The sequence below is a fragment of the Streptomyces sp. NPDC093149 genome (genome assembly GCF_044754145.1).
Lineage (GTDB): Bacteria > Actinomycetota > Actinomycetes > Streptomycetales > Streptomycetaceae > Streptomyces.
This window is the reverse complement of record NZ_JBIVON010000014.1, coordinates 129,165-186,835: the sequence shown is the minus strand read 5'-3', so window position 1 is coordinate 186,835 and position 57,671 is coordinate 129,165. Positions and strand designations below refer to the sequence as shown.

Here is a 57,671-nt window from a genome sequence, read left to right as displayed (position 1 = left end):
CGCACAAGGCCATGATCGTGTTAACAGTCGGGTTGTCCTGAGAACCGTTGGCCAGCTTGGCGATGGCGGCATGAGACACCGAGGGGTGCTCACCCGGCAGTTCATCCACGGAAGCCGACAGCGAGCGCGACGTGTGCGCCCGGCCCCGGTGCCCGGCCATAAGTGCTTTGAGCTTCTCCGCCAAGGAGAGGCGGCTGCTGCTGCTCACCACGGGCAGAAGCTACCGGATGTGGCCTGGAGGCCGCCCTGCTGGTAACTGCTCACGACCATGTACCGGTCTCTCGCTCTGTCGGGGACTCGCATCTGTGTACTTTAGTTGACACGCTCGCGTGCGCAAGGCAGGATCACGATCGGGAATGAAGCCGCTCTGCGGCGGGATGCGCACTGACTGTGACTGCTAGGACCTCCAGTATCTCGGCCTGGGCGCCCCGTGGGCCGTGGATCCGTGGTGGCTCACCGAGCCGGACACGTTAGCGGACGAACTAGGAGGCTGGCGCACGCCGCATGACCCGCGGTTTGCGCCCTCAGGCCAGGCGCTGCGCCGATCGGGGGAGAGTTCAAGGTGAAGTCAACAGCAGTGACCAGACGGGCCAACGCGTGCGTGATGCACCAAACGAGCCGAGTGTTCTCCTGGCGCACTTCAGTGCAGAGTTTCGAGCGAGCCCTTCACGCGATTTCGTGGTGCAATTCCCCTGCCCGGATCTCTGATGCCGGCCGGACGAGGATCCCGCGTATGCCACGTCGGGACACCCTTGAAGACCCGATTCACGGCAAGGTCCCGTATAGCTTCGCAAATCCGCCTCACGCACCTGTACAGGCGGCGCGGCGCAGCCCTCGTCGAGCGAGCACAACCGGAGTGCTCTCATGAAGTCGTGACTGCCTGTGTGCCGTGGCAGCTCAAACGTCAATGGCGCATTCGCGACTTTGTCCGGATAGTCCGAGGAGCGCTCGATGCCGACACTGGGTTCGCTGCCCGCCGACAAGCCTGAGCTCAGACTGACATTCGTGTGGGACGGCCCAAAGTACACCCAGGCCACGGAGATTGCCGGCGTGGTCACTATGACTCCAGAACAGTTGCTGGAAGATGGTGTTCCCGGGAACTTGTCCGATGGCTCCCTCGTCCTGATCACCGGTGCGGTGCCCTTTCGGCTCCGCGGTCGCATCACGACGGTGCTGGAAACATTGCTCCAGCACATGAGCCGGAAGGGGAGCCCAGGGCTCATCGTCAGTGCCGTTCCCGGCGCTCGTCAGCCATTTCCCCAGCCTGTCGTGGATCAGGCCAAGCGTCTGGACCTCCCGCTTCTGATCACGACCGCGCCTGCCGGGATGTGGGAAGGCGTGCACGAAGAGATCCAGCAGTTCCGGCTCAGGCTTGCTGAGCGCCGAGCCTCCCATCTCAGCTCACTCGTCCAGGAATTGCCTGCTCAGCTTGCCGACTCCCGGGCCATGCAGCGCATTGCGGACTGGCTCGCACGTGTCCTGGACGTGCAGGTCCTGGTCAGTGAGCCGGAGCGGGTCCTTGCCGCTTCGCCAGCCACTGCGGCCGAACAGCTCGCACAGGCCATCATTCAGCAGTCTGTCGACGCCGGTCTGCCCGATGCTCCTTCCAGGCCGCATACCCAGCTCATTCCGCTGGCTCCGACCTCGGCAGTGGACACCGTACTCGCCGTAACACGCCGAATTCCGTTCGATGAGGCGGACCTGCGGCTGCTGCGTCACGCGGCGAAGCTATTGGGTCTCGTAGACCAGGCGCACCGCGAGTACCGGGCGGCGTCCGATGCCTCCAGGGCGGCCCGCAGCGCAGCGTTTGAGCTGCTTTTGGACGGTGAGGTGGCAAAGGCCCGTCGTGTCATGACAAGCATGGTGCCCGGTCTACTGGAGCCGGACACTGCTCGTGTTTTTGTCGTAGAAACCGAGCAGGCGTATCGGGATGCTGCTGTGCGCCACTGCAATGCCGCCATTGGGCACCAGGCACTCGTTGTGCCCGACTCAAGGAGAGCACGAAGGATCCTAATCGTGCATCCGATCAGTTCCGAGGAGGACAACGGGGCTGCCGTTTCTGCCGAGCTCACCCACCTGGTCGGCACATTCGGAACCCATTCGTCGCTGGGCGGCAGTGGCGTCTACTCCATGACGCTTCTCGCCGATGCGCTTCACGAGGCGATCACCGCACAGAGCTTTGCCGCACTGCAGCCGGACCCCGTAGCCCTTTCGGTACATGGGTCCGACCTCGTCAGCCTTCTTCCTCAGGCGGAAGCGCAGTGCTGGGCCCGCCATCTGCTGAGTCCGCTGATGCGGGACGGGGTGCAGTGGGAGTCGATGCGTGAGACACTCCCGGCCGCCCTTGCCTATCCGTACACGGTGGCTGCTCGTCGGCTTCACTTGCACCGCAACACCGTCATGCGCCGTGCTGCACGGGCGGCTGAACTCCTCCACATGAATTTCGGACGTATAGGCGACCGCATCACGGTCGCTCTGGCTCTGGAAATGGTCACCCAGAGGGAAACTGCCAATCCGGCCGCAGTCACCGGCACGGAACCGCCCTCCCTGGCAAGCCTCCTGGTCGCCCCTCAGGTGCAGGCATGGGCACAGGCCCTGGTCCGGCCAGCCCAGGCGGATCGGCGCGACCTTCTGACAACGGCACGTGCCTGGCTCGCCTTTGACACACATGTCGAGCCAGCGTCCCGTGCACTCGGGCTCTCCGAGGTGACGGTCCGCTCCCATCTGCGCGCTCTTGAGAATCACATGCAGCGCGATCTGGCCACCCTTTCCGGTGTGCGCGATCTCCACGTCGCTCTGTACGTTGTTACAGGCAACCCCGGTCTTCTCACAGATCACCCCGATGGCGGCCTGCGCGTCGTGGCCTGAGGCAGACCACGAATTCAGAACAACATGCCGCACTTTTGTGTTTGCTAACGTGAATCATGAACCATGCGTGGGGCTGCGGGGATCCAGGGTGGGTGGAATCCTCGGCCAATAAACGACTGACCGGTCTCAATTGAAATGCCTCAAATCGTTATGAATGTCCGATAGATCGGAATTGGAAGACGGCCCTATCGGTCGGAATGGTCAGCGCTTGGGGTATTGGTAGGTGACTCCCGAGGTCAGAGGGTGCGCGGAACGGGCCTTCTTCATTGCCTGACTGCGGGGTAGGGCTTGAGGCTGGAGTGCTGGCACTTGGCCAACTCGGTTATCGTGCAGGGGATTTGCCGGTTGATCGGATGGTCGGTCGGCCCCGGGGGTGGCCATCCGTGTCAGTGGTGTGCACCCCCGACGTGAACATCTCACGGGAGGTGCACACCTGCGCTGCCAGGTGGTTGCCAAGTGCAGAGCCGAAACGTCCAACCGGTCGGTTTGTGCAGAGGCGTAATGGCGGCACCTGCATCATATGTATATCGTTGCTAGTGCAAGTCGATCTCTACTTGCGAGATGAGTGAGGTGGACCGAACTCGTCAGCAGTCGGGAGATCAGGCCCGCGGCAAGTGGGTTAGGTGAGCAACGGCAAACCAGCCGGGCACACCAGGAGGCGGGCGCCGGAGGTGGTTGGAGTCACCACCCGGCACCCGCTCTCGCCAGTGCAAAAGCGGGCCCGGATGGGCCTGTGCAAGACGACTCTCGGCAGAGTCACCACCAGCAGACATGAGAAACCACTGGGGTCTTCCGGCAGCGTGTTGGAGCACGTCGACCGGAGTTCAGGTTAGACCAGCGATCCACGCCACAACAGCGCGGTACAGGTTCTTCCTGACGTTTGACCCCCGGAGACAGCGGGGCGAACCACATGAACGTGAGGCACCTGAAGAGCCCGCCGGAACGGCGCACTGTCGTGTCAGTGGACGGCAGTGGATTCCTGGTTTGGCCGATCCGCATTCAGAGCTCCGACGCAGACAGGCCCGGCGGCTAGCCGTCGTCGCCGCTCGTCGGCGTCGTTCGAGCTCGAACTACCAGACCCGTGAGGGGCCTTCCGGTAGGGGGGAGTATCTCCCCTGCCGTGCTGCAGTGAAAAACGGTTGAGGGTCGCTGGTTCGAGGCATGCGTCGTAGCCAATACGCCCCCTGGCATCGCAAACCTCCCCGATCTTGCATATGAAGGAGCGCACCGATGATCCACCCCCACCCTGAGGCGTCCAACTCTGACGAGTTCAAGGGTTTCAACGAGGCCCGGCGCATCATGTGGTGCCACGAAGCTCGCGCCCGCGTTTACGAGCGGTTCGAGCTGACGACCTTCATCGTCGACACCGACGTCGTAGCAGTCCATGTCGACAACACCGCCAGGGCAGACCGCGTCTTCCTCGTGGCGTTCGACAAGGCCGGCCAGCAGGTGGGCGCCGACACGCTCTACGTCGACGAGCCGGGCCAACACCTCGACATCGCACCTGAGTTCGACCACGACTTCACCGACATGGACATCGTGCCAGAGTCCCAGCTTGAGCAGGCCATCGCCCGCGAGAACGGCTGGGTCGTCAACCTGACGGCACTGCGAGAGTACGACCTCGTGGCCGATCGCCGGGCCACGCAGCGCGCGGTGTTCCTCGCGCACCTACAGGACATGATGAAGACCGGTGATGTCCGCGGATTCCTTTTCGGCCGGGGTGAGTCCGACGGCACTGATGCGGCGTGAGAGATCGCTACCTCGACTCTCAGAAGACCCCGCCGGCTGCGGTTGCATGCCCGGCAGGGTCTTCTGTTCTCTGACGCTGTTTCAACGCTGCGCTCTCCCAGCAGAGGTGGGGATCAGCACAGCTGATCCGGATGTCGAACCCAGGCTGAGTGCTCTACGGAGAGACGTGCCGTGGACCGGCTCACGCCGGTCCCGGGTGACGTCTCGCGATGAGGTCGACAAGGCCGCGCAGTTCGCCTTCGGCACCTTCGACTTCCAGGAGCAAAAGCCACGACCAGTCAGCTGGGGATGAAGGACCTCACGGTCAAGTTCCGCAGCGGTCATGACACTATCCACCGCAGCAAGACCACGATCTGGCAGACCCCCGAGGGAAGCCTCTACCGCGTCATTCAGCGCTCGAACGACTTTGAGATCTCGACCCTCGTTACCATCGGATGGATCCCGCTCCTGCACCTGCACAAGAACGAGGACAGTGTTCCTGATCGGGGCGAGGCGGGTGAGCCTCTGGCTACGCATCAAGAACCTTGCTCAGGTCGAGTTCCGGACCAAAACATGACAGCCCCCGCCGATCCCAGGCTCGCACTGGACGACGCCCTCGATCTTCGCGTCGACGAGATCGAGCAGCTGCGCCGGCTGTGCACGCGACTGATGGACCTGCAGGCCTGCAGGGCGGCCGCGGCCTCTGCCTGAGAAGACGACGATGCCCTGGTCGCCTGTGTGGTGATCAGGGTATCGAATCGGGCTCCGTGTGCAGCGGTGCCGTCCTGTTGGATCACCGCACCGGCGGGATGAGCAGCGAAGCTCCGGCATGGATGAGCTTGCTCACCTCGACGAGGATGCCGATCGGCACCCCCGTCGCCCCCGAGACCGCGGTGAGCATATCGCCGGGTCGAATGGTGTCGGCGTACTCATGAGAGTGCTCCACCGAGTACAGAGATCTGTGCACCAATCTTCGCCACCTGCTCTACGGAAAGCCGATCCACGGACCTGATGCCGCGCCCTGCGGAGTACTCTCGCCCCGAGAGGGGGCGTCATGGAGTCACTCGGAACCTTTTTCGTGGCCGCAGCCTGGGGTGTTCCGCTGGTCAGCCTGCTGGGCGGGGTGGTCGTCGTCGTAGCCATCACACGTTGGCGCCGCCGCACAATCAGCGCTTTGGAGTGGGACGAGGAGGAACAAGGCGGACCTGCCTTCCCGGCATCCGGTCGTTAGGGAAGCGCAAGTGCTCAGGGGATCGACGCCGAGGGCATCAGTGACGCCCGATCGTCCATCTCCGCAGGTCAAGACCCGCCCGTTGCAGGGAACTTCAGGCCGCGTCGTCTCGTTCGATGGCGGCGAGCCGGTTCTTGAGGCGGTAGCTTGGGCCGTTGATGGAGATCACTCCGCAGTGGTGGAGGAGACGGTCGAGGATGGCGGTGGCCAGGACCTCATCCCCGAACACCTGCCCCCATTCACTGAAGGTCTTGTTCGAGGTCAGGATGATCGAGCCCTTTTCGTATCGCTTTGAGATGACCTGAAAGACGAGGTTGGCCTCGGCGCGAGCGAGGGGCTGGTAGCCGACTTCGTCCAGAACAAGGACGGCTGGCCGCAGGTAGCTGCCGAGTTTGTTGGTCAGGCGCCCGGCGGATTCGGCGGCGGTGAGGTTGCGGACCATGTCGTCGAGGCTGGTGAAGTAGATCGAGTAGCCGGCCCGGCAGGCAGCGACCGCGAGAGCGACGGCGATGTGCGTCTTGCCCACCCCCGGCGGCCCGAGCAGGGCAGCGTTGGCCTTGGCCTCGACGAACGACAGGGTGGCAAGGTCTTTGACCTTGCGGGGGTCGAGCTCGGGCTGGAACGAGAAATCGTAGTCATCGAGCGTTTTGTGATGCGGCAGCTTCGACAATCGCAGGCCCTGGCGGAATCGGCGGTCGTCACGGACGGCCAGTTCCTCGGAAAGGATCAGGTCGATGAAGTCGAGGTAGCCCATCTTGGCCTCGTCAGCCCGCTGAGCGTACTGAGTGAGGGCCTCGGCCAGGTGGGGCAGGCCCAGCTTGGCGGCCGTGTTGCGGATGCGGGTGGAGACCAGCTCGCTCAAGACGATTCCTTCGGCGTTCGGTGGGTGGTGAAGGGGCGGGTGCCGGTCAGCTCGTCATAGACCGACAACGGCCGTCGGCCGACCTCGACCTGGGTGGCCGCGGCCCGGTTCAGCAAGGCCAACAGCGATCCCGCCTTCAGCCCGCTGTCCTGCCGCCGCGGTGCGGGCAGGTCTCCGCCCACCGTGACGCGGCGGCCGGTCCCGGTGGGCAGACCGTCCCAGTGCCGCTCGTCCACGACCCGGGCACCGCGGCCAAATGCCCGCGGGTGGGTGGCCAGCAGGGTTTCTCCCTGCCGGTCGGGTGTGGTGGCATGCAGGGTGACCTGGGACTTCGTGGCCCTGATCTCGACCAGTTGCCGCGGCCGGATCCGGAGAGCCGGCACCGAGTAGAGGTTCGCTTCGAAGGCGACGAGACAGTCCTTGCCGACGTAGCGAAGGTGCCGCTGGGCGACCACGTATGGAGCGGCCGGCAGCGGGCGGAGAGCCATGTGATCGCGGACCGCCCTCAGACCGATGATCTCGCCGTGGGTGCCGTGGACCTTGGCCCGTCGCAGCGGAACCCAGGCAGCGAAGGCGGCGTTCAGTTCCTCGACCGAGGAGAAGGCACGTCCGGCCAGGACGTGGTCCCGGACGATCAGCACCTGCCGCTCGACCCGGCCCTTTCCGGTGGGCCGGTAGGCCGCCAGCACATCGGGATCGAAGTCGTAGTGCCCGGCGAATGCGACCGCCTCCGGATGCAGAGGAACGGCCTCACCAGGGGCGACATGCCGGCGGACCACGGTCTTGGTCCGGTCGTAGACGATCGACATCGGGACACCGCCGAAGTGGGCAAACGCCTGACGGTGGCAGTCGAAGAACGTCCCCAGGTCCTGGCTGGTGGTGAAGCAGCAGAAGGGATCTCGCGAGTAGGACAGCGTCATGTGGAACGAGTAGACCTTCGGGATCCCGACATGGGCGAGGATCTTGCCCTCGTCACCCCAGTCCACCTGGGCCTGAGCTCCGGGCACCACCTCGAACCGGCGGTGCAGCCCGGCCAGCTCACCCGGGCTGATGCCCAGCTCCTCCGCGACCCGCGGCCTGGCCTCCTGCAAGTACATCTTCACGCGCTGGTAGTTGCCGGTGAACCCGTACTCCGCCACCAGCCGCTCGTGGATCACCGCCCCCTTGAGCAGGATCTCCGCCCGCAGCATCGCATCGATCAGCGGCGCGACCTCGTCCACCACCCGCTGACGCGGCTGACCGTTCGCCGCCCTCTTCGGCGGCGCAACCGGCACCTCAGCCGACAGGTACTTGGCGACCGTGCGACGGTTCAGCCCGGTCTCCTTCGCGATCTCCCGCAGGCTCATCGCCCCGGACTCGTACAGACCGCGAAACCGCCTCAGCTCCAGCCACCGATGCGGATCCAACACCACTGTCAGCCGCCCTCCGCCGATCCTCAACCGACGACAACAGGCTCCCGGCCACGGCCTTTCAACGCATCAAGAATGGTGCACTCTCATCCGTACGTGGTGGTGCACGTTCACTTGTACGCCGACAAATGGTGTGCGGCTTCACCTTCGGCTCAGGCCCAGCCTTGGCCGGCGCACCCGGTCCGCTGGGCTTGTCCTCGTCGCCGCGAACCGGCGTCGGATCCTGACTCACCCTGCTCTCGTCCTTCTTGTCCTCGCTCGGCTCCTGAGCGCTCCCACCGCTGGCGTTCTTGTCGCCCGGATCCGCCGGTGCCTGGATCGTCGTGTGCTTGCTCTGCATTGCCTGGACAAAGCCGCCGTCGGCCGTCGCGAGCTGCGTCAAACCCCACCCGGCGAAGAGCGCCGCTCCGCCCACCATGACGCTGGCGGCGATGACGGGTCCGTTGCCGAAGCCCATCGGCCAGCGGCTCCGGGCAGGCGCTCTCGTCTGTGCCAACGGCTTCGACTCCGTCTCCGCTGGCCTACGAGTCGTGTCCGTCATCCCTGTCGTCTCTCCTCTGTAAATGACACACATGACCATTCATGCTCAATATTTAGATTCTACTCATAGCCGAACTGAAGTTGATATAATAGGGGATTGGATGGCAGTTCGAATCCTGTCCGATAGCCCCCAATAGACCCTCGAACCGCCGACCGCCAGACCGAACAAAGGAACCGCACCACCATGGCCAACTACGCCATCTCCGCCAGCCAGATCACCGAGGGCAGGAACGTCTTCATCCGCGGGAAGCTCGGCTTTGCCGTACTCGCCCGCCTCATCGAGGGCGCGGAGCTCGTCGCCAGCGACCAGCGCAAGACGAAGAACGGCATGAACCCCGTCGGCAAGCCGCACACCACCGCGACGATCATTCACGCCGAGGTCCAGTTCGCCGATCCGAACAACCCCACCCTCGAAGAGCAGTTCGTCTCCGAGCGCCGCTACGATTCCCCGAAGCGGCCCGAAACCGGACCCAACTACTCCATCGACTCCAAGGGCAGCACACTGCCGGTCATCGCGATCCCTTCTCCGAAGGGCGACGGCACCTACGACCAGGACGAGTCCGGCCGGGAGCTCGCGCAGGGCCTCGACGTCACGCTCGTGCTGCGCACCTACAAGCCGAAGGACTTCAACAACCGCGGCCTGGCTCTCGAACAGGTGATCGTCCACGAGACGCCGCACTACTACAATGCCGGCGGCATCGACCAGGCTGAGCTGGCTGCGCGTGGCATCGTGCTCAACGGCACGCCGCGCCCCGTTCAGGCCACTCCTGCCAGTGCTGCCCCTGCTGCCGCCGTCCCCGTGGCGACCGAGGTGGAGGACGGCCTGTCCTTCCCGGCCCCGCAGCCGGCGTCCGCACCTGTGGCCGTGGCCGCGCAGTCTCCGGTTCAGGCTCAGGCCCCGGCGGCCGCCGTGGCTGCGCCCGTCGCTGCTGCTCCTGCTCCGGATGCTGTTCCGGCCGCAGCTCCCGCTCCTGCCCAGCAGGAGACCCTGGAGCAGAAGCTCGCGCGCCTGGAGGCCGAGAACGCCTCCCTCAAGGACGCCGGTTCGGCAGTGGGCTCGCCCGTGGCCACCGGCCCCTGGAACGGCTCTGGCTCGGCCCAGCAGGCGGGGATCACCTACCAGGGCTGATCCACGCTGACCATCGATGAGACCCCCGTACTCGCATCCGTGCAGTACGGGGGTCCTGTCTTTCTCTTCCCCTCCTGACGCCTCCGATCGAAAGCGTGCGTCCCACGATGACTCCAGCCGACCCCCATGCCTGGTTCCCGCAGTTCTACGGCAACCCCGCGATCCGTACTCTTGCCAGTGCCTGTCGGTGGACCATCTCCGGACAGATCGGGGAAGAGATCCCTGACGATCACACCAGGCCGCCGAAGCGCAAGGCCCCGATCGACGTACGGCACCTGCTCGCCGGCTGCACCTCCAGCTGTAAGCACGCCGGCCCTCTACGCGGAGCCTTCGCCCTGGACGAGACCTGCCTGCTCACCCTCGACGAACTCACCGCGGCGATACCGGACGCCGCGAACACTGCCTTCTACCTCCAAGCCCAGACTGACGGGCTGCTCGTCCTCGACATCGAGGCCGACTGCCCGCCAGGTGTGGCCACAGACCTGATGCGGCTGCCGGGCATCCTCTACTCGGAGCTGTCGATGTCCGGCAAGGGCTTCCATCTCGTCATGCCGCTGCCGAAGAACTTCCACGACTTCCCCGTAGCCGCCGGCAAGCGCGTCCTGCGTGAGGAACACGGCTGGTACGAGCTGCTCCTGGACCACTGGTCGACCTTCACCCGCCAGCTGGTGCCCGATCGCATCATCGCTCACGTCAACGCAGCAACTAGCGCGCCGGCCTTCGCCTCCATCGAGGACCTCTACGCGCAGCTGGCCGTGAACGCCAGCGAGAGCTCCGGTGCTTCAGCATCAGATGTCGACACCGCCGAGGACATGCCCGACATCCCGTACTCGCAGGTCATCGTCGAGCAGACCCTGGCCAGTGCACGCCATCAGCTCCGGGACCCCGGTGACTTCAACCACGACATGTCCCGCTGGGAGTTCTCCGTTCTCGCGTCGCTCTACGGCTGGATGCGGACGCAACTGCGCGCCTACAGCGCCCTCGGCGTCGAGTACTCGACGGGCGATACCGCGTGGTTGCTCTACACGGCGGCGGTCGATGTCATCCCTGCGCGCCCCAAGCACAGCGAGCGGCGCAACGGCCGGCCCTTCCTCCTCGACCGAGCCGCCGCGCTCGTGGCCGACCGCGAGGCCCGTTCCTCGTCGACCAACTGACTGACGCTCTGTGCCTGTTCCTGCTGCTGCTTCTGCTCCTGGTTCATCTGCTGCCTCCGGCAGCGGGTGCGGTGGGTGACGGGTGCCGCGGCGGGGCCGAGCACAGGTGGGAGACAGTGCTGGATCGCGCGGAGCGCGATCGGGCGGCGATGTGCAGCGGGGCTCCATCGCCACCAATGGCGGGAGTACAGGTCTCCGCCAGGCTCCGACGGCGCGGCCCGCGCCACAGGACCGTTCACGGCCTATGCAGTCTCGGCGGCGCATGAGCAGCAGCGCCGTCCTCCGACATCTCTTGTCTTTCTCCCTTCCTCGCCCACGCACAGAAAAGACATCGATATGAAGTTCAACGACACCCTGACGACCCTCATCAAGCAGTCACTTGAGGTCGGCGCGACGCCCGCTCTCATGGGCGAACCCGGCATCGGCAAGTCCAGCTTCGTCGAGGACCTGGCCTACTCCATGGGCACGCAGGCTTTCACGCTGCCGTGCAACCAGCTCGCCGACAAGGCCGACCTCACCGGTGCGCGCCTGGTGCCGTACACCAAGGACGACGGCACGCAGAGTTACAAGCAGGTCTTCTACCCGCACCAGGTGATCCAGGAGTGCATCGACTACGCCGAGAAGAACCCGCGTGAGTGGCCGATCCTCTTCCTCGACGAGATCAACCGCACCACCTCCGACGTCACCTCCGGTGCGCTGACCCTGGTCACGCTGCGCCGCATGGGCTACGTCGAGCTGCCCAAGAACGTCCGCATCGTCGTGGCCGGCAACGACAGGGGCAACGTCACCTCTCTCGACGAGGCGAGCCTGTCCCGCTTCGCGATCTTTCATGTCGAGCCCGACGCCGCCACCCTCATGTCCGTGCTCGGCGACAACATGAACCCCTGGGTGAAGACGGTGCTCACGCAGTACCCCGGGCTGATCTTCCAGAAGTCGACGCCCGAGGCCATCGTCGCCGACGGTCAGGACGACGACGACAACGGCAATGTCACGATGGCCGATCTGTTCGACGGCGGTGAGGAGATGAACCAGCTCACCACGCCGCGCACCATCGACAACCTGTCGAAGTGGCTCAACGCGGCCGACCCGGAGCAGCTGGCGCAGTATCTGGCGACCCCGATCCAGATCGGCGACCGCGAGACCTCGCTGCTGAACGAGGCCATCGAGGCCTACGTCGGAGACACCATGTTCACCACGCAGCTCGTGGCCACCATCTCTCAGGGCCTGGCGAACAATGCCGGCGGCGTGCAGCACAACCGGGTGAACGTCCCGAAGCCGAACTGCTACCAGAGCCTGAAGGCCGCAGCGACCATGACCGACATGGCCGCGGTCATCGCGACGCTGACCGACAACGAGAAGTCCGGGTCGCTGCTGTACGCGCTCAAGGAGAGCAAGGACAACGCGCGCCTCATCGAGCAGCTGGCCCAGGCCATCACCCAGATCGAGCCGGAGCACACCCGCACGCTCATCGAGATGGTGACCAGCCAGCAGATCGACCGCCAGAACCTGGAGGCCTTCATGGAGATCGACGCTCCGATCGTCAACCAGGCCAAGCCGGTCCTCTCGGCCTTCCTCTGATCGCTCGCTCACTGGTGGTGGGGACTGCTGCGGTGCAGTCCTTGCTGCAACTCCCCACCGCCGGCGGCGTTCTGCCGCTGCCTTGTCCTCAGAAGGAGACCACGACCCATGACGATCACCGTCACGAACCAGAAGCCGGCCGTACTCGACGCACTGCACACCATCTCGTGCACCGGTGATTACGACCCGATGCCGGCGATCCAGCAGACCCTCATCGACCCGCTGCTGGAGCCGTTGAATCCCAACGCCCCGGCGAGCATCACCGACGCCCAGGGCGCTGATCTGACGGGGGACATCCCGGATCTGGTCCTGAGCTGCCTCGGTAACACGCTGAACGTGGCCAGCGAGCAGACCGTCAAGGAGCTGCTCGGACAAACCCTGATCAACTTCGACCAGGGCACACCGCTGCCGGTCGCCGAGCTCTTCGCCGTCCAGGCCGGGCAGCAGAACAAGATGCCCGCGCCCTCCCCGCGGGTGCTCTACACCGCGCAGGCTGATGTCCTCCCGGCCGCGAAGGCTCTGCTGGCCGGGACCGGCGACGAGAGCGCCTTCTTCGCCTCGATCGCCTACACCTTCCACCCCGACACCCTCGGGTTCTGGTTCCAGTCCTCCGCAGCCTTCGACGACTTCAAGGTCTGGCTGTCCCAGCAGACTCAGACGATGGCCAGCGCGCTGCCGCCGGCCACCACCAAGCTGCTCAACGACTTCACGGTCCTGTCCCTGAAGGGGCTCACCGAGTCGCTGCTGGTGCGCAAGGACGACTCTGACGCCAACGATGAGCACTCCTTCGCCCGCGTGCTCGTGCACATGCTCATGAACTACGTCGAGCAGCAGCGTGCCCAGGCCGGCCAGCAGAACACCGCCTTGAACACCGGCGTCCTGCCGTTCACGGTCGGGGAGCTGTTCTGCCCGCGCTCCCTCGTCCTGGTCAACGTCGAGGCCCATGCCCGGGCCACCGCGGCGAAGATCACGGGGGAGTGGAACCTCATCAACCAGTCGCTGGCTTCGCCGGTGAAGGTCGTCTCGAACACGTCGCTGTCCAAGCTCACCTCGCTGCCACGGGCAGCCGCCCGGGCTGCCACCCTGGGAGCCAAGCAGCAACCGGGCCAGCCTGGCAGCCGTAGTGCCCAGGTGGCGTTCCGCAAGCAGCCGCCGAGCAAGCTCGACCTGCTCGAGGACATCACCCGGGTGCTGCGCCGGATGGGCAAGGTCAACAAGTCGCAGAACATCTTCCGCACGACGAAGGCGACCTTCCTCAAGGCCAACCGCCGGGACCCGGACGACTGCAACAAGCCCGGCCGGATCACCTCGGTGCAGTACATGCCCGACCTGCACATCTACATCGACACCTCCGGTTCGATCTCCGAGGAGAACTACCAGGAGGCGGTCATGATGCTCATCCGGATCGGGAAGAAGCTCAACATCAACCTGTACTTCAACTCGTTCAGCCACTTCCTGTCCCAGGAGGTGATGCTGCGCACGGAGAACAAGTCGACGGCTCAGATCTGGAAGGAGTTCCGCAGGATCCCGAAGGTGTCGGGCGGGACGGAATACACGCAGATCTGGCGGTACATCAACGCCAGTCGCGTGCGCCAGCGCAGGCTCTCGCTCCTGGTCACCGACTTCGACTGGCTGCCGCCGTCCACGCGTCAGGACCACCCGAAGAACCTGTACTACGCACCGTGCTCCGCCATGGACTGGTCGTTCATGGTCGACCTGGCAAAACGCTACGCCGACTCGATGCAGCACATCGATCCGAGCCTCCGGCAGAGGCTCCTCGGCATGGTCGTCTGACTCTGCTGCCCCCAAGGACCGCCAAGAGCGGTGCCGTGCAACCAACTCCCCTGGCCGGCACCGCTCTTGACGACCCCTGTCTTTCTCTCCCGTCCATCCAATCCCTGCTCGGCCGCACCAAAGGAACCATCGATGCGAATCCCCGCGGATGTGCTCGCAGTTCTGTCAGACCGCACCAGGACTGACGGTCATCGCCTGGTGCTCGTCGGCCCCCGCTTGACTCCCGCCCTGTACCAGCGCGTCAACGAGGTCCTGGAAGCGGTCGGCGGTCGATGGACGAAGACTGAGAGTGCGCACCTCTTCCCCGTCGACGCCGCCGAGGCGCTCGCCCCAGTGCTCAGCACTGGTGAAGTCGTGACCCTGGGGGAGAAGCGCACCCTCGCTCAGTACTTCCCCACACCCGACCCCGTTGTCGGCCGGCTCATCACTCTGGCTGCCCTTGAGCCCGGCATGACGGTGCTGGAACCATCTGCCGGCTCCGGTGCCACAGCCGCAGCAGCCCGCGGTGCGATCGTGGACTGCATCGAGCGGGACCCCGGGTACGCCACCGACCTGTCGGACACGCATGTGGTACGACGAGTGCAGGTCGCCGACTTCCTCCACCCCCGCCAACCCTGGCTACGACCGGGTGCTGATGAACCCGCCGTTCACCCGCGGCACCGACATGGCCCACGTCCCCCGCGCCCTGCGGTTCCTGAAACCGAATGGGCTGCTGGTGTCGGTCATGTCGTGGACCGTCGCTGAACAGACTGGCAGCACCACAACCTTCCGAAAGCTCGTGGAACAGCGCGGTGGTCTCGTCGAAGCACTTCCGGCCCGGGCGTTCTCTCAGCCCGGGACGACCGTCGACACCGTCCTCGTCACCATTCCTGTCAGCCGTCCGGCCGACGCCTGGCCCACGGTCTGGCCTGCGCGCGACAGCCCCGCCCAGGACGCGGAAGCACTCGGAAACCCGGCCGGCATCGCCGCGGAGATCGTCGCTGATCTTCGCAAGGCGATCGCCGCTTTCGAAGAGGTCGCTGCCACGCTCACCAAGCCTGCGCCCACCATCGTGCCAGGCGATATCGAGGTCAGCTGACCATGCCGCTCCTCGAAAACCGTCAAGAGCAGTGCCGCTTTTGACGACCCCTGACTTTCCCTCTCACTCATCCATATCCCTGCTCGGGACACCGTGGCGCATTCGCCCAGCGCGCCACCACGCCGAGCGACCCGCACCGAAGGAGGACCCGGTGGGTCTCAGCAACTTCACACCCGGCGGCTCCGACGACGACAAGGGCAACGGCGGTGGCGGCAGCTTCCCTCCGCAGTTCCCGTCCGTGGCCTTGCCGTCCAGCGGTGGCAGCGCCGATGACGTCAAGGAGCTCCTCGTCGACTACAACGAGAAGTTCAAGAACGCCGATCCGACCATGTTCCGTGACACGCTCATCGGGCAGGTCCTCTCGGTCGTCATCAGCAAGACCAAGCCCAACGCTCTGCTGGTCGGTTCCGCCGGCGTCGGCAAGACGAAGATCGTCGAGGACATTGCACGGCGCATCGCGCTCGGCGACGCCCTCATTCCCGACCAGCTCAAGGACTACACGATCTACGAGCTGCCCATCACCAACATCATCGCCGGGACCGGCATCGTCGGCTCGCTGGAGGAGAAGGTCAAGGTGATCGTCGAGTTCGCCTCGGACCCCAAGAACAAGGCCATCCTGTTCATGGACGAGATCCACCAGATCACCGGAGGGTCCGGCAGCCATGGCGACGCCGTCGGCCGGAAGATCTCGCAGATCCTCAAACCGGCCCTGGCCCGCGGCGACATGTCCGTCATCGGCGCGACCACCAGCACGGAGTCTCGTGCCTTCGACGAGGACCCGGCCTTCGCCCGCCGCTTCACCCGGCTCATCGTCGACGAGCTGAGCGTGGAACAGACGCTGGCCGTGATGACCGCGGTCCGGCCCGGCCTGATGGCGCACTACCGTCACCGGATCGGGGTCTCCGACGACGTCCTGGCCTCGGTGGTGCAGATCGCCGAAGCGAACTCCCGGGCTGGCCAGCACCGGCCGGACAACGCCATCACGCTGCTCGACCGCGCGATGGCTGACCGGGTCCTGGAGCAGAAGAAGCTCATCGTCCAGGCCGAGAACGCCGGAGACACGGCACTCGCGCAGACCTTGCGGTCCATCCCGCAGGTGCCGCTGACGAACACCCGTGTGCTCGATGTGGCCAAGCGCCTGATGACCGGAAACGCCCAGCGCAAGGACCTCGACGTCGCCGCGCTGAGCGCCACGCTCACCAGCCGCCTGCAGGGCCAGGACGACGTGCTCGCCAAGCTCACGGACCGTCTGGCCCGCGAAGAGCTCGACCTGTTCCCGACGAAGACGCCCACGACGTGGCTGTTCGCCGGGGCCTCGGGTGTGGGTAAGACCGAGGCGGTCAAGATCATCGCTGAGGAGACTACCGGCACCGAGCCGATCATCCTCAACATGACCGAGTTCCACAGCGAGTGGTCGACGTCGAAGATCATCGGCTCACCTCCCGGCTATGTCGGATCGGACTCCAACCAGGAACTCCCGTTCGACACGCTGGAGTCCAACCCCCACCGGGTGATCCTGCTCGACGAGTTCGAGAAGGCCGACAAGGCCGTGCAACGCCTGTTCCTCTCGGCGTTCGACGAGGGCTACATCCGCAACGCCCATGGCAAGATGCTGGACTTCTCCAAGGCCCTGGTCATCTGCACGACCAATGCCGCCCGTGATTCGCTCGACGGCAAGATGATCGGCTTCGGCAACAACCCGAAGACCATCTCGAACCAGAGCCTCAACAAGGCACTGGAGCAGTTCTTCGACACCGAGCTGCTGGGCCGGTTCTCACTGGTCGTGGGGTTCAGCCCCATCGACCGGCGAACCTACCGGCAGATCATGGCCGCCGACTACGAGCGGCAGCGTGAGCGGATCGTCGAGGCCAAGCCGCGGCTGGCCCAGGCGCTGCCCGTGTCGATGCCTGACGACGAGCTGCGCGCCATCGAAGAGAGCACCTACGTGGACTCCCAGGGTGCGCGGCCGGCGCGCAAGGCTGTTCGCACCTGGATCGAGGACTACCTGCTCGCTGCCCAGACCGGCGGCACAGCCTCGGCATCCCCGTCGGACGACTGAGCAGCCGTCCGCATCGCACCGAGGGCTCCTGTTCCAGCCGTTCCGGAACATGAGCCCTCGGCGTACCTCACCGCCACACCCTCATTGCTCAGAAAGGGGGACAGCCATGTCCACCATGCTCCCCGAACCTCTGCTCCAAGAGCATCGAAAGCGGGCCATGGAGCTCTCCGCCGCGGCCCGAGCGAACCTCGCCACCCATGTCCGGAGCACTGATGAACTCCGCGAACTGGGCCTCATGCTCGGCCTGGTCGAGGTCGATCCCGCAGGATCCCTCGTCACGGCCTGTCCCTGGGATCTCGATGCCGGCGATGCTGCCGTCGATGGTCCCGACCGGCGCTCGGAGTCGACCTCGAAGTGAGATGAGCTGCCGCTGATGAACGACCGCGCGCCTGGGTAGTGCGCGGTGTCCGGGGCGTGGCTTCGCCACATACCCCGGATTCAGGGGCCTAACGACCCCTGACGGGTGGGTTGAGAGGAACACGGGCGGGGCTCGTCGGCTGACGAGAGCCCCGCCCGTGTTCGTACCTGCGCCCATGGCCCAGCCCTGTTGCTGCGCCTCTCGCTCGCCTTCGAGCATTCGACTGACTATTCATTTCTTGTCGAAATTGCTGTGCGACGTTTTTTTACCTTCTCTCAATTCGCCTCTCGATCCACTGGAGAAAGGCAACGACATGCCTGTCCTGCTTGATGACCTCGACCTCTCGGCCAATGCCGTTGCTCAGAAGGCCGTCGACCCGAAGTTCTTCTCCTCGAAGCTCACCGGCAACGGCAAGAAGATCGGCCTGCTCAACGAGTCCCTCCTGCCGATCAACACTGCCACCAACACCGCCTACGCCATGGCCACCGATATCGAGGTCAAGCAGAGCTCGACACAGCACGACATCACCACGACATCGATCCCGCTCGCACCGATCACGCGCCGCGCCCTGAACGCCGGCGGGTCCTTCACCCTGTCGAGCCCGCACGCCGACGACCGCTTCGCTGTCGACACCTCGTCCAGCCAGTTCGACGACTGGGACGTCGCCTTCGACATGACCCCGCAGGCGCTCGTGTTCTACGAGGACAAGTCCGGCGGCAAGTCCACGCGCGACCTCGTCATCCAGTACCGGATGGAGCTGTACCTCTTCAAGAAGGGGCTTTCCGAGCCCGAGTACGCGACCGCCGTCTCGCGCTCGGTCGGCTACGGCAACCACGACGCCGCCGTCTTCCTGCAGTGGGACAGCAGCCCGCTGGAGAACGCCCGTGACTACGTCCAGGACGTGCTCGCATCCGCCGGCCTGACGGCCTCCAACCTCGGCGATGAGTTCGACAAGTGGATGCGCCAGTACTCGATCTACGAGCGCATCACGCGCCTGGCCCAGATCTGGGACTCCGAGGCGATTGCCGACGAGGTCTCCCGCTACATCCAGGACATGCCCGCGGGCCCGACGGAGCAGCAGCTGAACATGCTCGCCGTCCAGCTGCGCTACCTGGAGAACTACAACGTCCCGCTGGAGGCCTACCGTCAGATCCACAAGAAGCTGGATGCGACCTTCTCCGACCAGATCGCCACGAAGCTGTCGAAGCAGAACCTCAGCCTGCTGATGAACCACACGCTCGACCACCTGGAGCAGATGAAGCCTCAGCTGATCGTGCCTGCGCAGCCGGCGACGCCTCCGAATCTGCCGCCTCACCTGTCCAAGCAGCAGCTCGACGCGCTCACCACGCACGAGCCGCTGGTGATGACGCAGGCGGGAGCCGGCACCGGCAAGTCGACCGTGATCCTCGAACGGATCAAGTACCTCGAAGCCTGCGGCGTCCCCGCCTCGGACATCACGGTGCTCTCGTTCACCAACGCCGCTGCCGACAACATCACAGAGAAGAATTCGGACGTCGGCTCGATGACGATCGCCAAGATGATCATCGACATCTACTCGATGAACCACCCGAGGCACAAGGTCTCGGCGATCGACACGATCATCAACTCGATCGACATCTTCTACCCGAACAGCCAGTTCGCGGCGACGTTCCGCCGCCGCCTGCTGGAGGTCGACCAGAACAGGACTGGTGCCTTCACGGCCCTGAACACCTTCGTCGAGAGCCACTTCGACGAGGTGATCGCCCTGCTCGACCGCATCGAGCAGACGTCGCTGGAGCTGCAGATCATCATCTGCTACCAGAAGATCGACGACATGGCCGAGCCGGCCCACGTGCAGTCGAAATACCTCATCATCGACGAGGTGCAGGACAACAGCGTGTTTGAGTTCATCTACGTGCTCAAGTACATCACCAAGCACGCTCAGTCCCTGTTCATCGTCGGCGATGCCTCGCAGACGCTGTACGAGTTCCGCTCAGCGAACCCGCGCGCGCTCAACACGCTGGAGGGCTCGGGGGTCTTCGCGACCTTCAAGCTCACGACGAACTACCGGAGCAACCAGGAGATCCTGGACTTCGCGAACGTCGTGCTCGGCGGGCTGGAGACCAACCAGTTCGCCAACATCCAGCTGCAGGCGAACTCGCTCGCCATGCCTACGGCGGACTCGTTCCAGGAGAAGGTCACCCTGGAGTACCGCGAGGTGGCCAGACTCACCGGGTTCGTCACCCAGGACCTGCAGGCGATCGTACGCAACACGGTCATCCCCGACTACGTGGACAAGTGCCTGGGCCGGGGCGAGCAGGTGGCCTTCCTGGCCTACTCGCGCCGCGAGGTGTCCTTGATTCAGGATGTGCTCGAAAAGCGCTACCCAGACCGCCGCGTCGCCTCTCTGGTCAGCGATCGCGTCTACGCCACGGACATCTTTTCGAAGTACATCAAGTTCTTCTGGAACGACGCCCTGCAGGCACCGCCGGCCAACGCCGCGTTCGTGGTCTCCCAGGGGATCAAGGACAACATGGACAAGCTGACGAAGAACGCTGCTAACGCCAACGTTGAGAAGGCGATCCTGCGCACGATCTCGGAGTGGTGGATCGAGAACAGCGCGACCATCAACGGCTGGGTCACGCTCTGCCACCAGGGCACGCTCACACACAAGGCGTTCTTTGATCGGCTGCGCGACAACCTGCTCTCCTTCGAGATTCAGCGGAACCAGCAGAAGCTGAACATCAACAAGCAGAGGAACCAGGAGCGCAAGCGGAAGAACTTCGAGTCCAAGGCCGACCTGGTCGTTTCGACGATCCATGGTGCCAAGGGTCTCGAATTCGACAACGCTGTCGTCCTCTACAGGGAGGACACGAAGATGACCCAGGACGTCAAGCGGATGTTCTACGTCGCCTTCACTCGCGCCATGAAGAGCCAGTACGTACTCGGCTACGGCACCGTGAAGAACCCGCCGATCCAGAGCAGTTACGAGCAGATCGTGACGGCTCTGACCGAGCGCGACAAGAGGAACGCCGCTCGCGCCCTCGGCATCGATCCGGACCTCCTGGACGACAACGACGACGCTGCTCCCGGCAACACCGACGATCGCTCTGCGGTCACTGCGGCCGTCTGACCAACCGCCGCCACCCCATGCCGCAGGGGCGGGTGTTCTCGACGAGCGAGACACCCGCCCCTGCGGTCTTCCACACTTCACACACCTGAATGACCCAGCCCCCAAGCCCACACCATGACCGTGTTTGGCACACAGGGCGCCCGGCACGAAGGCGTACGACGAACCGCTCGCCGAGAGCCTCGCCGAAGCCTGGCACTACCTCGACCAATGGGCCATCCACGGCGAGGTCCTCTTCGCCATCAACGCCCTGGCAGAACGCCAGGCGCAGCAAGCCGCACCCGCCATGTCCCCCTCACGACCCCGGCGGGACGGCGGTGTTTGAGCATCGCTGGGCGTTGCCGCCCGCCGCCCGCCTCCACCACGCTTTTCCGCCGAAGAACAGGAATCCGCCCATGGGCTTTCCCAGCCTGGAACTGAAGATCCGCATGTCGCTCGTGGCCGGCCCGGACTTGCGTGTATTCGTCCCCGTGCGGCTGTACTACAAGAACACGGACCCCTACGCGGTGCAGTTCTCCTTCGACGTCACGCCCGACGATGTGGTCCGGTGGACGTTCGCCCGGGAGCTGCTCGACCAGGGCCTCACCGCACCCGCTGGCATCGGCGACGTGAAGATCACTCCGATCGGCCCTCACCAGAACCGCCGCCTCAGGATCGAACTGGAATCCCCCGACGGATACGCCCGCCTTGAAGGACCGGCAGCTTCCGTCAAGGCATGGCTCGCCAAGACCTTCGAGGTCGTCCCCGCAGGCCGGGAGTCTGAATCCGTCGACATCGACAGCTTCCTCGACGAGCTTCTGACCCGCTGAGCCAAGTACCGCCCCGCACGCCCACAACGGGCCCAGCGCAAGAAGATCCGCGCCGCCATGTCACACCAGCGGTGCGCAGCACACCTCTGCACATGCCCCATCCGCCCACGTCCCAGACAAGGAGTAAACCTGTGGCCACGCACTGAACAAGACCTCGGACATCAGCTTGGAGAAGGTCGTCGGCACTGCGCCCGTCCTCACCGACATGTGCAAGGACGCCGAGAGCAGCCTCCGCAAGAGCGACCGCCTTGGCGACCGCGCCGCCGTCTACGTCGTGATCGACCTCTCCTACTTGATGAAGAACTACTTCACCTACGGCACCGTCCAGCGGTTGAGCGACCAGATCCTCAGCCTGTCGGCACACCTCGACGACGATGGCAAGGTCCCGGTCGGCGCGGCTTCTTCTCCAGCGGAATGCACACCCTCACGCGAGGCGGCCTGTTCTGCCGCTCCCAGACCTTCGTCGACGTCGCACTCGGCGCCCACCAGGGCCGCATCGCCGAGCTGCGCAGCGGGCTTCCGGTCCGCTGAGTGCCGCTGCCCCGCCGCCATCTTCACCCACTCAACTCCCGCGAAAGCGAGAAGCCTTCATGCCCGCATCCACGATCGTCGCCTCCGGCGGGGAGTTCCGCCTCTACGGGGACTCCGTGCAGACCTTCGCTGATCTGCCCGTGGCCACCTACACGATCTCCTTCTCCCAGGTGGCCGGCTACAGCCTGCGCCAGACGGAGCCGCTGGCATCCGCCGAGGAGACCGTCTACGGCAGCCACGCCTCCCGTGTACAGCGGATCGTCACCGGCTACTCCGCTATGGACCGTTCGCTCGGCGTCATCCTCTCCGGCGACAAGGGCATGGGTAAGAGCCTCATGCTCCGCCTGCTCGCCGAGCGGATGCGCGAGGAACACCACCTGCCCACCGTGCTCGTGCAGCACGACACGCCGGGGCTGGCCGCCTTCCTCGACGAGCTGGGCGAAGTCGTCGTTGTCTTCGACGAGTTCGAGAAGATCTTCTCCAACGAGGACGACGAGTCGCAGAACCAGTTCCTGAGTCTGTTCGACGGGCTGAGCACGACGAAGCGCCTCTACGTCCTGTCGGTCAACGAGCTGCATCGCGTCAACGACTACATGCTCAACCGCCCCGGCCGCTTCCACTACCACATGCGCTTTTCCTACCCCGAGCCCGAGACGGTGGCCACCTACCTGCGCGACCAGGTGCCCGGAGTGGCCGAGAAGCAGGTGGCCGAGATCGTCGACTTCTCCCGGAAGTACGACATCAACTTCGACCACTTGCGGGCGATCGCCTTCGAGCTGCGCCTGGGCGAGTCGTTCGCTGAGGTGATCGGTGACCTGAACATCAAGCGCAGTGAGCACGCCGGCTCGCGGATCGAGGCCCACATCACCTGGAAGAACGGCGACACCGACGTCTTCGATGGCCGTGTCGATCTGTTCAACAGCGACAGCCTGCAAACCATCAACGACTGGGACACCGGCACCGGGCTGCAGTTCCGCATGCGCGACGCCGTCCCGTCCGAGGACGGCTACCAGCTCCCGGATGGTGCCTTCACGCTCACCGACTTCCGTGACGAGGACGACAGGTCGCCCGACGACGAGAAGGACCTGCGTGCCGCCGCGGTGATCCTGCGCCGTCCCCCGAAGTACTCCATCGATTTCTGAGGACGCCCCCATCCGAACCGCCGAGGAGCCACTCCGGTCTCCTCGGCGGTTCGCTGTCCGGCTCACGCGTTCCTGTACAGAAAGCAGCCTTCGACCATGCCCCAGTACCGCATCGTCTCCGATCCCGACGCCGGCGCAGAGCATCGTGAGCCCCGAAGGGCCAACCTTTGCCTCGGCAAGGCCCGTCTCGTCACGGTCATCGACTCCGAGGACCTGTTCTGGGCGGCCAGGCATGAGCTGATCTCCTTCAGCAACGACCTGCACTGAGCGCCATGCTGCCTGCCCCGACTGTGCTGCTCGCCTGCCTGGCCGTTGCCGCGTTCGGCATTCTGTGCCTCGCCGCCGGCGTTGGCCGTAAGCGGCGCTGGCGTGATCCCACCCGGCTCTTCAGCTGGCCCCAGAAGCAGCAACTCATCCGCCAGGCCAACGGCCGGTGCGAGCACAAACCGCCCCTCTGGTTCCGGTGCCCGGCACCGGGAACCGAGGCCGATCACATACACCCCTGGAGCCGCGGCGGGGCGACTGAGCTGTGGAACGGCCAGCTGCTCTGCCGTCAGCACAACCGGCGGAAGTCCAACCGCGTGCCGAGCCCCCTCTACCGCTGGCGTCTCGCGCGCCGGCGCAAGAAGTACTGACCACCCCGACACACATCAGGAGCAAACTCATGGCCTGGATCATCTGCCCGAACTACGGCGCGAAGCACGACACTTCCAGTCGCTACACCTCCCCGACCACCGACGATAGCGCTCTGCGAACAACCCGCACGCAGGGAAGCACCAGGTGAGCCGGGCAGGGACTCCCTGCCGAGGCAGCCTGCCGGGCCGGGCGGGCATCAAAGACGTGGCCGCGGCGGCCGGGGTCTCCATCACGACCGTCTCCGACGCGCTCAACGGCAAGGGCAGGCTCCCGGACTCCACCCGCCGCCATGTCCGTGAGGTCGCTGAGCGCCTGGGCTACCGCTCTTCCGCCGCGGCCCGAACCCTCCGTACCGGCAAGTCCGGCCTCATCGGCCTGACCGTGACGACGTACGGGGATGAACCTTTCACCTTCACCGAGTTCGCGTACTTCGCCGAGATGGCGCGCGCCGCCACCTCTGCCGCCCTCGCCCGCGGCTACGCGCTCGTCATCCTGCCCGCGACCTCACGGTACGACGTGTGGTCCAACGTCGCCCTGGACGGCACGGTCGTCATCGACCCGTCCGACCAGGATCCCGTGGTCAGCGAGCTGGTCCGGCAGGGTCTACCGGTCGTCTCCGACGGCCGCCCGGCCGGCTCGCTGCCGGTCACCGCGTGGGTCGACAACGACCACGAGGCCGCCGTCCTCGGCATCCTGGACCACCTGGCCGCCGCCGGCGCCCGCCGGATCGGCCTGCTGACCGGGACGACGACGGACACGTACACCCGTCTGTCGACCACCGCGTACCTGCGCTGGTGCGAGCGGGTCGGCCAGGACCCGGTGTACGAGGCCTACCCGGCGCACGACCCGTGCGCGGGCGCCGTCGCCGCCGACCGGCTGCTGGCCCGCCCCGACCGGCCCGACGCCGTCTACGGGCTCTTCGACCCCAACGGCACCGACCTGCTCGCGGCCGCCCGCCGCTGCGGCCTGCGCGTCCCCGGCGACCTGCTGATCGTTTGCTGCAGTGAGTCCACCGTGTACGCCAGCACCGAGCCGTCCGTCACCACGCTCTCCCTCAAGCCGCGCCGGATCGGCACGCGGTGGTCCAGCTCCTCATCAACGCCATCGAGCAGGTGGACTCTGATCACCCGGTCGAGCAGGTGATACCGACCGAGCTGATCGTGCGTACCTCGTCCCAGCGAGGTGCGCCGCGCACGACAGTAATCCCGCCGCGGCCGCTGGAGGAGGGGTAGGGCACGGGCGGTCACCGACAGGTCCAAGGCCCGCGCGAGCGGTGGCCCGCGGGCTGCCACCCGATCGCCCCCGCGAGCGGTGGTGCGCGGGCGGTCGCCGGATGGTCCCTCAGCGACGGCCTCGACGGCTCAGCCAGCACAAAGGTCTTCTTCCAGGATGGCATCGGCGACGCCGTGAGCCGAGCAGCCAACGACGTGAGCGATCTCGCGCCCGAGAACGTGACGCGGCCAACCTCATCGACAGCCCCGCACTGCACTACCTCGAGAACCCCGGCGCGACTGCGCCAGGCGAGCGAGGCCAGCTGCGACCAGGACGTCGATGACGTCCTCGGCTGGATCCAGGACTGATCCGACTCGCAGCTTCCCCCACCACCGAAGGAGTAGATCATCATGGGCGCGAGCATGCTCACCGCCACCATCGCTTTCCCTGCTGAAAGCACCGAGCCGCCGAACTTCGACCGAGGCCGTCAGCTGCTCGAAGAGATCACAGACGCCTCGCTCTTCACCTTCGACGAGCCTGAGGCTGAACTGGAGGAGGTGCTGCCGGATCTGGACGGCGAGTCCGACCTCGTCGACAAGGACGGCGAAGTGCGCATCGAGTACGCCCGGCACGCCGGTCTCGTCATCATCGACAACCTCGAAGAGGCCCTCGACTCCCGGGAGACGACATTCCTCACGGTCGCCGACTACAGGATCTACATCTCCGGAGGGCTCTCCAGCGGCGGCAGCCCCACGGACGCGACCGGCGCGATCTGGGACGCCTACAAGCTGCCCGAGAGCGTGCTCCTCGCCATGGGCTTCATCCCGGACTACGAGTTGCCGCTCTCCCGCGCGAACGGCAGCGGGGACCACACGCCCCTCACCGACACCGACGTGGTCGACGCGATCGCGCTCGGCCTGGGTACCTCGCCGGAGTGGCCCGGCACGGACACCCTCAAGTGGATCGCCGAGGCCATCGGCAAGGTGCGTGACGAACCCGGCAACGCTGAGCCCGTCGAGTACCTCAAGCGCTGGTCGGAGCGGTACGGCATCGACCCGCTGTCGAGCAAGTTCCTCTCGGCGTACATCGACGAAGAGATCGGCAAGGTCGGCGAAGAGGAGAGCGAGAACTGACAGTGCTCGCACGACCCATAACCTGCAGCACTTGGTCAACCAGCTCAAGCACCACCTCGAAGAGGCCGGATACGAGACCACCCAGGCCGCCGTTGGAGGAGTTCGGCTACCTGAAGCGGACCAGGGAGCCCACCGACAAGGGCACCTTCCGGCACGAGCAGGTGGTGTGCGATGACCCGGAGCTGCTTCAGGGCGAGCCACCAGCGCCGGAAAATCCGGCGCCGGAGAATCCGCCGGAATCGGGGCCACCAGGGACGGGAAATCAGGCGCCGGTAAATCAGGCGCTCAAAGATAAAGACGGTAACCACAAAGAGAACCCTTCGGGTTCTGCCGCCCCAGGCGGCAGCATGCCGACCGTGAGCCAGCGCGCCATGAAGGTCGCCAAAGGCTTCTGCGACAAGTACCCGCTGCACAGCTTCCACGACGTTCGCTCGATGGCCACGCGCGCCATTCAGGCGGGAGGTGCCGGGGTGAGCGACGTCCCCGACTACGTCCGCGGCCACGGCCTCCAGCGGCCCCGCCGCCCGCAGAGCACCACTTCGGCTGGCCGGGCCCCATGCCCGTGGGCCGAGTGCAGGTGCACGCACGAGCCTCCGTGCGTGGCGGGCTGGATCGACACCGACGAGCGGGAGCCCGAGCGGGGCGCCGACGGCCGACCCCGTACCCGGGACGGCCAGCCCGTCACCCACCAGACGACGCGCCCGTGTCCCAACTGCCGCCCCGAGGCGGCCCAAGCCCTGGCTGACCCGATGCTCACGCGTGGCCAGCAATTCTCGAAGATCCTTAAGCGCAAGGAGCGCTGACATGTCCTCAGCCCAACCCACCGAGACGCGTCCCCGTACGCGGTACGAGGAGCTGATCCACGACCTGGGCGACGCCGCCGACCGGACGCGGGAAGGGGGCTGACGAAGCGCAGCGTCGTCGCAACCTTCCTGGAAACCGTCAAGCCTCACTTGGAGGCGGCTTTCCACCACGGCAGGCTCGGCCGCCTGCGCGACCAGGGCCTCACGGTCCCCAGCCTGAAAGCCCCCCTCTCCGAGCGCGAAAAGCAGGTCGGCGCCCGGATGGCACGCGGCCTGTCCAACGCGACCATCGGCCTGGAGCTGTTCATCTCTGAGGACACGGTCAAGACCCACGCGTGCCGCCTCTTCAAGAAGATCGGCGCCCACGACCGGGCCCATGCGGTCGCCCTCCTGCTCATTCGGGGCGACATCACGGCGGCCGACGACCTGGAGCCCCTGGATGACGACCGTTGACGCCCCTCTCCCGCACCGGGCGCCCGCAGACAGCACCGGGCGCCCGGTCCACCTCGTCGAAATCCGGCGGCGCGGCGACGAGTACCCAGCCGCTGCGCTGGCGGGCATGGTGCGGCGGCTGCCAGTTTCACAGTGCCACCGTGCACGTCTGGCTCCCGGACAGCTCGTATCCCATCGAGGCGACCACGCTCACCGACACCGCGGAGTTCCAGGACTTCTCCTGGGGCCACGGGTACGAGCGCGAGATGCCGCTCAACACCCCCGCGAAGGAAGTGGCCGACGCCGTCCTCGCCACGCTCCCGGCCCAGGAGAGGAAGAGCGTGCTGGTCAGCTGAGCCCCGTACGACAAGCCGGGGCCTCCGGTCCACGGAGGCCCCGGCTTCGTCATGCCGTCGTGCTCGCCGCCTCCCCACAACATCCCACCGCACGTCAGAGAAAGCGCAGCACACTCATCATGACCAAGCCAACCAACCCCTACGCCCACGCCTACGCGGACTTCCTGCGCGAAACCGCCGAGCACCAGCTCGTGGTGCTCCACGATGACGGCCTCTACCGCCATCTACGGATCCAGAAGCCCGGTACCCGCATGTGGTCCTGGGACATCACCACCTGGCCGGGGCACCTGGCCACCTCCGGCGACATCGCTGACGGCTACATGTTCACCCGCGAACTGGACATGATCGACTTTCTTAGCGTCTCCAGGAGGTGCCGCGACTACTACTCCGACGGCGCGCCGAGCATCGACGTGCGCTACTGGGCCGCGAAGCTCTGCGGCGGCCGCGCGCACGAGGTGAAGAAGTACGACCAGGATGTGTTCCTGCGGCACGTCAAGGACAGTCTCGGCGAACACGAGGACCTCGGCGACGAGGCGCAGCACTTCCGTGAACGGCAGCTCGCGCTCCTGCTCAGGCTGCACGAACTACGCGGCCTGGACGAAGCGGCAATGCAGGAGCGCCTCCGGGCGCACTGGAGGAAGGAGCTCAGCGACGTCGAGCTCTGGGCAGCCGACGACCTCTCCGACGGGCAGTTCGAGAAGCTCGACTCCGAGTTCGACTGGTCCGAACTCGCCGATGCGCCTGTGTCCGAGCAGTCGCCTGCCGAGCGTGCTGCCGAGATCCTCGCCGAGGCCCGGATGTACGCCGGCGACGAGCACGAGGCGCGCGAGTGGCTGCACGAGAACTCCGAGACCTTCGGCGAGGACACCTGGGAGTGGGACCTGCGCGACTACGACATCCACTTCCTGTTCACCTGCTACGGCATCGACCTGGCCGTGCGGCTCTACCGCGAGCACCAGTTCCAGCAGGCTGAGCCCCCTGAGTCCACACGCCTCAGCAACCGCTTCCTCGGCTTCCTGGCGCGCAGCTTCCGCGCGCTCGGCCGCCCACGACGGCGGGCCAGCCACCCGGCGACCGAGGCGGTGCAGTCATGAGCCGCCGTCCGATCCAGGACCCAGCGCTCGACGCAGAAGGTGACAGCGAGATCCACCCTGCCTTCGGCGTCGCGGTCGTGACCCGAAGAAGCGGAGGAGGTCGTTCGCTGTTCCAGTCCGACCTGCTCCACAACGAGACCATCTCGCTCTCCGTCCACCAGGCCACGCGCAAACGCGACCTCAACCACGACTGGGTCCATCCAGGCCGGGAGCTCGTGGAGATCGAGATGAGCCTCGCCCAGTGGGGCTCGCTCGTGTCCTCCATGGGGCTCAGCAGCGGCGTGCCGGTGACCATCCGGCGTACCGAGCACGACGCCTTCGTGCCCGAGATCCCTCATCAGCCCCGCACCGCCGAGAGCCTGCGGGAGGTCCGCGAGGTCACCGACCGGATGTACGCCCGTGTCAAGGCCGCCACGGCGGCACTACACGAGGCGATCCACGAGAAGAAGGGCGTGAGGGCCACCAAGGAAGCACTCAGCGCACTGGAGAACGCCGTCGCCGGTGCGGGCAGCAACGCCCAGTTCACCGTCGACTCACTCGTGGAGGCCGGCGAGCAGGTCGTCGCCCAGGCCCGCGCCGAGATCGAGGCCCACGTCCTGGAGGTTGTCCGGCTGACGGGTGCCGAGTCTTCCATCGAAGCCTCGTCATTCGATGCCCCGGCGCTGCCGGGACCAGCTACCAGCCGAGAGGAGCCCACCGATGCCTGAACTCATCGTGCCCGATGAGCTGTTCGACGCCGATTTCGTCGCCTCTGACGAGCACAGCCTGGCCGACCGATTCGACTGGATCATCCAGGACGGCCAGCTCGTCCACGCTCCCGTTGTCGGCTGGACCTGGGCGTGCCCCGAGTGCGGCGAGTGCGGGACCTTGCCGAAGGACCCTGTCGCCTTCGCCTCCCCGCACGGAACGCAGCACGCAGCGGGCCCGTTCGACACCCTCGTGCCACTCCCGGTCTCCGTCGTGCGCAAGTTCCCTCCGACCACGCCGTCAAGCACGAGCTACCTCGCCGAACTGCTCGCCGAAGCACCGCCCGCCATGGCCGTCCGGGAGTGGCTTGCCGCCCGGGGCCCTGCCCTTCTGGGGACAGAGGTCCACCCGGCTCTATGGCACATGGCGCGCCGCCGTACGGCGGAGGATCTCGTTCAGCGGTGGCGGCAAACGCGGGATGCCGCCGAGGCCGCGTGGGAAGAAGTTCTGGCCGACAAGATCCGCCGTCATCCGGCCTACCTGCACCCGGTGTACCCCATGGTGCCGGTTCTGGCACGGTTTTGGGCCGTGGGCGGCAAGCGCGGGCCGTTCTGGGACGGCACGGGCGTCCGTCTCGTGGCCGAGGACGGCAGCGAGCTGTGCACCTTCGACCTCGGCGACAGCCCCGAGACGACTGCGGCCCTTGACGCCCTGACCGAACTCTGCCCGCCGCGCTGGGAGGAAGGCGAGCGGGACACGCTGCTGTGAGCGGATCGGTCCTCGTTCCACCCTCTTCGTACGGCGCGGCATCGGACTGGCGATCGCTCTCGGCATGGCCTACGGAATCTTCCACGTCATCTTCCGCACTGAGGTGCTCGCCCCCGTGCTGGCCTACGTCGGATCCGTCAAGGACTTCATCGGCTGGGTGGTCGAGGACCCGGGACGGGCCTGGATCGTGCTGGCGGCCTTCGTCATCCCGCACATCGGGCTGTACTACCTGCTCTTCGAGGACCGGAAGTAGGACGGGGCGTCATGTTCGGGACCATGTTCAAGAGCGCTCGTGCCATCATCGCCCTCGGTCTGATCGGCGGTGTCAGTCTGGCGGTCATCGTCGGATGGGTCACCGGCTTCCTCGCCTCGATCGCGAGCACCGTCGCCGGCCTGAGGAACGACTTCATAGGCTGGATCAACTTGCCGCTGGGGTGGGAGCACCTCCTCGCCGGGGCCGGCGTGCTCCTCGTCCCGATCATCGTGCTCGTGCTGATCTTTGCCATCGCCGAGGGCTGAGCCTCGCAACTGGGCTCGTCCCGCCATAAAGAGAACCCCCGTGATGCCTTTGCATCACGGGGGTTCTCTTTTTCTGCTGGCTCCTCGTTGCCTACGATGCGGCCCGTAGCTCACGATCCTCAATGACGTTCTCGAACTCGTCGGCATCCTCGATCATCCCGTAGGTCTCCGGTGAGATCTCGTCCTCGTCGCCGCCGAGCAGGCGGTTGAAGCTGCTCGACGCGGAGAACTTCAGCACCACGTAGTCGTCGACGTTGCTCTTGCCGAAGCGCACCTTGTGGCCCTTGTGGTCCTGTCGGTAGAAGCGGCCGAAGCTCGTGAGCACGACCGTCTCCCCGCAGCTGACCGCGCCCGTGAGTTCACTGAGCAGCGACTCGTACACCTTGTTCACCACTCGGACCGGCAACTCGCTGCAAGTCGCGACCCGAGAGATGAACTCGCGCTTACTGACACGCGGATTCGTCGTCGTCTCCATGCCTACACCCTGTCCTGTCGTCCTTCAAGCCGCGGTTTCGCTTAGAAATCAGTCTATCGAAGATAGTGACGAGTCGAGAAGGAGAGGCGGGCTTATGGAGTGCCACTCGCTATGCTTGTCGTGACCCATTCGGCTAGAGCTCCAGGTCCGGCTCGATCTGCTCCCGGTCGTCCTTGGGCTCGTAGTCGACCGACTCGATGATGTTCCGCGTGTTCGGATCGCGGCGCTGGTTCACGACCATGTCGTGGGATTCCTCGAACCGCTGCTGCGCCGCCACACGGTGGGCCGCATCGAGCTTCGCGCCGATGTTGCGCTCCCCGAACTCCATCATCGAGCCCAGCGCCGACTTCGTGCCCTGCTTGATCGCGTTGACGTTCGGCTTGTTCTGCGCCCGCATCTGCTCCCATCGGCTCCTGTCCTCCGGCGTGACATAGTCGAACATCCGCGCGAAACGCGAGTCGAACCTGACCTGCTGTTCCTCATTCTGTTCCTGGCCCATGACCCTCCTGCTCCTTGTTCGTGTTCTCGGATCGCCCTCAGGCGGGCTGGTAGTCCTCGGCATCGGCCTCAGCGTTCGGGCTCTCGTTCTGCGGGCCGGCCTCCCGCTCGGCCGACGGCCCTGTAGGGCGCGACCGCGGCTTGAGCCGCTGCTCCTCGAAGAAGGCACCCGGGTTGTTGGCCGCCGTCTGCAGCGTCTGCTGCCAGTTCTCCCCGAGGCTCCGCTTCAGCTCGGCCTCGAGATCCGGATATTTCTCGTTCACCGCCTCCATCGCGTCGACGTAGGCGTTGGAATAGACCCGCTGCTGCTCCTCGGGCGGCAGGCCGTCGATGTCCATGCTCGCGATCATCACCTCGGACTGGTCCAGGCGGTGCCGGAGCATGCGAGGCAGCCCGCTGGTGTCCAGACCCTGCTTCTGCGCCGCGAAGCCGACCAGGTAGCCCAGCATGTTGCCCCCGTAGCCCTCCTGATCGTCGCGGCCCAGCGCGTCGAGCATCGAGGTCTTCATCGTCTCGGCGAGCTGAACTTGGTGGGCGTCCGCGTCCATGGGCCGGCGCAGCGTGAACATCCCGTCCTCAGGCAGACGCTGGCCCAACTGGTCGTCGAACTCCCCGCTCCAAACCGTGCGGACTCTGTCCGAGCCCGCGATCCGCTCCTCGTGCGCGGGAGCCTTGACGATCCGGCCGTGAGCCACGCCGTTGAACATCGTGCGCAGCTCGGGCTCGTACTCCATCCGCTCGCCGATGATCATTCGCGCGTGCTGGACGACCTCCTGGCGCTCCAGGCCGTCTTCACTCATCTGCTCGTGCAGCCGCTTGCGCATCGCCCGGTAGCTGTCGCGGATCAGGCCGGCATCCGCGCCCGGCTCACGCATCTTCCAGAAGGCGTTCTCCATGAGCGCGACCTCGGTCATGGCTGCCGAGTCCGGAGTGAACATCTCCCGGTGGCCGCGCTCACGGTGCTGCATGGCGTCGAAGCGCTTGCGCCACTTCTTCGTCAGGTGATCACGCGGATCGGTGCTGCCGATGAGGCGCTCGCGCCGGGCGTCGCTCGGCACGTCCTTGAAGATCCTCTGTCGGCGCGTGATGCCGCTCTCGGCAGAGGCGATCACGCCGTGGGTCCTGGCGTCGATGCGCTTCTGGATCTTGTCCTTGAGAGGCTGGAGGTAGCTGTCCATCTCCTTCTTGAAGTCCGGGGCGAGCATCCGCATCGCCATCACCATGCCGACGGCCTGGATGATCGAGTTGGCATTCACTCCGCGCGAGAGCGGCTTGAGACACGACTGCGTCATCATCTGCATGTAGACGTGGTGCATGACGCCGAGCTCCTGCGTCCGTTCCTCGTCGTTGAAGTTGGGCACCAGCAGCTTCGAGTCCCGCAGCGAGGCCATGTACTTCTCGCCGGCCAGCCGCGTCTCCGCCCGGAGCTTGAGCAGCTGCTCGCGCTGGTCCAGGCTCTCGGTCTCGTCCTCGGTCCGGTCGACGTCGATCCCGTGCACGCGCTCGCGGTCGGCCATCCGTTCCTGGGTCTTCGCGCCGAAGAACCCACGGGCACGGTCCCGGAGCCGTTCGCGCCAGGCGCGCGAACCGTCTGCGTCCTCCGGTCCGGGCTCGTCGATCACCTCGGCGTCGATCGGCTCGTCCGAGCGCGAGTCCCAGTAGGCGTATGCGCTGCTCTGCGGCTCGTCGGCCTGATGCCGATCGTCGTCAACCGGAAGCTCCTTGGTTGCGCGCGGGCGGCCCGCGGGTCCCGTTCCCAGTTCCTTGTGCTGTGCCATCTCAGTGCCCCATCCCGTAGTCGTCGTCGTTGCTCTGCGGCTGATCGATCTTGATGCTCGGCGTGTAGACCGGGCGCGACGCGCCCACGCGCACGGCATGTGCAGAGCGGCGGTGCGAGCCGCGGGTGCGGGAGGCCCCTGAGTCCTGAGAGATCACGTCGCGCTTGACAACCGAGTCATCGACGGCAATCGCGGCGCTGTCCAGGCTGTGCGTCTCGGCGGAGCCCAGCTGATCGAGCTGCCGGGGCATCTCCGCCCGGGCCTTCCGGGTGCCCGAGGACGCGAACTGCTCGTTCTTCTCGCCGTCGTAGACGCTCTCGCGGTTCTTGGCCGCCTGCACGAGCGCCTCGAAGTCACCGCCGTAGGCCATCCGGTCCATCACGGTGCCCCGCAGCGACGGGTCCTCTTCGAGGTTGCGGATGAGCCCGGTTTTCTGGTCCTCCAGCGCACTGGCCACGCGGGCCACGTAGTCCGGGTTGACCGTGACTCCGAAGCCCTCCTTGGACTCGTAGAACTCGATGAACTGCTTCTCCCACTCCTCGGCCGTGGCCTGGACGGGCTCACCGTCGAGGAACGCCGTGCGCCACTGACCGGGGCCGACGTGTTCGATGCTGCGGCCCCTCCAGAGCTCGCGGCCGGGGCCCTGGAGCATCGCGTACTTGTGCCGGGCCTCGGCGGCGTCGTGCTTGGCCTGCAGGATCGACTGGGTCACCGGGTAGGTGACCTCCAGGACGGCCTTGAGGTCTTCGCCGCGCAGCGCGCGCACGGCGCGCTGGCTGAACGAGCCGCCCAGGCCGGTGCCGTGGGCCTTGATCGCCGTGGCGAACATTGAGGCTTCCTGGTCGGCCTGCGTGATACCGGGCGTGCCCTGCGCATCGCCCAGGTTCCGGGCGTAGTCGGCGAGCTTCTTCTCGCTGCCCTTGGCACCGGTCTCGACGCATACCTCGCGCACGCTCTGCAGGTGCGCCTCGCGGTCCGAGAACGTCAGTGCCGCGCCGAACTCGCCGCGCTGCGCCTGGCGGTACAGCGCGCTCAGCTCCTCCGTCACGACCTGCTGGGCGAGCTTGATGTCCTCCGGCGACTGTGCGCCGGCGAGCGCCTGCAGCCGGAGCCGGTTCGCCTCGCTCCGCGAGCTCTCCAGCTCATCGGCCAGGCCGGCGTCCTTGGAGAGCGCGACCTGGGTGTCCAGCGAGACCTGCATGGCCAGCGGGTGCGAGCCGTCGCCCTTGACCACTCCGGTGTCCAGCAGGTTGGCCGGCACCGAGAGCTTCGCCAGGGCTTCCGCCTTGGCGGCATCGCTGTGCAGCTTCACTACGGCGACGGCGTCGCCGTCGAAGTCGCCGTCGAAGCAGGCGTCCATCACGGGGTTGATCGCGGCACCGGTGAGCCGATCGTCGATCGCGACCCGCATGTAGCGCACGCCGGCGTTACGGAGCACCGGGTCACGCCATACCAGCGCGTGGTCGCCCTCGGCCAGCCCCAGCTGCTCGGCCTTGACCGAGCTGAGTGCAACCTGGTCGACGTCCAGCCGTGGGTCTGAGGTCCACACCATCGTCGCCGAGTCGGTGAGCCGCGAGGCCATCAGCCCGGTTTTGAAGATGTTGTTCTTGCCTGTCAGCACCCGGTTCTGCACGTCGGTCGTGATCGCCTCGAAGGCGCGCTGAGCGCGCGGGACCGACTCGCTCATGCCGCGGCGCACCTCGGCGCGCTTCTCCGCGGACAGACCCTGGCCGTCCAGCTGCTCGGCCATGTAGCGGTAGCGGCAGGCCTCGACGAAGACGTCCTGGTAGCTGCGGGTGTAGTCGTGCGTGACGGAGGACCCGTCCTCGAACTCCTGGCCACTGCGCAGATACGAGGACATCACCGGCAGCTTCCACGAGCTCGCGCTCATCGTCTCGGTCTGCTCACCGGTCGGATACGTGAGTGGGAACGGGATCTCCATGTCGCCGCCGCGGTCGCCGATGAGATTGCCGAAGGATTTGCGCATCGCCGCGGTGTTCAGTCCCGGGAGCTGGCCCTCTTTGCGCGGCTGAGTGCGCAGCAGCTCGGGCATCGGGATGAACCGCCGCTCGGGGCGCTCGTCGAGGTCCTCGGCCTGGCCGACCACCCGCAGCGTGCCGTCAGCCTCCATGTCCATGCCGGTCACCAGGAGGTACTCGCGCAGGTTCGACTCGGCCCCGCTGTTGTGGCCGTAGAACTCGCGCATGATCGCCGGGCAGTCCTGAGACTGCAGCGCCCAGGCCAGCTGCGAGGAGGCCTTACGGCCCTTGCCGGCACGCACCTGCTCGTCGTCGTAGATCTTCGTCTTCTCGTCGACGGCCATGTGGGTGACCACGAAGCGCATCTCGCCCAGGGCACTTGGCCGCAGTTCTCCGTTGGGGGAGCGCAGGTCGGAGACGTTCCCGCTCATCAGCTCGCGCGCCGAGCCCGCGTTGCGCCGGGAGATCAGGCTGAACGGGCTCATCACCACGTCCAGGCCCGGGTTGGCCCGGAACCAGTTGACCTCTTCGACGACATCCTGCTCCTGCGCGTTCTGCAGCGGCATGTCCCGGTCGACGATCAGCGAGATCACGCCCTTGTTGCCGTGCAGATCCGAGATCTTGTCGCCCACGACGAGATCGCGCTCCTGGCCGCCGGCCCCGCGGATGCGGTGGCGCTCGGCGAACTCCTTCGACACCACGATCGGGTCATCAGCCGTCCAGCCGCCGAAGGTCATCAGCGCAGTCTTCGCCGGCGCGGTGACCTCAGAAGACTGCATGATCGTCGAGGCCGTCATCTGCTGGCGGTCGAACGGGTCGTACCGCAGCGTCTCGAGCTCGGGGAGAGCCATGAGCGGCGCACGCTGCCCGGCCACGCTCTCGTCGCCCGGCACGATCCGGCCGTCCGCGTCGACCTGGGCCTGAGTGGTCAGGTACCGCACGATGCCCTGGTTGGTCGCGCCTCCGGTCATCACCGGGTCGAAGTAGCCGCTGGGCGCAGCGACGTTGTTCCGGTCCTTGCCGGTGAGCACCGTCATGTTCCGCCCGCCGGTGAGCCGCCAGGCGTCGAAGCGGTTGTCGTCAGCCGGGTCAGTCCGGTCGCGCTGGGCCCGGTACTCGGCGTAGATCGTCGAGCCGGCCTTGATTTCGTTGGAGTAGCGCACACGGCGCGCCTCGGTCTGCAGGATCGCGGCCGTCCACTCGTCCAGGTGCCCCTTGATTTCGCCGGTGGACTCGTCGAGCTGGTACGTGGTGGCGCGCTCGATGAAGTCGATCGGGTGCTTCGTGCCGTACAACTGCGAGTAGACCGTGTTGAGCGAGGAGGGCTCGCCGGTCTCGCTGCGCCCGGCGATGAGGTCGCCGGCGATCTGGTACTGGATGCGCTCGTGCATGAGCTGCTCGTAGCCGCGCAGGCGCGTGCGTTCCTCGACCGAGGTCGGAGCCTCGCCCGGAGTCTGGGCCGTGATCGTGGCCTCGTAGCCCGGCACGACCAGAGCGTTCTCCCCGCTGGCGAAGGCGGTGGTGATCTCGCCGTACTCGCCGACATCGAAGACCTGGCCGATCTCACCCGAGATCGGCGCCCCCTTGCCGTCACGGCGCAGCTTCTCGCCGCTCCAGCGGATGACGCCCTGCTCGTCGACCAGGATCTCGGAGACCGTCGCCGCGTTGCGCTCGATGTTCTCACGCACGGTGACCCCGATGCGCCGCATGAACGCAGATTCGTGATCGGCGATCGGCACGGAGCGCTCGGCGTCGAAGCGGACGAGCCGGTCCTTGAACCGGGTCGTCTGGAAGGTCGAGCCCATCATCTCGGCAGGCGAGATCCCGCAACGACGCAGCGCCGAGGCAAGGTTGTCGAGGTTCGACCACTGCCCGGTGGGGCTGGTCATGTACCGCGCCACCCGGTCCGGGTTGAAGCGCTGATCGACCCACTCGCCGTCGACGTCGTGGGGCTCCGCCTCCCAGGTCCCGATGAGTTCGAAGGGAACGTCCTCAGCGTGCTGCCGGACCTTCTCGACGGCGGTGCCGCCGTAGACGAGGTTGCCCATCTCGGGCACCTCCTCGGCCTGCAACTCGCCGATCTCCTCCAGCCGTTCCTGGTACATCTCTTCGGTCGCCCCCGGGCGCAGCAGATCGCTGTGCGCGCCGGTGAGCACGTCCCAGTAGGAGCGCTGGATCGCAGCGACCTCAGAGTCAGCCGAGTACTCCGGCGGCTCGATCGCATCCAGCTGTCCGCCGGTTCGCTCCAGCTCGGCCTCAGCACGAGCGATCAGGTCTTCGACGCCAAGAGCTGCCTGCAGATTCTCCCGCGCGCTCTCGACGGCGGCCTTCGCGTAGGCCTCAGCGGGCTCGGCGTCGATGAAGAAGGTCGGCAGGGAGCGGTTCTTCGCGTCCCGGCGCAGCATCACCTTCGACCCGGGCCGGGGACCGGACTCGCCGGGCGCCACGTAGTCGCCGACCACGAACATCGACTCCCGGTCGACGTGGTAGCTGTCGGGCACATCCACCAGCGTGCGGCCACGGCCGCGCTCTTGGTGCGTCGTGCCGGTCTCGCCGGCGGCGTGCCCCGGCAGATCCGTGCGCTCGACGCGGTGGCCCTGGGCGAAGCGCAGCAGCTGAACGGCCTCCGCCGGCGAGGGGGAGTAGACCGCCATGCCGCCGGGGACCCGGTAGTTCGTCGAGTAGCGCAGCACGGTGCCGTTGTCATAGATCCGGGCTCCGGCGTACTCCTCCTGGCGCGTGTCGGTGAGACGGATCTCCATGCCGGTTCCGGCGATCTTCGCCTTGATCTGCCCCGGCTCGCGGTCGCGCATCACCTCGTAGGACACGCCCTGGGCCTTCAGCTCTTCGAGCAGTGCTGCCGAGCGTGCCACGGCGCGCCGGGACATGAAGCGGTTGCGGTCGACACGGTTCGTCTGGGGGTCCCGGCCGCCGTCGACGACCCACTCGCGGACCTGGTCGTACTCCTGCTGGCTCATCTTGTCCATCAGCGCGGTGAGCCCAGCGGCGTCATCGTTCGTCATCGCTCGGCCGGCCTCGAAGGGCTTGCCTTCGTCGTCGATGCGCCAGAGCACCATGTTCCCGCGCCGGGGATCGGACAGGGTCTCCACCTCGCCGCCGGCCACGCGTCCGATCGTCTCGTCCGGCAGGTACACCAGCGCGGTCCCGGCGCGTTTCACGGTCGCGCGTTCGGACCAGTCGGGGTCGTAGGGGCTGATCGGCAGCCGGGCCGTCTTCGGGTCGGCCTGGGCACCGACGCCGGTGGCACGGGTGAACTCCCGCTGCGACTGCTGGTAGCTCTCGTTCTGCGGGGAATGGTCACCGAACTGCGGCTCGTAGTCGGACACCTTCTCCGCGAATGCCTGGTCGATGGCGGTGAGGCAGTCCGTGACGCCCAGCCGCGGGTCGGCCAGCGCGGTGCCCCGCTGTCCGAGGATCTCGTCGACCCGGGCGCGGATCGCCTTGGCCTGGGAGATCGGGATGACCTGTCCGGTCTGATCCCGGGCCTGCTCGACTGCCTTGTAGTAGACGTACTCGTAGAAGTACCTGCGCAGTCCGTGCGCCTTCTTCATGGCTAATCAGCCTCCTGTGGAAGCTCGGGGTTGCATAAGTATGCATAGAGACTACCTTGTCTATCGAAAGGATGTGAGAGGTCATTCGGAAAGGTCGGTGCCGAGGTAATCTCCCTTAGTCGAGAGACGACCCCGGCACTGGTCGTGATCCTTGGCCGGCCCCCAAGTGGCCGTCGGCTACTTCGAGTTCATCTCGATGGCCATGGCCCGGTCGAACCGGCCGTCGGCCAGCACCTCCCAGCTCGGCAGTGAGGCCAGGTACTGGTAGAAGGCCGAGTGGACCTTCACCGTCGCCAGGGACTTCAGGTCCTCCTCGGTGACGTCCTCTTCCGCGAACACCCGCGAGTCCTCGTCGTTCACGTGGCCGTTGATCCGGCGGGCCGCATTGGCGTACGCGTCCGAGCGGATCTGGCTGATGTACGCCTGAGACCCGTCGGCGCTGCGCAGTTCGCCGTCGCCGCCGACCGAGAAGTGCTCGCGATCCTGTTCCAACTCGGTCTGCGCCGACTTGTAGGCCTCGCCGATCTCGATGTCCAGGCTCTTGACCTTCGCCGAGCCGTCGGGGTTGACCAGCATCTCCTTGCTGATCGTCCCCTCGGCGTAGAGCAGACGCTGCCGCTCGGCGCTGACCGCCTGACTCTCGGCGACCGCAACCCCGACCTCGACGTTCTCGATGAACTGGTCCTCGTCGAACATGCTCATCCCCTCGTACTCGTCGGGGTCGACGACCACCGGAGCGTTGGGGTCCCGGCCCTCGTCGACCGTGGTCATCGTCGTGATGACCTCCATGACCTCGTCGGCGTAGACATCCGGGTCCAGGCGCTCGATGTCGACCCCCTGGTAGCCGTAGATCTCCTTGTACTGCGCCTTCGCGTCCGCGGCCTTGACCGCCTGCCGCATGCGCTTCTCCAGCATCCTCACGAAGTCCGGCTGGTTCATCCGCACGTCGAAGTCCATGGCACTGGACAGCGTCGGGACCGTCTGCAGCGAGTACGTGTGCCCCGGATGCTTGATCGTGTTCCCCAGCAGCCGGAACGACATCGGCAGGATCGTCTGGTTGCGGTTCCAGATCGGCGCGTCGCCGGCCCGGAAGACGATCGAGTTGCGCGGCGAGAGGAAGGCCATGTCGTTGTAGCTGATCAGCGGCTCCTCTTTGGCGTTCATCGTGTAGGAGACCCGGCCCTCGGTCTTGCCGCCGATGACCTTGTCGAGATCCTGGCTGATCTGCTTGCTGTCCCGGTACGACCGGTGCGTCTTGCCGCTCATCTTCTCCAGCGTCTCGATCATCGAATCGTCCGTGGACTTGAGGAACACGATGTTCGAGGTGTTGTGCGTCGGGATGAAGTCGTCGGTGATGTAGAGGTGCCGCTCGTCGGCAATGCTGATGCACTGCACCTCGTCATCGCGCACGTACTCGACGCTGACGACACGATTGAATCCGCGTGTACGGTCGCGCCAGCGCTCCGCCTTGCGTGAGAGCAGGAAGGGGTTGATCTCGGGCAGTCGGATGTTCTGCACGCGGTAGGCGTCCCTGGCCTCCTTCGGCGTCGGCTGGTTCGGCGAGGTGTACTTGACGTTCGTCTTGACGTTGATCGCCACACGACCGCCCAAGGAGCGCACGAGCTCCTGGACGTCCTCAGCCAACTCGCGGCTCGCGGAGGTGAACTCCATCTCGCCCTTGCGGCTGATCGTGCCGTCGGTGTCCATGAGACCGCGCAGCAGGTCGGTCCGCTGCTGCACCGAACCGAACAGATAAGCCGCCGGGACCGACTTCTCCCACGAGCGCTTACCCGCGATGCCGAGCTCGCGCAGGTGCTTGCTGACTCCAAGGACGCTGTACGTCGAGCAGTGTCCGTCCTTGACCTTGTGCTCCGAGACCGTGTGGTCGCGACGACGAATCTCCTCCACGATCTCCTCGTCGTTGCACGAGAGCCAGTTGAAACCAGCCTTGCCGATATGCCCGTCCCCGATGAGAGCACCCAGAACGTATGGGTCGATCGGAAGGTCGGCCTCCGTGTAGGCCACCGGCATGATTCGAGGCAGGTCGACCTGACGACCCTTGTCGACGCGCGACTTCAGCTCATCGGTGGTGACGATCTCGGTGACACGCTCGGCGGTCTTGCCGTCATTGCCGCCGACGTACGCCCTTTTGCCGTCCTTGGTTTTCCCTCCCAGGTACTTCACGCTGGACTTCCAGCGCTCGATCTGCCACAGATGCTCGTTGCACGACTCGGCCGAAGAGCCGTCACGCAGGGTGAGCCGGTAAACCGGGCGCACACCTCGCGGATAGACCCCGGTCACCGTGGTGACCGTGCCGAACGGCGTGAGCACCTCGTCGCCGACGTTGATGTCGCCCATGCGCTTCCATCCAGTAGGGACAGCGATGAGAGAGTGAAGCGGGGCAGCATTGCCCTGCACGATCTTGTCGACGCTCTCGCCGTAGACGTCGCGCAGCTGCTGCAGGGTCTGCAGGATGAGCGTGAACTGCTGCTCCTGGCCCAGGCCGATGGAGAGCATCGTCTCGAAGCCGTCGATGCCCTTGCCCTCCGACTGCAGGTTGCCGAGCTCGTCGAGCATGAATCGCGTGCGGTAGAGCGGCTTCTGGTTCGACTTCGTCATGTACGCCTGGTCGGCGCTCACGTCGAACAGCTGCTTGACCAGGATCAGGATCAGCTTCGCGTACTTCATCAGGTGAGGCGGAGTCACCAGGAACAGCGCTTTCGGGGACTCCGAGTAGCGCGACAGTGTCTGCGTGATCGCCCGTGCCTGATACGAGACCTTCTCCGGGTTGCCGCCGCTGGAGAAGTCGAGTTGCGTGTCCGGGTAGAGCGTGTCCCCGGGCTGGAAGGAAAGGATCTTCCCGTTCCGGGTGCCACTCTGACGCACCGGCTTCAGCTCACGCAGCACGCCGTTCTTCACGATCTTCTTGCCCGTCACCGGCTCGACCACGTAGTGCCGGCCGTTGAGCGAGACCTGGTAGCTCTTCGTGAAGCTGAAGTAGAAGGTCCGCACCAGCATCTTCGTCTGCGGGTTGACCAGCTCCAGCTTGAGCCAGGCCTCGTCGCCAGGGAACTTGCCCTTGAAGTTGTACCGGGCCCAACCCTCGCGGCCGACGATCTCCTCGTGCTCGAAGTCCTCACCCAGGTTCTCGGTGAACATCGGGTCCGCGTAGGCCGACCACACGGCCTGCTGACCGACGAGGTGGTCGCGCTTGACGTAGTTCGGCGCGAAGCGCACGCCGAGGCGACGCGGGAAGCTCAGGCCGGCCAGGTCGGTGTTCTGCGAGGGCTTGCCCGAGGTCAGCGTCGAGATCGTGGGGTCGGTGAAGAACGACATGGCGGTGATCGCGATGCCGTACACCGAGGCCAGCATCTTCTCCGCGCCGGCCATCGAGCGCAGCGCGTTGTGGGCGTTGCCCACCAGCGTGCGCATGTTGTTGCGGGGCAGCTCCTCGCTCGCGTTGAAGTACAGGCTGAGCATGTCCTGATCGGCCTTGCCCTCCCACATGAAGGCCTGGGCCGCTGCCTTCTCCTGCTCCTCGGCCAGGGCGTCCTCGTTGTTCTCGAACTCGCCGGCCTTGACCCGCTTTTCCAGCTCGGCCTCAGGGTTCTTGATCTTCTTCGAGCTCATCTGCACGAAGAGCTGGTAGCAGTTGTAGAGCGTGACCTTGCCCCAGAGGTCATCGAGCTTCTGCTCCAGCAGCGCCGGGTCCATATTCAGCACGGCTGCGGCGCTGCGCAGCTCCCGCTCCTCCTCCAGGTAGAAGTCGATGAGTCCGTAGGCCGCGCGCTTGAAGGCGTTGTTGGCGGCATTGGGCCAGACCGGGTCCTCGCCGCCGTCGAGCGGAAAGAAGATCCCAGCGATGTTCTCCACGTACAGCGCGCACTTGGTGAAGTTGCCTTCACGCGCCGCGTCGGCCGCCAGCCCCAGGGGGTTGTAGATGTCGGTCTTCATGGAGTTGATCAGATTGAACTGCACCGGCTCGAAGCCGCGTGTGACCAGGGGCACGTAGTTCTTCACCAGCAACTCGCCCTTGGGGTCGTTGATGACCATGTTCGAGGGCTTCTTCTCCCGCGACCACATGTCGATGACCGGCTCGATGTACGTCTGGCCCTTACCGGCTCGGGTGATGGCCAGCACCATGGTGTTCACCGGCGCGGTATCGACCACGTACGCCCCGGCCGGGCGCTGGACCTCGTACGCCGGGAACGTCCAGTCCTCCTTGATCAGGGCAGCGACGGTCTTGTACGTGTCCGACCCGAAGCCGAGCTTGTCCCGGTTCTTGCCGTCAGGGTTGTACGGGATCCGCGTCGTGTCGTACTTCTGACGCAGCGTCTTGTCATCGGGGAGCCCGGATGCCTCGAACAGCTTGTCACCGAAGTCCTCGTCGATGATCGGCAGGGTCTGCGTCAGCGGATCGCCCTCGTCGTCGTCCATGACCTCGCCGGCGTAATAGACGAGGTTCCCCTCCTCATCGATGACGTCTTTCTTGGCGCGCTGGGCGACCTCGACGGTGCCCAGACCCTTCTTCTTGAGCATCATGTGGCTGAGCATCGAGCTGACCTGCACGCTCGAGTGAGCACCGGCGTCGGGGAACCAGTCGTAGTTCTGCTGGATCTCTTCCGGCAGAGCGATGTGCTGGTCGTTCTGGTACTGGTTGATGTCGCTCGTGGTGTTCATCAGGTTCGCCGCGGCGACCTTCCGCGAGAACCACGTGCCGATGATGAGGGCGACCATCAGACCCGAGCCGAGCGTGATGAAAAGCTTGAACCCTGAGACGTCGGCCAACTGCTCGCCGACCGTCGTCGCGCTCTTCTTGGGCTCAGCCGGCCTCTCGGCGCTGGGCTTGCCGTCCTTGGCCGCGGTGTACCAGCTGGGGACCGGAACAGCCTCAGCGCTGGGGTAGCAGTTCGCCTTCACGTCCGGGTTGCCGTCCTTGGTCAGGGGCCGGTAGCACTTCACGACCGAGCCGCCCGCACCTGTCGTGGTGTCCTGGACGTAGTACGCGCTCGGCTTGCCGGTGCCGCTGCCGGACACACCCGAACCCACGGACGCGCCCACCGAGAGCACCGCCGTGGCGATGAGCGAGTAGAAGACCCAGGCGACGATCGTCACCAGCACGCCGGTCATCACCGCGATGACGATGCCCGGTCTGGTCGACCTCAGGGTCAGGAACGTGCTGCGGTCCAGCTGCTGGTTGTCGTAGACGTCTCGGTTCGTCAGCGTCTCGCCGGGCGTCCGCGCCGAGATCTTGTCCCAGCTGCTCGCCTTCGGCCGTGTTGCCTTCCGCCTGTTCGTGGCCATCGTGATCCCTTACTCTCGAGCCTCGCTCGTTCTGCTGTCCTGCTGTCCAGTGCGCCTGCCTGCGCAGACGACGACGGCGCATGGGGAACGCGCCCCATGCGCCGTCAGATCACCCCGTCGGTCATGACCGGTCCGCTCAACGGGTCAAGACCACCCCGACGATGAAGCCGGCCACGCCCATCAGGAGCGAGAGCGTGACGATCATGACGACGAGGATCTTGTTCGAGCGGCTCTGCATCTCGGAGGCCCGAGCCAGCTCGTTGGCGTAGGACTCCTTGTCGGCCTGCATCTCCGCCAGGCGCACCTCATACCGCCTGGCCACTGAATCCTCGACCGTCGACAGCTGCTGGAGCAGGTCGGTGACCCGCGCCACCTGGGAGTTGGTCTTCCCCTTCTCCAGGTCGAGGTTGTGCTGCCACTCGGCGTCCCGAGCCGTCATCTGCGTGATGGCGTCCTTGCGGTTGCGTTCGAGCTCGTCCTCCATCCGGCGGATCCGGTCGGCGTGCTCAGAGCGCACCGACTCCAGGAAGTCCTGCTGCTCCCGGCGCAGGGCGCCGATCTCGTCCGTGGTCCGCAGGTGCTCGGCCAGCGCCTCGGACTGGGCGATGTCGGCCTTGCGGTTGTCGTCGACGATCCGCTGGATCTCGGACTTCCACTGGTTCAGGCGCTCTTCCTCGGCCGCCAGGTCCTCCGACTGCCGCTCGGCCAGCACCTCGAAGATCCGCGTCTGCCCGGTCTGCATCTTCAGCGTCGCGTCCGAACGCCGGACCCGCAGGATCTCCTGCTGGCTGTGCGCGTGGGTATCCTCGATGTCCCGCTCGATCTCGGCGACGGAGTCGATCTGCTCGCGCTCCATCTTCGAGCGATTGCGCTCCTTGTACTGCAGTTCCGCCGAGAGCGCCGCCTGCTGGGCCACCTTGGAGACCTGCGACTCGTAGTCCTTGGCGATCTCCGCCCGGCGGGCCCGGATCTTCTCATCCTTCTCCGTCTGCCGCTGCTGGTGCTCGGCCTCGGCGGCGTCCTTCAGCAGCTTGTACCGGGAGCCCGCGCGGTCGGTGGCCACATTTCGGATGACCTGCTCGGTGTGCGCCGACATGAGGTTGACGTAGAGCGCACGCAGCTCATCCTCGTGCGCGGAACGGAGCTGCATCAGGTCTGCGTTGGCCTGCCGGTTGAGCTGGGCGACCTGGTCCCCGAGCCACTCCGTCGAGCCCTCGGGCACAGCGATCTGCACGACCGGCGCGCCGATGGCGAAGGTCGCGTTGAACTCATCGAGCCGGACGTCCAGGTCCAGCTCCTCGGAGAGGAACCGGCGGGCGATGACGTCGCGCACCTGGGCCTGATCGGCCAGCACCACAATGTCGCCGGCCTCCTGGTAGTCGCCCTCGACGCCGTAGCCGGCGTCGGTCTCGTCGAAGCCCTCGTAGCCGGCCACCTCGTCGCCGTCGTAGTCCGGCTCCGGCTCGACCGGGACGGTGCCCGCGTCATCGATACCTGCGGCGTCCTCGTCGAACATGAGTGCGTCCGCTCCTTCATCCGCGTTGACGACGTCGCTGAAGAGCGGCTCGTCGTCCAGGCCCTCGTCAGCCCCCTCGACACCGGGGATCTCGTCGAAGATCGCATCCCCCTCGTCCTCCCCGAGGACGGCGGGGACGGGGCCAGTGGCTCCAGCCTCGGCGACCAGGCCGCTGTGCTCTTCCCACGCCTTCTTGCCCACGGCTTCTGCGAGGCTCGTGGTACCCGCAACGACAAAGCGCGCCTGCGCGAAGGTCGCATCGTTCACGAGATCGACGAGCAGATCGCCGCTGGGCTTCTGCCACACGACGGCCCAGGCGTAGGTGGCACCGGTGAGCAGCGAGTACTCCTCCATGCGCGCGAGAGTCTCGTCGGTGGGGATGATGCCGAAGACCTCCTCTTCGAGCATCTCTGCCGTGGCCACCGTGCGGATCTGGTCGGAGCTGATGAGCTCGATGATCGAGCCCTTCGCCTCGTCCCGGCCGTGCCGCTTGCTCAAGCCGCCGATCTCGTCGGCTGCAAGCACGAGCATCACCCAGGCCGTACCGCTGGGAAAGACGAACTGCGTGTTCGACCGCAGCAGCTCGACCGCCGCCGGGATCGCCGTCTCTCTCACCACGGAGGCCAGAAGCTCGTCGGGCTTCTTCTTCCGTTTCTTCTTCTGGCTGACCGCTGCCACTCCCAGAATGCCCATTGATGCTCGATCCCTTCGCTAATAGAGCACAGTTCGCCTGGTTTATGAATATCTTATCGCCGTCCTATCGGAGTAGGCGATCATAGGGCACGGAGGGGCTATTGGTGTACGAGTCAACTCGTTCCCGCTGTCCTCGACCGGTTCATCGCACCGCGCTGACCTCGACGTAGGCGTCGGAACTCAGCAGGTTCTTGTCGTCGCTGACCAGGTCGCCGACGACGTCGATGCGGATCCGTCGTTCCGAGGGGTGCTCGTTGAGGAAGGTCGCCACCGCGGTGGTGACCTCGTCGGTCAGCTTCGCCACAGCCGCACGCGCACCGCCGGCATCAGAGTCCGTGTCGCCCTTGTCCTCGATGAGGTACTGCAGGACCCTCGCATCGACGTCGACCCGCACGTTGTGCTTGACGAACACCTCCTGCACCATCTGGCGCAGCTTCTTCCGCACGATCTTTTGCTGCGTCGGCAACGACAGCGGTTGGAAAGGCACGATCGCGTCGATACGGCCCAGCAGCTCGGGCGGAAACCGGTTGTCGCCCGTCGTCGAGGAGATCGAGCGGCGGATGAGCTTCTCGTACTCCAGCAGCTGCTTGCCCGACCCGGTGTCGTCCGCCGCGTACTGCGCGATGTTCTTGTAGATCTCCGAGCCGGCGTTCGTCGTCAGCACGATGTAGGTGTTGAGGAAGCTCACCTCGCGGTTGTTGTCGTCGTTGAGCCGGCCGTCGTCGAGCACCTGCAGCAGTACGCGCGTGACCATCGCCGAGGCCTTCTCGACCTCATCGAAAAGCAGCACAGCGTGGGAGAGGTCCCACACGCGCTTGGTGAGCTCAGAACGGAACGCCGCGAACGACGAGTCCTCGGCGTACTCCGTCATGTCGAACCGGATGAGGTGCCGCTGGTCGTCACCGAACAGCAGTCGTGCTAGCTGCTTCGTGAGCTCCGTGTTGTGCGTGACCACGAACTGACCAGCCTGGTAGAGGTGCTCCTCGTCGTTGACGTAGATGCACGACGAGCTCTGCTGCTCCGGCAGCTTTTCGATCGACGCGATGCCGACCATGTCGAACTTCTTCACGCGCTTACGACCCGAGGTCTCGATGACCGCCCGCCGTGCGATCTCGTGCTTGCGGGGGAGGGAGAAGAACCGAGCCTTATCCTCGTTGCCGACCTTCACGTGCACGTCGTACTCGACCAGTTCGCGCCCGCCCTCCTTCGTGCGTATCCACGATTTGATCGTGTTTGAGACGCCGAGCGAGAACAGCACCTCCCTAAGGTCCTCCGTGAGCCTCTTGGAGGACGTCGAGTACGAGACGTTGAAGCGGTCGTTCGAGCCGCCGATCGATCCGTCGGTGTCGAAAAGGCCCCGCACCAGCGCCCACCGCTGCTGTACCGATCCGTGTTTGTACCTCTCCGGGATACGGAGCTCTGCCGAGCGCGCACCGATCAGATCGGGAACCGAGGCAAGCACATCCTTCGTCTGGTACAGCGAATCGCGGCGGTCCTCCACCGGGCCAACGCCGACAGGGAAGACCCAGCTGTAGTTGTGCCCGTACGACTTCGGTGCCGATCCCAGCCACTCGCCCACCGTCCACGCGGTGTGGTCGGCGTCGTCCCCGTCAGACGAGAGCGTCAGCTGCGCCTCAGTGAGGCACCCGTTGCCGATGAGGACGCCCAAGACGTACGGGTCGACGTCGAGGTCCTGCTCCGGCCAGTGCACCGGTCCGTTCGCCGGGATGAAGAACTTTAGATGCTCCCGAGAGACGCCAGGGTAGGTCCGCACGACGCCACGCTCGACCATTTCCTGTGTGCTCAGGACCATCGGCGCGACGTCCTTGCCCGCATGCCTCTTCGACCGCTGCTTGGCTGTGTAGACCGCCCACAAGTGCGGTCCTCCAACGTCGAGAGTCCGGCCGTCCCAGAGCGTGACCCGGTAGACGTCCTGCATGCCCTGGGGGAAGTGTCCGAGCACCTCGACCGGGCGACCTTGGCGACCGAACACTCTGTCGCCCGGGACCAGGTCGCCGTGCAGCTTCCAGGTGGTCTCGCCGTCGCTCGAGTAGACAGGAACCTGCGTCGAGTCGATGCAGAATTTCCCCGTTCCCGTCGATCCCGTGAAGAGCATGGACGCCATCGGCTTTCCCTTGTCGTTGAGGTCAGCCACCGACAACTGCAGACGACGCGCCACCGCGCCGGTCGCCCAGTCCTGGCTGAACACCTTGGCGTCCAGCTGCTGCTTGATCTTCGCGCCGTCGACCCGGAATGCGACGTTCACGTTCAGGGACTCCATGAGCACGTCCGAGAGCAGGTCCCGGTCCATCGGCCGGTGCGTCAGCTGATGCCAGCCGACCATGGAGTCGAGCACGAGGATCGACTTGCGCGGCTGGGCGCTGGCCGGCATGTAGCGCTGGGTGTACTCGTAGATCTGCCGGAAGATGTGGTCGTCGTAGAACTCGTCGGCCACGCCGTACCGTTCGGCCATGCCCTGCAGGATCTTGATGGTCGTCGCCTGGTCGGGCGGGTTGAGATTGATGCGCTGCAGGCGCTCGACGAGCGGCTGGTTCGGCGAGATGTGCTTGTGAAACTCCTCGTAGGTCGTCGCCGCGATGATCCTGATGCCTCGGGTTCCCGAAGCCGCGAGGACCGGCTTGATCGCCTCGGCGGCGGCGTCGGAGAGCTGGATGATCTGGTGGAACTCGTCGATGAAGAGCACCAGTTCGCGCTTCTGGTCCTTGACGAAGTCCTCGGCCTCGTCGAAGAATCCCTTGAGCTTCGCGGCCATGTTCTCGGCGTTGCCCGCCTCGGAGATCATGCGCGCCGGGTCCACTTCGAGATAGAGGCGATCCGGGTCCACGAGCATAGTGGCCTGGACCAACGCGGTGTTGTGGGTCGGAACCAAGCCCGCGCCGACGAGGTACATATGCTCGTCGTTGTCGACCTGGATGCACCTGCCGGGTCGAGCCTCTGCGGGCGTGATGTCCACGACGTAGAGGTAGTCCTGAGTGCTGCGCACCGAGTCAGAGATCCGCTCAACCTTGCGGGGGAGTCGGAACACCTGCTGGTCGGTGGTGAAGACCATGCGATGGCGCGGCTGACCCTCGATCCACTCACCCTTGAGGTTCGTGTAGCCGGCAGCCGAAACCAGACGATTGACCTTGATCCCCAGGGAGCGGATCAGCTCGAGTGCGTCGGTCGCCAACCGCTCGTCAGAGAGAGCCAGCGCACAAGTGCCCCGAGCATCAATCGTCCCATCGGTGTCCATCAGGCCCTGCAGGAGCGCTAGACGCTGCTCGATCGAGGAGCGCAGGTAGGTCATCGGGATGTGCTTGGCCTCCAGCACGCCGACCTCACGCAGCACGGTCTTCAAACCGCGGGTGTCGATCGTGTTGTCGCTGTATCCCGCCTTGCTCGCCTCGAACCCAGCTGCCGAGATCTGCCTGATCAGGTGCTGCATGTCCGAGACTTCATCCGGAACTGAGACCGCATCGGACTGAGTCAGACGACCGCTGCCGCGCGAACCATCGCCGAGCCAGGCACCGAGCACGTACGGATCTACCGGCAGATCGACCTGCGGTAGGTCCAGGGCGCGGGTGAGACGGATCGAGAATCGACTACGCCCAGAGCTCGCGAGCCGTACACCCGCATCGACCATCTGCTGAGTGGTCTGGACGGCCTCGCCGACCACACCGCTGGTACCCCAGGACGTACGCCGGAAGACTTGCTCGGACAGAGCCTTGATCGCGATCTCGGTGTTGAACTCGTGCACATGGACGGTTGCAGTCCGCACGCCGCCTTTCCGCGCCTGCTCGCCGGTGCGGGGCACCTTGCGATATTCGACGCCCTGACGCATCAGGTACGTGTGCAGCCGACTGGGCTTCAACCAGGTAACACCTTCGATGCCACTGATCAGCTCGATCAGTTCGGCAGCCGTCGCGTACTCCGGCACCTCGGTCTCAAGCACGGCCAGCAGGGCGGCGCGGCGCGCCTCGACCCGGTCACGTCGAGCCTGGGTGGTGGCCACGTTCGTGTCGTAGGCCGCGGCCCGATCCGCCACCGAGGTCACCAACCACTGGTGATCAGCGCAGGCGGTGATCGTCTGCCCGTCACTGAAGCGTAGGTCGTAGAGAACCGGAGCCTGCTCGACGTTGGAGATGTAGGAGACCCGTGTCGGCTTGCCGTCGCGGCCCAGAACAAGATCGCCGGGCTGCAGATCGCCCATCGTCGACCACCCAGTGGGCGTCGGAACCGGCGTATCCAGGGGAAGCAGCTTGCCCGTGCCCGCCTCGGCCAGCAGAAGCGCATTGCACAGCTCGGGACGGCTCATCGAGGCCAGCAACTGCATCGTCTCGTGCTCACGGCCGACGATGTCACGCTCGGCCTTCTTCAGCGGCTCCGAGAGCTTGGACAGGAGTGGGTAGCGCTCATCGAGCTGTGCCTCGTAAAACATGCCACGCAAGACCTCTCGACTGGACTGAAAATTCAACTGGAAAATCAGTCGAAATCCTATCACGAGTCGCATTCGATAGGACATTGAATGGGGAATGCAAAAGGCCCAGGAGTCCACTCCGGGGCCTTTCGTTCCGTGCACTGGTCGCTGGTCGCTCACCCGCCGTACCCGGGCTCGCTGCCCTCCGGCGTCGGGGGCTGCTCGAACTGGTGGTTGAAGCGCTCACTGGCCGGGGCACTGTTGGGCCCCGCCGTGCCGGCCTTGTCCACCACAGCGCCCATGCGTCCGACCAGGTCCGCGCCGAACGGGGGTGAAGCCTTCGGCGCGTCTGCGGAGGTGATCATCCCGGGAGCAGGAGCTGCCGGCTACCGAGTCTGCGGCTGGCGCTCACGCACCACCGGGTTGAACCGCGCTCCCGGCTCGCCTGATGCCGGATAGCTGTGACGCGGCCCGCCGTGCCTGCTGCGCCGGGCCGCGAGTTCGCACGTGGCCTCCGCCGCCTTGTCAGCATGCTGTTCGACTCCGGGCGCGGCCGGGGACCTCAGCCTCATGCCGGGTCCAACGACGGTGCCGGAGGTGAGATTGATCTTGAACCCTCAGAGGACCCTGGCAGTGGCGCCAGGGTCCTCTGTCGGGGGCTCGTCGCCAAGGGGCGCGTCACTGATCTGTGCAGTGCCAGGACTGCGGAGCTCGCTGGTGAGGCGGGCAATGCGCGACCATGAACTATGTCTCCCTACCAGGTCCTTTGGCTCTTCGCTTTGCTCTTCACGCCTGCAGGGGTTGCCGTCGGCGTCGTCGCGTTCCTCAAGGTTCAACAGGCTCGGCGCCTGCTTCGAGAAGGCACGAGGGCGCGGGGTGTGGTGACCCACCTCGAGCAGACCCGTATCGCACCGGTCTCGGACACCACGAGCACCAGCCGCAGCTCCGGGACCACCGTGTACTACCCAGTCATCGCCTGGAGCACGGGCGACGGCCGAGCTATGGAAACCAGGGCGAACATAGCTCGCCCCAAGAACAGGACCCTCCCCGTCGGTGCCCGCGTCGAGGTCCGCTACGACCCAGCGGATCCGTCGCGCTGGACGCTCCCGGCTGAGGGCAACGGCTTCTGGTGGCTCTTCGTCGCAATCGGCGCGCTATTCGTCGTGATCGGGCTGGGGTTCTTCCTCGGAGCCTTGTCGAGCAGGCTCTGAACCGGCCGAGGGGAACGCCGCAGCCTCCCAGGGTTGAAGAAGGGGCCCCGGCGTCAGATGCCGCGTTCCGGGACTGGGCGCGGACGCGGCCCCGGCGGGGGCGGCCGGTAGCCGGGCGGCGAGGCGAGGTGTTCGCAGGCCCCGCCGTACTCGGGAAACTCGACGCCGGTCTCCTTCTCCAGCGCCGGGAAGAACCGCTTCGCCTCCGGGGACTGGCCGGTGGTCTGCCACCGGTAGCCGGGCCCGTCGGACAGGGCCCGGCGGATCAGTCGGCGGCCGAGTCCCTGGCGCTGGTGCTCGATCGTGATGGAGATCTTGTTGATGCTCCCGACGCGGCAGGCGTCACACACCATCCACACCAGCGTGCCGACGTCGTAGCCCTCGCGGTCGAACATGCGGATGCGGCGGCGCCCGGTTGGACGGCGCGGCGGCCAGTACACGAACCGCACCTCCTGGCGGCGGGTGGTGAACAGCATCCACTGCCAGCGCAGCGGTGAGAGGTATTCGGGCACGGGCGGTGTCACCGGTTTCTCTCCTCGGGGTCTTCGCAGTCGCCAGCGTTCAGCCGACCGCCCGACACTCCTTTGGTAGTCGCGCTGCGGCTGCCGACCTCGAATGTGAGCGTCTGGGACCAGACCAGGTTGTAGAGATCCTTGTACGAACGCTGTGACGGTGTGGTCCGGCCCAGGGATAGGGACTCATGCCCATCGGTCCCGAGTTCGTCGAGCAGGAGTTGAAGCAGTACATGCCCAGGTGCCCGGGCCTGGTACGCCGGATCCATGGCGGTGAGCGCGGAGTACACATTCCGGCCGTGGGCCAGGCAGAGCTGGGCGGCGACCATCTGGGCGTCCACATAGAGCGAGGCGATGAACACGGTGCCGGTGCAGCGTCTGATCACCTCCATCCGTCCGGCGCACGGCTGAGCGACGAGCGATGGGTAGGGGTGTGCCCTCGGTAGGAGAACGGTGGGCAGGCGAGTACGCGGTACGCGTCGTCACCTGGGCCTGTGTGCGGCCCGGTTCTGCCGGCTCAGGGTCGGTACGGTCCGGACCCGCTGGGGTGAGGTGCGGCCGGGTTAGAACCAGCCGGCGGCGATCCAGCCCTTCATGCCGCCGGTGGGGCCGCTGAGGACCTCGCCGTAGTACCACTTGTTGCCGTACTTGTTGATCGTGGAGCACTCCACGTAGAACTCGCCGGCCGAGTCGAGGTGGCCCTTGGTCTTGTAGGCCACGCCCGGGCCGTCATGGATGCCGGGCCATTCGAAGTTGGGACCCCACACGCTGTGCGCCCGGCCGTCCTGGGTGCACGCGCCGGAGCCGACCGCGGACGCGGGCGAGGCCACGGCGGCAACACCGCCGAGCAGGACAGCGGTGGCCGTCGTCTTCATGACGGCGTTGCGGATGGCGGATCGCATGAGAAGAACCCTTCGGTGGAGGTGTTCGTCGAGGTGCGGGGGCCGCTGGAGGCGCGGCCCCCGCCCAGCGCGGCGGACGCGCTGGGGATCTGTGGATCAGCCGTGCGAAGCCGGCTGATCGCACTGACGGGAGCGGCGCCGCGAGTACGTCGAGGCACCCACGGCAGCGAGGCCGACAGCGAGCATTCCGCTTGCGACGACGGTGAGTTCGCCCAGTGACATCCAGGGGCCTTTCGAATCAGGGCTTGACTCGGTCTCGGTCTCAGCCGACCGCCGGCTCACCGACCTCGGCTGCCTGCTCCTGCTTGGCCTCGGGAGCCGGGGCCTGAGCCTGCGACTCCTTGGCCGCCGCCCGTGCCTCGCGGGCGGCGCGCATGGACGCGAACTGGTTGCCCAGCGTCTTGTCGTCGACCTTGAACTCGGAGGCCTCGACGGACTTGGTGTTGACCACCAGGCCAGTGCCGCGCGTCGCGGGCATCACGTTGCCCTTGAAGCCGTAGATGGTGCCGACCTCGTTGCCGTCCTTGTTCAGGATCGGCTCGGTGTTCGGACCCGCGGCCTTGACGATCTCCTCCATCTGACCGATGGAGTACGGAGCGCCGTTGTTGTTGCGGACCTTGCCGTCCTCACCCTGAACCTGATCGGATTTCAGATGCAGGTTCGTCTGCTCCGGACCGCGCGGATCTCGAGCGTCGACCTGGATGTCGGCGTACTGGGACTTGCCGTCCTTGGTGACGCCGTTCTTGTAGATCTTCGCGATGAGGTTGACTCCGGTCATCGCGCCCTTGCCCTTGAGAAGTGCCATGATCTCTTCCCTCCGCTTGTTCCGACTGCCATCTGACAAGTCGGCCGCGATCAGTCACATCGTCCGGACAAGACATTGAGTCCCGCCGAACGCTCTTCACGCTAATACTCTCATAGAGCATTTGACAAGGACGACAACTAGTCTTTCTGTTCGCGTTCAAAGCCGGTCGGAATAGAAGGCGACTGTGGGTCGAATGCGATTCCGGCGTCCGCTGTGGTCACAGCCTGATCGACCTGGGCCTGGGCCCGCACGACGAGGTCGGCGTCCAGTGACGAAGCCTTGGACCGCCGCATCCGCTCGGCCTGCTCGCGCTCGGCGCGCAGCTCCGCGATCCGGGAGCGCAACACAAGCGTGCTGGATTCCTCGTCCGTCTGCTGAGGTGTCAGCTCCCGGGAGACCCGTGTCATCGCCGCGACATCGTCCACCGGCAGATCGGGAATTGCCTCGGCCTGGCCGGACTGGTCCAGGTAGTCCATAGCCGCCAGCAGCAGCCGCCGACGGTCCCTGGTCGTCTCGATGAAGGTCTGGTGTGCGTGCGGCCCGATCTCGACGTCGGTGACGAAGTCGTAGCCCAGGTGGTGCAGGTCCAGGGCCTTGACCTCGTCGAAGTCATACGCGGCACCGGCGACGATTTTGAAGTCCGTGCTGACCGCGTCGGTCTCGGTACTCGCCTGGTCCTCGGCGCTCGACCCCACGCGCAGCACCAGGCCGGAGGAAGCGAGATCAGCCCGCAGGCCGTCCAGCTTCTGGTCATAGGACTGCTTCATCGTCCGGATGCGCGCGTCCAGCACCGCCCGGCCGCGCTTGCCTTCGGTCAGAAGCCGGCCGCCGGGCTGATCGTAGATCGTCCGGCCCAGGTTCTCGGCCTCCTCGGAGTTTTTCATCCGCTGCAGGGAGGCATCCGCGCACAGCGCCATGAGCGAGAGCAGCCGCTGGCCGTAGGTCGCCACGTCCTGCTGCTGCTCGTACCACTGGCTGGCGTCCCCGAGGAAGGGCAGGAAGTGCCGGTACTTGCTCATCAGCCGCCGGTGGAAGTTCTCCTCGAAGCGGTAGAAGTCGTAGAGCGGGCGCGAGTCCTCGGCGGCGACGCCGGCGTTCTCGGCCTGTTCCCACTGGTGTGTGAGGTCGCGGTAGACCCCGGCCTTCTCCCGGTGATGCTGCAGGCGTGAGGCGTAGCTGCGCAATCGGAAGCCGAAGGAGACCAAGTCGGCCTTAGCATTCTCGTCTTCGCCCTGCCGGTCCGCGGCGAGCGCCGCCATCTGCTGGTAGTTCATCCCCATGACTTCGAGCATCGGCGTGCGCACCCGCAGCTCCGACTCCGGCATGGTCCGCAGCATCTGGAAGATGCCGTTGACGGCGCGCTCCATGATCTGCGTACGTCCCTGCTCGACCAGCTTCTGCCATTCCTCCGTGCTCAGAAACTCTTTCGCGCGGCGCTCGTTGGCGTAGTCGACGATGCGTTCCATGGCCCCCGGCATCGGGGACCCGGCACGTTCGAGCTGCTCCTTCACGAGCTCGGTCACCAGCTGGTTCGCCTTGCGCATGCGAGCGTCGTTCGAGCCCGCGCGCCACAGCGTTCGGTCCGCAGGCAGGCAGGCGAGCAGGAACTGCGGCAGAGACTCGGCGCGGATTCGCTCGTGCGTCCACCGCTTGATGAAGGTGGTGACGTTGCGCCGCTCGTAGCCGACGGCACTGGAGAGGTGAGCCACTACCTGCTTCTCGTCGAGCCAGGCATCGACTCCGCGGCGAAGCCGGGACTTGTGCCGGTCCAGCAGCTTGCCGCGCTGTGTGCCGTTCTTCGTCACCTGGCCCCGGCCGCCATCGACCATGGCCAGGTGGCAGTGCACATGCTCGGTGTCGACCTGGATGACCCCGACGTAGCGCAGGTCGTCGAAGCCGCTGGTGCCCGAGCTCATCCGCTCCAGACCGTGCATGATCGCCATGCGCAGCTTCATTTGGTCGATGTGGCCGCGGTAGTCGCCGCGTGCCTCGCAGTGGAAGTCCTGATCGACGATGCGGTGCTTCCTCAGGTACTCCTCGTCGAAGGACAGCACCGTCTTGAGCACGGTCTTGCCGTTCTCGAAGTGCTGTTGGATGTCGTTGCTGGCCGCGCGCAGTTGCTCGTCGGAGAGTGAGACCGAGCCGTAGCCGAAGGCCACGCCGCCGTCGCCCTGGGCCTGGCGTATCTCATGCTTCGCCGCACTCCGCGAGATGCCGGCGCGCTCGACGGCGGACTCCCGCGCCATGTAGCGCATGATGAAGTCGTCGGTGCGCAGGCGCTGGATCGGAGCGAGCGACTCGGTCGCCTGCTCGCGGGCCATGTACCGGGTGACGTAGTCACCCGGCGTCGCACCGCGCGATCCCTTGCCGCCAGGCAGCGGCACACTGAACTCATTGACCACGATGATGTCCTGCTTCAGGCCCATCGTCGCTCTCCTTCCTGTCTCGGTACCGATGCACTACGGCCCCGGCTGCTGCTCGCCAGCAACCGGGGCCGCGCTCGTCATGCCTGATCCGTCCTCAGGACCCCAGGCTCTGCTCACCGTCCTCGCCGACGTCCAGATCGGCCGCACGCTGGGCCACCTGGCGCTTGCGCTCGTCCAGGCTCGGGACGGGCTTGACCTCACGTCGCCGGGACTCCTGCTCCTGCAGCTCCAAGAGATCCAGGTTCAGGTCGCGCTGCGCCTCACGGGCCGGAACCGGGGGAGCGAACGGCTCCTCCTCCTCAGCCGTCTGCAACGCTGCCGCCACGCGCTCCCGGTAGAGGTTCTCCGTGGTGCCCTCGGTGCTCGCGCGCTCAGTCTGGTACTGCTCCCGTTCGGTGGCGATTTCCGCCTCGATCTGCTGCAGACGCGCGCTCATGCCGTCAGCGACCGGCGCTGCCTCAGGCACGGGCGCTCCGACGACCTGCTTGACCTCGGTATCCAGGCCCAGCTCGTCCTCGGTGAACAGCGAGTTGATCGCATCCGAACGTGCCTTCAGCCCGCGTG

General features: G+C 65.9%; 44 protein-coding genes and 3 pseudogenes (2 of these 47 cut by a window edge). 29 read left to right on the top strand and 18 right to left on the bottom strand.

What is annotated here, in order from left to right; all coding sequences use genetic code 11:
* Positions 1 to 211 carry the start of a hypothetical protein gene (locus ACIQCZ_RS33380; RefSeq protein WP_402288028.1) on the bottom strand. Its footprint begins 293 nt before the window's first position, so the window shows 211 of its 504 coding nt (coding positions 1–211); it begins with the start codon at positions 209 to 211; the stop codon falls past the left edge of the window.
* 740 nt (positions 212 to 951) lie between these two features.
* On the opposite strand from ACIQCZ_RS33380, the gene ACIQCZ_RS33375 reads away from it, so the two are divergent.
* The 3 genes from ACIQCZ_RS33375 to ACIQCZ_RS33365 all read left to right on the top strand — a co-directional run bounded on the left by ACIQCZ_RS33375 (position 952) and on the right by ACIQCZ_RS33365 (position 5,307).
* Positions 952 to 2,868, top strand: coding sequence for a helix-turn-helix domain-containing protein (locus ACIQCZ_RS33375; protein ID WP_402288025.1), 1,917 nt, complete (start codon positions 952 to 954; stop codon positions 2,866 to 2,868).
* Positions 2,869 to 4,098: 1,230 nt separating this feature from the next.
* Positions 4,099 to 4,617: a hypothetical protein gene (locus ACIQCZ_RS33370; protein WP_402288022.1), complete on the top strand. Its 519-nt coding sequence runs from the start codon at positions 4,099 to 4,101 to the stop codon at positions 4,615 to 4,617.
* A 288-nt stretch (positions 4,618 to 4,905) separates the two neighbouring features.
* Positions 4,906 to 5,307 carry a hypothetical protein gene (locus ACIQCZ_RS33365; RefSeq protein ID WP_402288019.1) on the top strand — a complete coding sequence of 134 codons (402 nt, stop codon included), beginning with the start codon at positions 4,906 to 4,908 and terminating at the stop codon, positions 5,305 to 5,307.
* 614 nt (positions 5,308 to 5,921) lie between these two features.
* Here the strand turns inward: ACIQCZ_RS33365 and istB are convergent.
* The 3 genes from istB to ACIQCZ_RS33350 are packed head-to-tail and all read right to left on the bottom strand — an operon-like array spanning position 5,922 to position 8,555.
* Positions 5,922 to 6,689 (bottom strand): IS21-like element helper ATPase IstB, encoded by a 768-nt coding sequence (gene istB, locus ACIQCZ_RS33360; RefSeq protein WP_402288016.1) that lies wholly within the window; start codon positions 6,687 to 6,689, stop codon positions 5,922 to 5,924.
* A complete protein-coding gene (gene istA / locus ACIQCZ_RS33355; RefSeq protein WP_402288014.1) occupies positions 6,686 to 8,101 on the bottom strand; it encodes an IS21 family transposase in 1,416 nt (471 codons plus the stop codon). The genes istB and istA overlap by 4 nt, the downstream gene beginning before the upstream one ends.
* Before the next feature lie 58 nt (positions 8,102 to 8,159).
* Positions 8,160 to 8,555: a hypothetical protein gene (locus ACIQCZ_RS33350; RefSeq protein WP_402288011.1), complete on the bottom strand. Its 396-nt coding sequence runs from the start codon at positions 8,553 to 8,555 to the stop codon at positions 8,160 to 8,162.
* A 267-nt stretch (positions 8,556 to 8,822) separates the two neighbouring features.
* On the opposite strand from ACIQCZ_RS33350, the gene ACIQCZ_RS33345 reads away from it, so the two are divergent.
* The 24 genes and pseudogenes from ACIQCZ_RS33345 to ACIQCZ_RS33230 all read left to right on the top strand — a co-directional run bounded on the left by ACIQCZ_RS33345 (position 8,823) and on the right by ACIQCZ_RS33230 (position 31,019).
* On the top strand, positions 8,823 to 9,767 hold the full coding sequence (locus ACIQCZ_RS33345; RefSeq protein ID WP_402288009.1) for a hypothetical protein: 945 nt from the start codon (positions 8,823 to 8,825) through the stop codon (positions 9,765 to 9,767).
* A 107-nt stretch (positions 9,768 to 9,874) separates the two neighbouring features.
* A complete protein-coding gene (locus ACIQCZ_RS33340; RefSeq protein ID WP_402288007.1) occupies positions 9,875 to 10,921 on the top strand; it encodes a hypothetical protein in 1,047 nt (348 codons plus the stop codon).
* A 336-nt stretch (positions 10,922 to 11,257) separates the two neighbouring features.
* On the top strand, positions 11,258 to 12,499 hold the full coding sequence (locus ACIQCZ_RS33335) for an AAA family ATPase (RefSeq protein ID WP_402288004.1): 1,242 nt from the start codon (positions 11,258 to 11,260) through the stop codon (positions 12,497 to 12,499).
* Positions 12,500 to 12,607: 108 nt separating this feature from the next.
* Positions 12,608 to 14,293, top strand: coding sequence for a hypothetical protein (locus ACIQCZ_RS33330; protein WP_402288003.1), 1,686 nt, complete (start codon positions 12,608 to 12,610; stop codon positions 14,291 to 14,293).
* 565 nt (positions 14,294 to 14,858) lie between these two features.
* On the top strand, positions 14,859 to 15,371 hold the full coding sequence (locus tag ACIQCZ_RS33325; protein WP_402288000.1) for a hypothetical protein: 513 nt from the start codon (positions 14,859 to 14,861) through the stop codon (positions 15,369 to 15,371).
* A 151-nt stretch (positions 15,372 to 15,522) separates the two neighbouring features.
* On the top strand, positions 15,523 to 17,430 hold the full coding sequence (locus tag ACIQCZ_RS33320) for an AAA family ATPase (RefSeq protein WP_402287997.1): 1,908 nt from the start codon (positions 15,523 to 15,525) through the stop codon (positions 17,428 to 17,430).
* A 106-nt stretch (positions 17,431 to 17,536) separates the two neighbouring features.
* Positions 17,537 to 17,788: a hypothetical protein gene (locus ACIQCZ_RS33315; RefSeq protein ID WP_402287995.1), complete on the top strand. Its 252-nt coding sequence runs from the start codon at positions 17,537 to 17,539 to the stop codon at positions 17,786 to 17,788.
* A gap of 313 nt (positions 17,789 to 18,101) precedes the next feature.
* Complete coding sequence (locus tag ACIQCZ_RS33310) at positions 18,102 to 20,900, top strand: UvrD-helicase domain-containing protein (protein ID WP_402287993.1); 2,799 nt, start codon at positions 18,102 to 18,104, stop codon at positions 20,898 to 20,900.
* A gap of 124 nt (positions 20,901 to 21,024) precedes the next feature.
* Positions 21,025 to 21,222 carry a hypothetical protein gene (locus ACIQCZ_RS33305; protein ID WP_402287990.1) on the top strand — a complete coding sequence of 66 codons (198 nt, stop codon included), beginning with the start codon at positions 21,025 to 21,027 and terminating at the stop codon, positions 21,220 to 21,222.
* 70 nt (positions 21,223 to 21,292) lie between these two features.
* A complete protein-coding gene (locus ACIQCZ_RS33300; protein WP_402287987.1) occupies positions 21,293 to 21,706 on the top strand; it encodes an SsgA family sporulation/cell division regulator in 414 nt (137 codons plus the stop codon).
* Between the two features lie 205 nt (positions 21,707 to 21,911).
* Positions 21,912 to 22,103, top strand: a pseudogene (locus ACIQCZ_RS33295) (VWA domain-containing protein); the annotation flags it as partial.
* A 193-nt stretch (positions 22,104 to 22,296) separates the two neighbouring features.
* Entirely contained in the window at positions 22,297 to 23,379 is a 1,083-nt protein-coding gene (locus ACIQCZ_RS33290; RefSeq protein WP_402287984.1) for an AAA family ATPase, read from the top strand.
* Positions 23,380 to 23,475: 96 nt separating this feature from the next.
* Complete coding sequence (locus tag ACIQCZ_RS33285) at positions 23,476 to 23,646, top strand: hypothetical protein (RefSeq protein ID WP_402287981.1); 171 nt, start codon at positions 23,476 to 23,478, stop codon at positions 23,644 to 23,646.
* Between the two features lie 5 nt (positions 23,647 to 23,651).
* Positions 23,652 to 24,014: an HNH endonuclease gene (locus tag ACIQCZ_RS33280; RefSeq protein WP_402287978.1), complete on the top strand. Its 363-nt coding sequence runs from the start codon at positions 23,652 to 23,654 to the stop codon at positions 24,012 to 24,014.
* Positions 24,015 to 24,219: 205 nt separating this feature from the next.
* Positions 24,220 to 25,247, top strand: a pseudogene (locus ACIQCZ_RS33275) (LacI family DNA-binding transcriptional regulator).
* A 390-nt stretch (positions 25,248 to 25,637) separates the two neighbouring features.
* Positions 25,638 to 26,360, top strand: a complete 723-nt coding sequence (locus ACIQCZ_RS33270; RefSeq protein WP_402287975.1) for a hypothetical protein — start codon at positions 25,638 to 25,640, stop codon at positions 26,358 to 26,360.
* A 92-nt stretch (positions 26,361 to 26,452) separates the two neighbouring features.
* Positions 26,453 to 27,163 (top strand): hypothetical protein, encoded by a 711-nt coding sequence (locus ACIQCZ_RS33265; protein WP_402287973.1) that lies wholly within the window; start codon positions 26,453 to 26,455, stop codon positions 27,161 to 27,163.
* Positions 27,164 to 27,391: 228 nt separating this feature from the next.
* A pseudogene (locus ACIQCZ_RS33260) lies at positions 27,392 to 27,616 on the top strand (helix-turn-helix transcriptional regulator); the annotation flags it as partial.
* Positions 27,617 to 27,756: 140 nt separating this feature from the next.
* Complete coding sequence (locus ACIQCZ_RS33255; protein ID WP_402287971.1) at positions 27,757 to 27,951, top strand: hypothetical protein; 195 nt, start codon at positions 27,757 to 27,759, stop codon at positions 27,949 to 27,951.
* 119 nt (positions 27,952 to 28,070) lie between these two features.
* The gene (locus ACIQCZ_RS33250; protein ID WP_402287969.1) at positions 28,071 to 29,045 is read left to right on the top strand and encodes a hypothetical protein; all 975 of its coding nucleotides are present in this window, start codon (positions 28,071 to 28,073) and stop codon (positions 29,043 to 29,045) included.
* Positions 29,042 to 29,752: a hypothetical protein gene (locus tag ACIQCZ_RS33245; protein ID WP_402287967.1), complete on the top strand. Its 711-nt coding sequence runs from the start codon at positions 29,042 to 29,044 to the stop codon at positions 29,750 to 29,752. The genes ACIQCZ_RS33250 and ACIQCZ_RS33245 overlap by 4 nt, the downstream gene beginning before the upstream one ends.
* Positions 29,745 to 30,500 (top strand): hypothetical protein, encoded by a 756-nt coding sequence (locus ACIQCZ_RS33240; RefSeq protein ID WP_402287965.1) that lies wholly within the window; start codon positions 29,745 to 29,747, stop codon positions 30,498 to 30,500. The genes ACIQCZ_RS33245 and ACIQCZ_RS33240 overlap by 8 nt, the downstream gene beginning before the upstream one ends.
* Positions 30,501 to 30,564: 64 nt before the next feature.
* On the top strand, positions 30,565 to 30,753 hold the full coding sequence (locus ACIQCZ_RS33235) for a hypothetical protein (RefSeq protein WP_402287963.1): 189 nt from the start codon (positions 30,565 to 30,567) through the stop codon (positions 30,751 to 30,753).
* A gap of 23 nt (positions 30,754 to 30,776) precedes the next feature.
* A complete protein-coding gene (locus ACIQCZ_RS33230; RefSeq protein ID WP_402287960.1) occupies positions 30,777 to 31,019 on the top strand; it encodes a hypothetical protein in 243 nt (80 codons plus the stop codon).
* 91 nt (positions 31,020 to 31,110) lie between these two features.
* Here ACIQCZ_RS33230 and ACIQCZ_RS33225 read toward each other — a convergent pair whose 3' ends face one another.
* The 8 genes from ACIQCZ_RS33225 to ACIQCZ_RS33190 form a co-directional block, all read right to left on the bottom strand.
* Positions 31,111 to 31,494 carry an HU family DNA-binding protein gene (locus ACIQCZ_RS33225; protein WP_402287957.1) on the bottom strand — a complete coding sequence of 128 codons (384 nt, stop codon included), beginning with the start codon at positions 31,492 to 31,494 and terminating at the stop codon, positions 31,111 to 31,113.
* A 133-nt stretch (positions 31,495 to 31,627) separates the two neighbouring features.
* Positions 31,628 to 31,993 carry a hypothetical protein gene (locus tag ACIQCZ_RS33220; protein WP_402287954.1) on the bottom strand — a complete coding sequence of 122 codons (366 nt, stop codon included), beginning with the start codon at positions 31,991 to 31,993 and terminating at the stop codon, positions 31,628 to 31,630.
* 37 nt (positions 31,994 to 32,030) lie between these two features.
* The gene (locus ACIQCZ_RS33215; RefSeq protein ID WP_402287951.1) at positions 32,031 to 33,770 is read right to left on the bottom strand and encodes a hypothetical protein; all 1,740 of its coding nucleotides are present in this window, start codon (positions 33,768 to 33,770) and stop codon (positions 32,031 to 32,033) included.
* A 1-nt stretch (position 33,771) separates the two neighbouring features.
* A complete protein-coding gene (locus ACIQCZ_RS33210; RefSeq protein ID WP_402287949.1) occupies positions 33,772 to 39,321 on the bottom strand; it encodes a hypothetical protein in 5,550 nt (1,849 codons plus the stop codon).
* Between the two features lie 177 nt (positions 39,322 to 39,498).
* The gene (locus ACIQCZ_RS33205; protein ID WP_402287947.1) at positions 39,499 to 44,625 is read right to left on the bottom strand and encodes a type IV secretory system conjugative DNA transfer family protein; all 5,127 of its coding nucleotides are present in this window, start codon (positions 44,623 to 44,625) and stop codon (positions 39,499 to 39,501) included.
* Between the two features lie 136 nt (positions 44,626 to 44,761).
* Complete coding sequence (locus tag ACIQCZ_RS33200) at positions 44,762 to 46,834, bottom strand: hypothetical protein (protein ID WP_402287945.1); 2,073 nt, start codon at positions 46,832 to 46,834, stop codon at positions 44,762 to 44,764.
* Between the two features lie 142 nt (positions 46,835 to 46,976).
* Positions 46,977 to 51,272, bottom strand: a complete 4,296-nt coding sequence (locus tag ACIQCZ_RS33195; protein WP_402287942.1) for an AAA family ATPase — start codon at positions 51,270 to 51,272, stop codon at positions 46,977 to 46,979.
* Positions 51,273 to 51,427: 155 nt separating this feature from the next.
* The gene (locus ACIQCZ_RS33190) at positions 51,428 to 51,616 is read right to left on the bottom strand and encodes a hypothetical protein (protein WP_402287940.1); all 189 of its coding nucleotides are present in this window, start codon (positions 51,614 to 51,616) and stop codon (positions 51,428 to 51,430) included.
* A 381-nt stretch (positions 51,617 to 51,997) separates the two neighbouring features.
* On the opposite strand from ACIQCZ_RS33190, the gene ACIQCZ_RS33185 reads away from it, so the two are divergent.
* Positions 51,998 to 52,462, top strand: coding sequence for a DUF3592 domain-containing protein (locus ACIQCZ_RS33185; RefSeq protein ID WP_402287938.1), 465 nt, complete (start codon positions 51,998 to 52,000; stop codon positions 52,460 to 52,462).
* A 53-nt stretch (positions 52,463 to 52,515) separates the two neighbouring features.
* Here the strand turns inward: ACIQCZ_RS33185 and ACIQCZ_RS33180 are convergent, their stop codons facing one another.
* From ACIQCZ_RS33180 to ACIQCZ_RS33170, 3 genes are all read right to left on the bottom strand, one after another.
* A complete protein-coding gene (locus ACIQCZ_RS33180; RefSeq protein ID WP_402287936.1) occupies positions 52,516 to 52,986 on the bottom strand; it encodes a hypothetical protein in 471 nt (156 codons plus the stop codon).
* Positions 52,983 to 53,366, bottom strand: a complete 384-nt coding sequence (locus ACIQCZ_RS33175; RefSeq protein WP_402287933.1) for a GNAT family N-acetyltransferase — start codon at positions 53,364 to 53,366, stop codon at positions 52,983 to 52,985. Before ACIQCZ_RS33175 ends, ACIQCZ_RS33180 begins: the two co-directional genes overlap by 4 nt.
* Before the next feature lie 171 nt (positions 53,367 to 53,537).
* Positions 53,538 to 53,876, bottom strand: a complete 339-nt coding sequence (locus tag ACIQCZ_RS33170) for a hypothetical protein (protein ID WP_402287932.1) — start codon at positions 53,874 to 53,876, stop codon at positions 53,538 to 53,540.
* Between the two features lie 15 nt (positions 53,877 to 53,891).
* Here ACIQCZ_RS33170 and ACIQCZ_RS33165 point away from each other — a divergent pair, with 15 nt between their 5' ends.
* Positions 53,892 to 54,095: a hypothetical protein gene (locus ACIQCZ_RS33165; protein WP_402287930.1), complete on the top strand. Its 204-nt coding sequence runs from the start codon at positions 53,892 to 53,894 to the stop codon at positions 54,093 to 54,095.
* Positions 54,096 to 54,138: 43 nt separating this feature from the next.
* Here the strand turns inward: ACIQCZ_RS33165 and ACIQCZ_RS33160 are convergent, their stop codons facing one another.
* The 3 genes from ACIQCZ_RS33160 to ACIQCZ_RS33150 all read right to left on the bottom strand — a co-directional run.
* Positions 54,139 to 54,681 carry a hypothetical protein gene (locus tag ACIQCZ_RS33160; RefSeq protein WP_402287927.1) on the bottom strand — a complete coding sequence of 181 codons (543 nt, stop codon included), beginning with the start codon at positions 54,679 to 54,681 and terminating at the stop codon, positions 54,139 to 54,141.
* 137 nt (positions 54,682 to 54,818) lie between these two features.
* On the bottom strand, positions 54,819 to 57,107 hold the full coding sequence (gene mobL / locus ACIQCZ_RS33155) for a relaxase MobL (protein WP_402287925.1): 2,289 nt from the start codon (positions 57,105 to 57,107) through the stop codon (positions 54,819 to 54,821).
* A 94-nt stretch (positions 57,108 to 57,201) separates the two neighbouring features.
* Positions 57,202 to 57,671, bottom strand: partial view of a hypothetical protein gene (locus tag ACIQCZ_RS33150; protein WP_402287922.1) — the 3' end only. It continues 568 nt past the right edge of the window; 470 of the gene's 1,038 nt are visible here — the last part of the coding sequence; its start codon lies beyond the right edge, outside the window — the gene reads right to left on this strand; it ends in the stop codon at positions 57,202 to 57,204.

Coding starts and splice junctions, on each gene's coding strand:
- ACIQCZ_RS33375 (WP_402288025.1), top strand. CDS start 952: ATGCCGACACTGGGTTCGCTGCCCGCCGACAAGCCTGAGCTCAGACTG.
- ACIQCZ_RS33370 (WP_402288022.1), top strand. CDS start 4,099: ATGATCCACCCCCACCCTGAGGCGTCCAACTCTGACGAGTTCAAGGGT.
- ACIQCZ_RS33365 (WP_402288019.1), top strand. CDS start 4,906: ATGAAGGACCTCACGGTCAAGTTCCGCAGCGGTCATGACACTATCCAC.
- ACIQCZ_RS33350 (WP_402288011.1), bottom strand. CDS start 8,555: ATGGGCTTCGGCAACGGACCCGTCATCGCCGCCAGCGTCATGGTGGGC.
- ACIQCZ_RS33345 (WP_402288009.1), top strand. CDS start 8,823: ATGGCCAACTACGCCATCTCCGCCAGCCAGATCACCGAGGGCAGGAAC.
- ACIQCZ_RS33340 (WP_402288007.1), top strand. CDS start 9,875: ATGACTCCAGCCGACCCCCATGCCTGGTTCCCGCAGTTCTACGGCAAC.
- ACIQCZ_RS33335 (WP_402288004.1), top strand. CDS start 11,258: ATGAAGTTCAACGACACCCTGACGACCCTCATCAAGCAGTCACTTGAG.
- ACIQCZ_RS33330 (WP_402288003.1), top strand. CDS start 12,608: ATGACGATCACCGTCACGAACCAGAAGCCGGCCGTACTCGACGCACTG.
- ACIQCZ_RS33325 (WP_402288000.1), top strand. CDS start 14,859: ATGTGGTACGACGAGTGCAGGTCGCCGACTTCCTCCACCCCCGCCAAC.
- ACIQCZ_RS33315 (WP_402287995.1), top strand. CDS start 17,537: ATGTCCACCATGCTCCCCGAACCTCTGCTCCAAGAGCATCGAAAGCGG.
- ACIQCZ_RS33310 (WP_402287993.1), top strand. CDS start 18,102: ATGCCTGTCCTGCTTGATGACCTCGACCTCTCGGCCAATGCCGTTGCT.
- ACIQCZ_RS33300 (WP_402287987.1), top strand. CDS start 21,293: ATGGGCTTTCCCAGCCTGGAACTGAAGATCCGCATGTCGCTCGTGGCC.
- ACIQCZ_RS33290 (WP_402287984.1), top strand. CDS start 22,297: ATGCCCGCATCCACGATCGTCGCCTCCGGCGGGGAGTTCCGCCTCTAC.
- ACIQCZ_RS33285 (WP_402287981.1), top strand. CDS start 23,476: ATGCCCCAGTACCGCATCGTCTCCGATCCCGACGCCGGCGCAGAGCAT.
- ACIQCZ_RS33280 (WP_402287978.1), top strand. CDS start 23,652: ATGCTGCCTGCCCCGACTGTGCTGCTCGCCTGCCTGGCCGTTGCCGCG.
- ACIQCZ_RS33270 (WP_402287975.1), top strand. CDS start 25,638: ATGGGCGCGAGCATGCTCACCGCCACCATCGCTTTCCCTGCTGAAAGC.
- ACIQCZ_RS33250 (WP_402287969.1), top strand. CDS start 28,071: ATGACCAAGCCAACCAACCCCTACGCCCACGCCTACGCGGACTTCCTG.
- ACIQCZ_RS33245 (WP_402287967.1), top strand. CDS start 29,042: ATGAGCCGCCGTCCGATCCAGGACCCAGCGCTCGACGCAGAAGGTGAC.
- ACIQCZ_RS33240 (WP_402287965.1), top strand. CDS start 29,745: ATGCCTGAACTCATCGTGCCCGATGAGCTGTTCGACGCCGATTTCGTC.
- ACIQCZ_RS33235 (WP_402287963.1), top strand. CDS start 30,565: ATGGCCTACGGAATCTTCCACGTCATCTTCCGCACTGAGGTGCTCGCC.
- ACIQCZ_RS33230 (WP_402287960.1), top strand. CDS start 30,777: ATGTTCAAGAGCGCTCGTGCCATCATCGCCCTCGGTCTGATCGGCGGT.
- ACIQCZ_RS33225 (WP_402287957.1), bottom strand. CDS start 31,494: ATGGAGACGACGACGAATCCGCGTGTCAGTAAGCGCGAGTTCATCTCT.
- ACIQCZ_RS33220 (WP_402287954.1), bottom strand. CDS start 31,993: ATGGGCCAGGAACAGAATGAGGAACAGCAGGTCAGGTTCGACTCGCGT.
- ACIQCZ_RS33215 (WP_402287951.1), bottom strand. CDS start 33,770: ATGGCACAGCACAAGGAACTGGGAACGGGACCCGCGGGCCGCCCGCGC.
- ACIQCZ_RS33210 (WP_402287949.1), bottom strand. CDS start 39,321: ATGAAGAAGGCGCACGGACTGCGCAGGTACTTCTACGAGTACGTCTAC.
- ACIQCZ_RS33205 (WP_402287947.1), bottom strand. CDS start 44,625: ATGGCCACGAACAGGCGGAAGGCAACACGGCCGAAGGCGAGCAGCTGG.
- ACIQCZ_RS33200 (WP_402287945.1), bottom strand. CDS start 46,834: ATGGGCATTCTGGGAGTGGCAGCGGTCAGCCAGAAGAAGAAACGGAAG.
- ACIQCZ_RS33195 (WP_402287942.1), bottom strand. CDS start 51,272: ATGTTTTACGAGGCACAGCTCGATGAGCGCTACCCACTCCTGTCCAAG.
- ACIQCZ_RS33190 (WP_402287940.1), bottom strand. CDS start 51,616: ATGATCACCTCCGCAGACGCGCCGAAGGCTTCACCCCCGTTCGGCGCG.
- ACIQCZ_RS33185 (WP_402287938.1), top strand. CDS start 51,998: ATGTCTCCCTACCAGGTCCTTTGGCTCTTCGCTTTGCTCTTCACGCCT.
- ACIQCZ_RS33175 (WP_402287933.1), bottom strand. CDS start 53,366: ATGGAGGTGATCAGACGCTGCACCGGCACCGTGTTCATCGCCTCGCTC.
- ACIQCZ_RS33170 (WP_402287932.1), bottom strand. CDS start 53,876: ATGCGATCCGCCATCCGCAACGCCGTCATGAAGACGACGGCCACCGCT.
- ACIQCZ_RS33160 (WP_402287927.1), bottom strand. CDS start 54,681: ATGGCACTTCTCAAGGGCAAGGGCGCGATGACCGGAGTCAACCTCATC.
- mobL (WP_402287925.1), bottom strand. CDS start 57,107: ATGGGCCTGAAGCAGGACATCATCGTGGTCAATGAGTTCAGTGTGCCG.